Source organism: Clostridium sp. LXY-7, from assembly GCF_056172015.1.
The window spans coordinates 230687-288357 of the sequence record NZ_JBLLJL010000004.1 but is presented as its reverse complement, the minus strand read 5'-3'; the positions used below and the strand labels follow the sequence as shown (position 1 = coordinate 288357).

Genomic DNA, 57671 nt, shown 5'->3' with positions numbered 1-57671 from the left:
CAACTAAAGCTTTCATTGAAGCATATGTTTCTTCTGAATTAGCCATTCCTTTTATTATTTCAACTAGCTTCATTACTGGAGCCGGATTAAAGAAATGTAGTCCTATAACTTTGTCCGGTCTTTTTGTAGCTGTACCAATTTCGGTTATTGATAGTGAAGATGTATTAGTTGCAAGAATTGCCTCTGGTTTACAAATTTCATCTAACTCTGCAAATATTTTTTTCTTTATTTCCATATTTTCTACAGCTGCTTCAATTACTAAATCTACATCATTTAATAAATTCATATCTGTAGTTCCACTTATTCTTGTTAATGTGTTTTCTACTTCTTCGCTAGACATTTTTCCTTTAGCTGCTAACTTTTCTAAATTCTTTTGAATTCCTGCTATTCCTTTTTGAACAAATTCATCCTTTATATCTCTTATAATTACTTCATAACCCTTTACAGCAAATGCTTGGGCTATACCAGCTCCCATAGTTCCTGCTCCGAGAATACAAATTTTTTCCATATTAAAACACCCCTTAATTTGATAAACTAAGTAGGTTACTGTTATAATAGCCTACTATTATATTCTATCACAAAACCCTTAATATAAGAAGGTTACCCGAAAGAAATTAAGTTATAATGCAGAAAAAACTACGAATAATCGTAGTTTTTCTGTACTATATAAAGCTAATTAAGCTTGTTTAACTTTTCTAATTTCCTCAGCTAATGCTGGAAGTATTTTAGAATAGTCTCCAACTAATGCTACATCAGCAGCCTTCATTATTGGAGCATCTGCATCTTTATTTATAGCTATGATAAAATTAGACTCTTGCATTCCAGCTAAGTGTTGGATTGCTCCAGAAATACCACATGCTATATATACTGTAGGTCTTACAGTTTTTCCTGTTTGTCCTACTTGTACTGCCTTCTCTACCCAACCGTTATCTACAGCTGCTCTTGATCCTGCTACTGTTCCTCCGATTGCATCTGCTACATCTTTAAGTAGTTCAAAATTTTCTTTGCTTCCTATTCCTCTTCCACCTGATACGATGAAATCAGCTTCAGTTATATCTACCATTTCTTTTGTAGATTTAACTACTTCTATAACTTCTGTTCTGATGTCTTCTTTTGATAATTTAACATCAAATTTCTCAACTTTAGCAGTTCTTCCTGCATTCTTTTCAAGCTTTTCAAAAACTCCTGGTCTTACTGTAGCCATTTGTGGTCTATGATCTCCACAAACGATTGTAGCCATTAAGTTTCCTCCAAATGCTGGTCTTGTCATTAATAAGTTGTTGTTTTCTGCATCTACTGCTAATGATGTACAATCAGCTGTTAATCCAGTTTCTAGTCTTCCTGCTACTCTTGGTCCTAAATCTCTTCCAATGTAGCTTGCTCCTATAAATACTACTTCTGGTTTCTGTGCATTAATAACATCAGTTATAACTTTTGCATATCCATCAGTTGTATAATGACTTAATAATTCGTGATCGCATACTAATACTCTATCTGCACCAAATGCAACTAATTCTTTAGTCATTTCTTCTATGTTTGTATGTCCAAGAAGTAACGCAGTAAGCTCTACTCCTATTGTATCTGCTATTTCTCTACCTTTTCCTAGTAGTTCTAATGCAACCTTTTGTAATTCTCCATCTCTTTGCTCTGCAAAGACCCAAACACCTTTGTAATCTGCTATATTCATGGTTATTCCCTCCTAATTTTAAATCCTAGATGAAGTGTTTTTCTTTTAATTTAGCTACAGCAACTTTTGCTGCTTCTTTTGGTTCTAAAGTTAAGATTTCTCCTTGACCTTTAGCTTCTTTAGTCATTGATTTCTTAACCTTTGTTGGTGAACCTTTTAATCCTAATTTAGCTACATCAACATTGATGTCAGCAACACTCCATACTTTGATTTCTTTTTCTTTAGCCATTGAGAATATGTTTTTAACGTTCATGTATCTTGGAACGTTTAAAGTTTCGATAGCTGTTAAAAGAACTGGAGTTTTAACTTTTAAGTTCTCATATCCATCTTCCCATGCTCTTCTTACTTTTAATTCACCTTCTGCTAATTTAGAAACTTCTTCAACATAAGTGATTTGTGGAATATTTAAGTGCTCAGCAATTTCTGGTCCAACTTGTGCTGTATCTCCATCAATAGCTTGTCTTCCTGCAAATATTACATCATAATCTAAGTTTTTAATAGCAGCTGCTAATGCGTGAGATGTAGCTAATGTATCAGCTCCTGCAAAAGCTCTATCTGTAACTAGGATAGCTTCGTCAGCTCCCATAGCTAAACCTTCCTCTAGTGCTACTTTAGCTTGTGGAGGTCCCATTGTTATAAGAGTAACATGAGCACCGTATTTATCTTTCATTGCTAATGCTTCTTCTAAAGCATTTTTGTCATCTGGATTTATTATTGAAGGAACACCATCTCTTATAAGAGTTCCTGTTTTTGGATCTATTTTAACTTCATTTGTATCTGGTACTTGTTTTACACAAACAACTATTTTCATCTTCAACTACCTCCTATTTTAAAACGTTAGCTGCGATAACCATTCTTTGAACTTCAGAAGTTCCTTCATAGATTTCAGTTATCTTAGCGTCTCTCATCATTCTTTCTACTGGATATTCTTTTGTATATCCGTATCCACCAAATATTTGAACTGCTTTTGTAGTTACTTCCATAGCTACTTCTGAAGCAAATAATTTAGCTCTTGCAGCGTCTAATGAATATGGAAGACCTTTGTCTTTTCTGTCTGCTGCTTTATAAACTAAGTTTCTAGCTGCTTCAACTTTAACATCCATATCAGCTACCATCCATTGTAATCCTTGGAATGCTGATAATGGTTTTCCGAATTGTTTTCTTTCTTTCATGTAAGCAACAGCTTCATCTAGAGCTCCTTGAGCAAGTCCTAGAGCTTGAGCTGCTATTCCAATTCTTCCTCCATCTAGAGTTTGCATAGCTATTGAAAATCCTTTTCCTTCTTTTCCAAGCATGTTCTCTTTTGGTACTATACAATTTTCAAATACTAATTCAGTTGTTGAAGATGCTCTTATTCCTAATTTTTCTTCAACTTTTCCTATTGAGAATCCTGGGAAGTCTTTCTCAACTATGAAAGCTGTTATTCCTCTTGTTCCTTTTGATTTATCAGTCATAGCAAATACTACAAATGTATCAGCTACTCCTCCATTTGTTATGAATATTTTTGAACCATTTAATACATAATGGTCTCCTTCTAAAACAGCTGTTGTTTGTTGTCCAGAAGCATCTGTTCCAGCATTTGGCTCAGTTAATCCAAAAGCACCTAATTTCTCACCTTTAGCAAGTGGAGTTAAATATTTTTCTTTTTGCTCTTGTGTTCCAAACATATATATTGGAGCTGCACATAATGATGTATGAGCAGAAACTATAACACCTGTAGTTCCACAAACCTTAGAAAGTTCTTCTACTGTCATAGCATAAGATACGTTGTTTCCACCTGCTCCACCAAACTCTGTTGGGAATGGTATTCCCATCATGTTATATCTAGCCATTTTTTTAACATTTTCCACTGGGAATTCTTCTGTTTCATCTATTTCAGCTGCTATAGGTTTTACTTCATTTATAGCAAATTCTCTTACAAGTTGTCTTACAAATTCTTGTTCTTTACTTAACGAAAAGTTCATTTTCCATACCTCCAATTATTAACGGATTATCTATTATTAAAATGCTTGTCTCTTTTTTCTAAGAAAGCAGTCATACCTTCTTTTTGGTCTTCCGTAGAGAAACAAAGTCCGAAAACTTCTGCCTCATACATAACACCACTATCTATGTCCATCTGCATACCTTTATTAATAGCTGATTTACACATCCTTACAGCAATAGGTGCATTTTTAGCTATTTTAGTAGCCATGTCCATAGCTTCTTGCAAAAGATTTTCTGGTTCCACAACCTTATTTACTAGTCCAATTCTTAATGCTTCTTCTGCATTTATCATTTCACAAGTATATATTAGTTGTTTTGCCATTCCTTCTCCTACTAATCTTGCTAATCTTTGAGTTCCTCCAAAGCCTGGTGTTATACCTAATCCAGCTTCCGGTTGGGCAAATTTAGCTTTAGATGATGCTATTCTTATGTCACATGCCATAGAAAGCTCGCATCCTCCTCCAAGAGCAAAACCATTTACTGCTGCTATTACAGGCTTTTCCAACATTTCTAATTTTCTAAAAACTTTATTTCCAAGTGTTCCAAATTCTCTTCCTTGAAGTGAATTTAACTTTTGCATTTCTGAAATATCAGCTCCAGCAACAAAAGCTTTTCCTTCACCTGTTAATAAAACTACATATACATCTTCATCTTTTGAAACTTCATCAATTACACTATTAAGTTCTTTCAGTGTATCTGAATTTAAAGCATTTAAAGCTTTTGGTCTGTTTATTTTGATAACTGCTATGTTGTCATTTTTTTCAAGAATAATGTTGTTATAACTCATTTTTAATTCCCCCATGAACGTACTTAGTATCGTTTATTATTTTGTTAATTTAATAACAAAATAATAGTGATTGAATCCAAGGACCTCAATCACTATTATACTGCTATTATATATACTTTTCAACTTGATTTGAGAAATTCCTATATATTTTTTAAATTTTCATAAGATTAAACCATTATTTTTAAATTTTATTAATTTTATTTTTAAAAATATATCATTTTATTCCATTTCTCGTTCGTTTAATAAATAACTTAGTGTCATCAAGCTTTCACTTAAATGTACATTTTCAACAATGATATCTTCTGGAACCTTCAAATCTATTGGAGCAAAGTTCCATATAGCTTTAACTTCATTTTTTATTACTATATCACACACACTTTGTGCTCTATTTTTAGGAACACATATTATTGCAATATGTACTTTATTTTCTCTTAAAAAACCTTCTAATTCATCTATATCCTGCACTTCTACATCTCGTATTTTCAGACCTATTAATTTTACATTAATATCAAAAATACCTTTTAAATTAAATGCCATTTTCGTAAACTTTGTATAATTAGCTATTGCCTGACCTATGTTACCAGCACCTATAATTACAGTATTATATTCTTTATTTAAACCTAATATTAAGGATATCTGATAGAGCAATTCCTTTACATTATACCCATATCCCTGTTGTCCAAAATCTCCAAAACAATTTAAATCTTGTCTTATCTGCGAAGCAGTAAATCCAATTTTCTCGCTTAATTCTTTTGAAGATATTCTATCTACATCATTTTTTTCTAACTCTCTTAAATATCTATAATACTTCGGAAGTCTTTTAATTACTGCCATTGATATATTCTTTTTTCTATCCACCATCTTCACTCCTTACTTAAGTTTTTAAAATTTTTTATATCTTATACTAAGTATACTTTTAGCCTAATATTTCAAATTAATTCTTCTATACTCATAACTTTTATTTATTTATTTCTTATTATTATATAATACATCAACTATATTATACTATAAAAATTTGTACGTATTCTATATTTTTTTATAAAATTCAACATAAACATTGATATTTTAAAAAAATTTCCATATAATTTCTATTTATATAACAGTATTGGTTAATATTTAACAAACAATTTAAAACTATAGATATTCATGTTAAAATATCTATAGGGACGGTGAATAATATGATAGTTTTAAGTTGCAAGAATATAACTAAATCTTATGGAATAGATGTGATATTAAAAGATGTAACCTTTAATGTTAATGATGGAGAAAAAATTGGATTAATTGGAGCAAATGGCGCTGGTAAATCAACGCTTTTTAAAATATTAACCTCTCAATTAGAATATGATTCTGGAGAGCTTTTTATTGATAAATCTAAAAACCTTGGTTATTTATCTCAAAGCTTATCATTAGAATCTAATAATACTATATATGATGAATTACTATCTATTTTTAAAACCTTAGTAGACATGGAATTAAAGCTTCATGATTTAGAACTAAAAATGAATGAACCTTATGATGCCTCTAAAGAAGATTATCATAATAAAATAATTAGAGATTATACAACCTTAACTGAACTTTATGATAATAGGGGTGGATATACTTACAAAGCAGAAATTAGTAGAGTATTAAGAGGTCTTGGCTTTACTGAAAATGATTTTGACAAATCAATAAATATACTTAGTGGCGGCCAAAAAACTAGAGTTGCTCTCTGTAAGTTACTTCTTACAAAACCAGATATACTGCTCCTAGATGAACCCACAAACCATTTAGATTTAGATGCTATAGAATGGCTTGAAGGATATTTAAAAGAGAATAAAGGTACTATCATAATAGTATCTCATGACAGATTCTTTTTAGATGCTGTCACTGATAAAACTTTAGAGTTAGTAGGTGGTAAAGTAGATATATATAATGGTAATTACACAGCCTTTGTAGACTTAAAAAAGAAAAATCAAGAGATATTGATGAAAGCTTATGATCTTCAACAAGTTGAGATTAAACGTCAAGAGGAAATAATAGCTAGATATAAATCATTTAATAGAGAAAAGAGTGTAAGAGCCGCTGAAAGTCGTCAAAAATCACTTGATAAGATAGATAGGATTGAAGCCCCTATAACAATTGAAAAAGCATCTAAAATTAAATTTGAAACTCAAATTAAAAGTGGTAATGATGTTTTACATATAGAAAATTTAAGTAAAAGTTTTGGTGAAAAACTACTATTTAGAGATGTCTTTATGGATATTAAGCGTGAAGAAAAAATAGCACTTATTGGAGAAAATGGTCGCGGAAAAACCACTTTATTTAGAATAATAATGGATAAGATAGAAAATGATTTAGGCATTAAAGTTCTTGGTAAAAATGTATTTGTCGGATATTATGATCAAGAACAATCTAATCTCAATAATGATAAAACTATTATAGACGAAGTTTGGGATGATTTTCCCCATATGACTACTACTGAAATTCGTACTTCGTTAGCTGCTTTTTTATTTACAGGAGAAGATGTTTTTAAAAATATATCCACCCTTAGTGGCGGTGAAAAGTGTAGAATTAATCTTCTAAAATTAATGCTCTCTAAGTCAAATTTTTTATTACTTGATGAACCTACTAATCATTTAGACATTATATCTCGTGAAGCCTTAGAAAATGCTATTTTAAACTACGATGGAACTATACTTTTAATATCCCATGATAGATATTTTCTAAATAAAATTATAAATAAGATATTTGAATTAAATGAAGATGGAATAAAAGAATATTTAGGAAACTATTCTTATTATGTGGAAAAAAAGAATAATCCAAATAGATTCGAAGAGTTTGAAGAATATAATGGATTAACTAAAACGCAAATAAAATTGGATAAGAAAAAGAAAAAGGAAGTTGAAAAAGCTGAACGTGAAAAAAAGGCTTATATTAAATCTCTAGAAGATAAAATTGCCTTGCTAGAAGAAAATCTTGAAAATCTTCAGGGACAGCTTTGTCTAGAAGAAATCTATTCGAATCCTGAAAAAAGCGTAGAAGTAAATAATCAGATTCATGATACGGAGAAAAAATTACAGGATCTTTATGAACAATGGGAAGAGCTAGTTTAAATGAAACATTCGGTACTTTCTCTATAATACATAAAAAGCATGGTGATATTTCACCATGCTTTTCTCTATTTAAAACCCCATCATGTAAAAAACCTATTTTTTCTTATTCAATCCTTATTAGCTTAGTGTCCAGTTAAGCTAATTTTCTAGCTACTATCTCAGTTACTGAGAATGTTGCAACATCATCAGCATATTTTCCTGGTCCAAATCCAGCATCATATCCAAGCTCTTTTGCAAGCTCGTGAGTTATTCTTGGACCTCCACAGATTAATACAACTTTATCTCTTATACCTTCTGCTTCTAAAAGCTCAACAAGGTTAGTTAAGTTTTGGATGTGTACATCCTTTTGAGTAACTGTTTGAGATACTAGAAGTACATCTGCTTTTAATTCAATAGCCTTCTTAATAAACTCTTCGTTTTCAACTTGGCTTCCTAAGTTGTAAGCTTCTATCATATCATATCTTTCAAGTCCATAATGTCCAGCAAAGCCTTTCATGTTCATGATAGCATCTATACCAACTGTATGAGCATCTGTTCCTGTTGAAGCTCCTATTATAGTAACAGGTCTTCCTATATTTTCTTTTATATATTCTCCTACTTCTTTCATGTCCATAGTATCAACTTCTACTGTTTGAACGTGAATTTCTTCATAGTTTACAGTATGTTCTAATGATCCATAAACAACATAGAAGGTAAACTCTTTATCTAATGCTCCATGGTGAGCAACGTTTGGATTTCTTAATCCCATAGATTTAGCAAGTTGTACTGCTGCCTCTATTCCTCTTTCATTATCTTGAACTGGAAGAGTAAAGCTCACTTGAACTTTACCATCATTCATAGTATCTCCGTAAGGTTTAAGCTTGGTTAAATCCAAGTTCGTATCAAAATCCTTTTCTTCAGTTGAATATAATCCACCGCTCATTATTTGTTACCTCCTAACATTAATTCTATGAATGGGTTCAAGTATGCATTTTCTTTTTCTACAACACCATCAAGGCCCTTTCCTCCATTAAGTGGTCTCTTAATTCCAGCAAATTTACCTTGCTCTAAAGTCTTGAATAAGCCTTCTTTTTCAATTTCTTCAATTAAATCAGCAGCTTTATTTAAAACTTCATCAGTTCTTTTTTGCATGATTCCACCATCTTTGAAAGTTATCTCTGATCCTAAATCTTTCATTGTGCTGAATATATATTGAGCGTTATCTATTGAAAGAGCTCTATCACTCATGAATGGAGTGTGTATAGCCTCTGTTAACATTCCTAGTAAGTGTAACTTCTGTGAAGTTAATATTGTTACCATGTTAAATAATGTATCTTGAACATGTCCTTTGAAAACATCTCCAGTTTTGAATTTAGTTGGTGGCATGTATTTAAGTGGTGCTTTAGGGAATATTTCTCTAGCCATTTGTGCTTGAGCAAGCTCATAAAGGAATCCATTTTCAACTTTTGGATCTATTTCGAATGCGTGTCCTAAACCCATTTGCTCTTCTGGAAGTCCTGCACATAATGCAAATTGCTCATTGATAAATTGAGAAGCAAGAACTGTATGTGCCTCTTCAACAGCATCTGCTGTTGTTAAGTAGTTATCTTCTCCTGTATTGATTATAACTCCAGCATAACCATTGATTATTCTTGAGAAATATTGGTCAACTATTGTTCTTTGCATGTTGATATCTCTGAATAGTATTCCATATAATGCGTCATTAAGCATTACATCTAGTCTTTCAAGAGCTCCCATTGCAGCAATTTCTGGCATACATAATCCTGAACAGTAGTTACATAATCTAATATATCTTCCTAACTCTTCTCCAACTTCATCAAGAGCAGCTCTCATTAATCTGAAGTTTTCTTGAGTAGCGAAAGTTCCTCCGAATCCTTCTGTAGTTTCTCCATATGGAACATAGTCAAGTAAGCTTTGTCCAGTTGTTCTTATAACAGCTATAACATCAGCACCTTGTTTTGCTGCTGCTTTTGCTTGAATTATATCTTCATATATATTTCCAGTAGCAACAATTACATATAGGTAAGGACCTGTTTTGTCGCCAAATTTTCCAAGATATTCTTCTCTTTGTCCTCTGTTATTTTTAATTCTTTCAACTGTAGCTTTAGCTATTTTTTCTACAGCCATTTTTATTTCAAAAGCATCTTTCACAGGAAGTTTTGTTAAATCTATTTCACCTTTAGCAACTTTTTCTGCTATTTCTTGTGCAGAAAGTCCTGTATTAACTATAGCATTACCTATAAAATAAGATGCTCCTAAAGATAATCCATTACCTTTTTTAATATTCTCTACTACTACGTTTGGTAGTGGTACTCCAAATTCATCTACACCATCTATTCCTAATAATCTACATACAGTTCTTTCAACTGCTACTGTAGTATGTCTATCTATAAACCCTTGAGTGTCTTTAGCTATATTCTCAGCAGATTTTCTAGCTCTTGCCACAACTTCCCAATTTAAATTTAATTTACTTTCCATGGCTCTCCTCCTCATAATAAGTTTTAGCTATATCAATTATATCTTTTTCAAGTCCTAGTAACATTGCAATATTCAATGCATCTTTAGGTACCATATTGTCTTTGGATACCTTTTCTAACTTATACTCCATATGTTCCTGTATTATTTCTACAGAGTGAGTCTTATTTAAATCTATTTTATATTTTAATTTATTTAGGTCGATATTTTTAAGTCCAACAACCTGATAATGATCCATCTGCTCCTCAACTACCCCGTCGTAGTGAGTGGATATCAAGCTTGCTGTATTAAACTTAGCCAAGTAATTACCTAGTGATTTAACTAAGTAAAATCCTTCTTTAGGATTAGTTCCCCTAGCAAATTCATCTAAGGCTACAAAGCCATCTCCCCTCTTTACGCACTCAACAACTTCTTTAAGCTTAATTATTTCTGCTCCGAAGGTACTTAAGCCTTTAGAAATTGATTGCATATCATCTGATATAAAGTGTATAAAATCAAATATTGGATAGGATGCTTCTTTAGCAAATACAAAGAATCCCATTTGTCCCATAAATAAATTTAAAACTATGGTCTTTAGTGCAACACTTTTTCCTCCCATATTGGCCCCTGTTATTACAGTCGTTCCGCCTCTTAACTCTATACCTACTGGAGAGAACTCTTTGCCCTTCTTCCTGAGTATAGATTTAATTTCTGGGTTAAAAGCATCTACTATTCTAATATTCATATCCTTGACAATATTAGGCTTAACGCATCCATGATTAATAGCTAAAGTAGCTTTTGCTATTAATAGGTCTAATATACCTATAACTTTAAGATTTTCGTTTATATACTCAGTAAAATGAGAAATATCAGAGGTTAGCTTTTTTCTTATCCTCAGCTCTTCTTCTTCTTCTCTTATTACTATGTCTAATCTCTCTTGTTTTAGTTCTTCTATTTTATCTTCATCAGTACATGCGTAGATTTCTCTTTCCTTCTTCTCCTTAAGTTCTCTAATTTCTTTAAGAACTTCACTATATGCTTCGTATATATAAAAAGTAGGAACTCTTTTCTTTTGTGGATCAAGAATATCTAATACTTCTTCAAGGGAATGTATTTTTATTTTACTAATATGTAAATCTATGTTGTCTAATACTGCCTTTAATTCACCTATTAACATTGAGAAATATTTTAATTCATATAACTCAACTTCATCTAGCGTTTCTCTATCTTTACATCTTTTTATTGTGCTTCTTATATCCTTTAGCTTACAAAATACTCTTCCTATTTCATTAAATTCGGAATGATATTTTTTTATTGCTACAATCATCTTTTCAATGTTATTTAACTCTTCTATAAGCTCATTATTCTTATTTATTCCATATGGTTTTATAAGTTTTTTTTCTTCCAAACCATATACAGTGGTTATGCTTAATGAATCCATTACGAAGGAAAATCCTATTTGAGCTCTTTGTTCATTGTCCAAAAATTTCATACTATTCTTCTCCCTTTACATTTAATACTGGTATGTCAACAAGCCTTCCAAGTTCCTTTAAGAATATATCCTTTGGAAACTCATATCCATAAGGAGATTTAGGGTTAACTGTAATACATACTACATTAATTTTATTCATCACTTTTATTTGTCCACCCTGCTTTTGAAACTTATAGAGAGTCTCTCTTGTTAAAAATATTTTTGTACCATCTTCTACTAAAAGAGTTATACCCTTATAAAGATTTGTTGATTTCATGATATCATCTACTAATTTATCTGATACCACTCCCTTTATAACAATATAAGCTACTTGATCATTTAAAGTTTCTACTATTTCTTTCGAAGCTTCTAATGCTGTATTAAGCTTTAAGGTTTTATAATAATTATTCTTGAAAATAACTCCTATATGACTTTTATTGACTATATCATTAGCTATGTTAATTATTTCACTATCTTGTTCATGGGGTAAACTCAATAGATCAACTGTGTGTTTGGTTTCTTCTATAACCTTTCTCATACTATTAGATAATGATGCTCCTGTTGACAAAACAGTTGCTTCTGTAATAGATGGCGATGCAAAGGTTTTTCTGCTCAACGCTCCATCTATAATCACTAAATCACAATCTAGGTCTAAAAGATCATCCTTAATATCACACATATATGAATTAACAGAGGGTCCTCCTAAATCAATATATCCGTCACTAAGAGCTCTACAAATGATAACTTCACCCATAGGCGTATTTATCCCTGTTGATTTAATTATTTCTTTAGTTATATCACTATTAAAAAGGCATTGTTTTGCAGTTGCAACCACTGTGCCCTTTTCAATATATATCCTTGGTTTTTCCGTAGCAGTAACTCTATCTAACTCTTCTCCATCTCTTCCTATGGAAGATAGGCCAAGGGACAAATTGCCCCTTGCCTCTTTTAGTATATGATTTAACGTAGTAGTTTTTCCTACATTCTTACTCATCCCTATAATTGAAACACTTTTATAAGGACTTAGTAATTCTAGTAATTTATTCATAACTACTCAGTCACTTTCTAAATTTATTTTAGTGAGCGTGTCTTTCGTTTCTCTCAAGACCTACTGGTTCTAAAGCCATTTGCTCTCCATTTAGAAGTCCTGCAACTCCTGTTTTGTGAACTTTTTTCTTACCTGTACAAACATCACAAGTACATCCTGGAGTGTAGTGTGTTGGCTCACTATAAGTAGTAATAACACCTTCAAAGTTTCTTAATACCACTTTATCATGGCTTTGAGAAATTACGTAATTTGGCATTACTGGTGTTTTTCCACCACCACCTGGAGCGTCTACAACGAATGTTGGTACGCAGTATCCTGATGTATGTCCTCTTAATCCTTCAATGATTTCTATTCCTTTAGAAACTGGAGTTCTGAAGTGCTCAAGTCCTAAAGATAAGTCACATTGATAGATGTAGTAAGGTCTTACTCTCATTTTAACTAATCCATGCATTAAATCTTTCATTACGTGTACACAGTCGTTTACTCCTCTTAAAAGAACTGATTGGTTTCCTAGAGGTACTCCTGCATTAGCTAGTTTCTCACAAGCTGCTATAGCATCTGGTGTGATTTCGTTTGGATGGTTAAAGTGAGTGTTTAACCAAATTGGGTGATACTTCTTAAGCATATTTACAAGATCATCAGTTATTCTTTGTGGCATAACTACTGGTGTTCTTGAACCCATTCTTATTATTTCTACGTGAGGGATTTCTCTTAGTTTTTTGATGATATATTCTAAAACTGAATCATCAACTAATAGAGCATCTCCACCTGATAAAAGAACGTCTCTTACTACTGGTGTATTTCTGATGTATTCTATAGCTTTGTCTATTCTTGCCATTGGCATACAATCATCTTGTTGTCCAGCGAATCTTCTTCTTGTACAGTGTCTACAGTACATTGAACATTGGTCAGTTATTAATAATAATACTCTATCTGGATATCTGTGAGTTAATCCTGGTACTGGAGAATCTGTATCCTCGTGTAGTGGATCTTCTAAATCTGCATCTGCTTTATGAGTCTCAAGTCCTGTTGGTATAGCTTGCATTCTTACTGGGTCATTAGGATTGCTAGGATCTATTAAGCTTAGGTAGTATGGTGTTATAGCCATTCTTAAAGTCTCTAAGCATTTTTGAGCTCCCTCTTCTTCGTCAGCTGTTAACGGAATATACTTCTTTAATTCTTCTAAAGTTTCTATTCTGTTTTTAGTTTGCCATCTCCAGTCATTCCATTGTTCATCTGTTGCATTTGGAAATAATTCATGTCTACGATTAATCATTTTCGAATCCCCCTCGAATTTTTATAATTTTTCTTTATAAATCTATAATTAATTAAAACATCTAGCAATTAAACATATAATTCTTTAAATATGTTTCTTAAAGTTTCATTCTCTCTTAACTCTTCTAAAGTTATTTCAGCGTGTCCTTTAGTATATCCGTTTCCTACTATCATAGTAACGTCTTTACCAACACCCTCAGCTCCTAAAGCTGCTTTTGTGAAGCTTGTAGCCATTGAGAAGAAGTAAACTATTCCATCATCTTTTACTGGTAATATAGTTGACATTTCTGTGTTTTGAACGTTAACTATGTTGATAGATACGTCAACTTCTTGTCCATTGTTATGAGCTAAAGCTGCATTCATTACGTCAAGGGCTTTTGTAGCATCTCCTATAACGATTTGCATTCTTAAACCTAATCTTCTTAATCTTGCTGCTTCTTCTTCATTTCTTACTAATCCTATAACGTTTCCAGTTGGTCCTACTCTTTTAACTGCTTCATAGCAACATAACATTCCTGATTTTCCTGCTGCTCCTAATAAAAGAACTGATTGACCTGGTCTAACTAATTTAGCAACTTGAGCTGGAGCTCCTGCAACGTCTAATGCTGCTAATGCTAAAGTTTCTTCCATATCTTCTGGTAATTTAGCATATAATCCACTTTCGAATAATATAGCTTTTCCTTTGATTTCTACTCTATCGATGTCTGGTTTAACATCTATTATTTCATCAATTTTTAATGGAGTTAATGAAAGAGATACTAATGTAGAAATTTTATCTCCAACTTTAAGGTCTGTTTTTCCTTCTAAAGCTGATCCGATTTTTTCTATTCTTCCTATTAACATTCCGCCTGATCCTGTTACAGGGTTTTGCATTTTTCCTCTTTCTCCAACGATTTCAAGGATTTTTGCTTTTATTTTCTCTACATCATGTCCTGCTTCCTCTTCTATTTGAGTAAAGCTAGCTGAGTCAACGTTTAAAGCTTGAACGTCGATTAATATCTCATTGTCATATATATCCATATCGTTATCTATTTTTAATGCTGGTTGTGGTAAAACACCTTGTGGGTTAATTACTCTATGAGTTCCGTATTTACATCCTTTTTTCATTTCTATTTCCCCTCTCTTTTTTAAAGCTCCTTTTTTAAGATGCCTTAAGTTAAACTTCTATTCATCTATCTTATAGTTGTTTTAATCCTAATATTTCTCTTGCTTCAGCTGGAGTTGCTATTTCTCTTCCTAATTCTTTAGCTAATCTAACAACCTTCTCAACTAATTGTGCATTTGTGTCAGCCATTACACCTTTTGATAAGTAAACGTTGTCTTCAAATCCTACTCTAACATGTCCACCTGATACTATAGCTGCTGCTGCTAATGGGAATTCATATCTTCCTATTCCTGCAACTGCGTAAGTGCTTCCTGCTGGTAAACTTTCTTTCATAAATAAGAAATCTCTTAATTCTCCAGATATTCCACCATTAACTCCCATTACAAAGCTAAAGTGCATTGGCGCTTTTATAAATCCTTTTTTATGAAGTCTTATAGCCATATCTATCATGCTTTTATCAAAAACTTCAATTTCAGGTTTTACATTATTTTCAATCATCTTTTTACCAAATGCTTTTATATCGTTTTCAGTATTAACAAAGATTTCATCTCCACCGAAGTTACAAGTACCACAATCTAATGTAGCCATCTCTGGGCATAAATCTACAGGTTGAAGTCTCTCTTCATTGCTCATTCCAACAGCTCCACCAGTTGATGGTTGAATTATAGCATCTGGACATCTTCTTCTGATCTCTTCTATACACTGTCTAAATCTTTCTTTATCTTGAGTTGGAGTTCCATCATCTTGTCTTACATGAAGATGAATTACACTAGCTCCTGCTTTGTAAGCCTTTTCAGCTTCAATTCCTATTTCTTCAACTGTATATGGAACACTAGGGTTTTGCTCTTTAGTAACCTCTGCACCACAAATAGCTGCAGTAATTATCAATTTTTCCATTCCCAAATTCCTCCAAATTATGTTAAATAATTAACAATTTTTTTATAAAAAATAACTTATTTATTACTTTCTTTTCTTGTCTTTAGGAACTACACATGTTCCAGTTGCTCTACATACAACTATTGGTTCTTCTAAAAGATCACATGCAGAATCGTTGATATCAGGTCTTGGAACTATTACTTTTCTAGCTTCGAAAACCATTTTTCTTGAACTATTTCCTACGTGTACTATTTCCCCAACAGCTTCGATGTAATCTCCTGCATAAACTGGAGCCATGAATTCAACGCTATCATAAGCTTTAAATAATCCTTCATCTCCATCGTTTAAGATTAACAATTCAGTAGCAACATCCCCAAAAAGTTGTAACATTCTAGCTCCATCTACTAGGTTTCCACCATAGTGTGCGTCGTGTGAACTCATTCTAAGTCTAATTAATGATTTCATTGTAAATTTCCCCCTCTACACAATTTCATATTAAAAACTTTATGTATTTTTAGTGTAATAATATAATTTCACTAAAATAAAAAATGGTGTTGAAAAGTTCAACACCATTAATACTATCACTCTACCCTATAGAGCTCTATCAATGTAATGAACTTTTTCATTACATAAATAGCCCTCCATTAAAGTAATGGCAGTGGTACACCCTTTGGATTTACCCCCAAGTAATACATTTAGAAACTAATGTATTCTTTCGGCCTTCATATAATTCATCTGTGATATTTGGTGTTTCTCCCATTAGCATCCACAAACTACCAATATGAAAGCGCCTCTATTTATGTTATTCAATTTTTATTGAAGTAAATCTTAAATAAATCTTATTACAAAAATTATTATAATACTTATATTTTTATAATGCAATACATTTTTCAAATTTTTTTAACTATTTAATTAATTATATTATTGTAATTTTATAAAAAAGTGAGAATAAACATAATATTTGCTAAATTGCCTGTGTTTATTTAAATTCATATGTTGCTCTTATTCACTTTGTCGTAATATGTTTTTAAAATTGTCTTGTATATAAGATGTAATTAAAGTTCCATATTAAATCAAATATCTTAGCTATGATTTATACTAAGATATTTAGTTAATATAAAATGTCATTATTACAACTTATATAAATAATTTTATAACCTATATGACATAAAATCAAAACCATAATTTACCTTAATTCTAATTTTTACGTTTTTTTATTTACAAAAAATTTAAAATTTATCTGCATAAATCTCATCGCCTAAATTACTCCATAATAAGGCTGTATCATAAAAAGTTTTGTCAACAATATAAATAAGCTGATTATATTCATCGGATGTCCATTCAAATTTTCCTTTCAAACACCTCTGTATGTACTGTTTAAAAAAACTTTTAAATTTGTTCTCTATGCATATTACTCTATTATAATTATTTTTGTCATACATAATTATATAAATATGACTTTGACTCATCAAATTAAAAATTAATTTTAAGGAATCTGGATTGTTATAATCAAAATAAAATTTATAATATTTATTTACATATTTATTTTTTATATTTATAACTAAATATTGAGCTAATACTCTACTATACTTTATAAAGGCACCTTTAATTCTGACTTTAGGTTTCTCATCACTTTTAAAATAGTCTCCAAACTTATCCTTAATAACTAACAGTGTGATTTTCTTAAAATTATTCCTATCTTCTAAAAGTACGCAAGAATTATTAGGATAATTTTTCATCACCTCATCTAGGTTTTTAGGCCCCTTCATATATTAAGCCTCCTCGGTAGAAATTCTTATATTATGCTGAAAATTTCAAAAATACTGTTTAATTTATATAATATGACATAAATCTTAAAAATCCTCCTTTATAAACACTTTCCAAAAAAACAAAAAGCGTCATATTAATTTAAAAATTAATATGGCGCTTTTATTATGCTGATAATTTTTCTTTTGACTTCGCAGTTTGTTTGGAAGAGTTTCCTTTATATATAAACCAATAAGTCAATCCTATTAAAACAGATCCACCTATTATATTTCCTAATGTTACTGGTAATAAATTCTTAAATACACCTATTATATTAAGTTGCTCTAATTTTTCAGGGGCTACGTGTGATGATTCAACAAATATTGGGTTCATCTTTGCTAATAATCCAATGGAGAAATAATACATATTAGCAACACAGTGCTCAAAACCAGCTATTATAAATGTAAATATAGGAAAAAATACCATTAATACTTTTCCAGTTACATCTTTCGCAGCATAACTACCCCAAACACATAGAGAAACTATTATATTACATAGTATTCCACTAGCTAATGCAGATCCAAAACTTAAATTGGCCTTAGTTGCAGCTACTTTAATTGCATACCCACCTACATTTCCTGTATCTAGAAGACCTGCAGCATTAATCAATACTGCTATAAGTATTGCTCCAATAAAATTTCCTATAAAAACCAGAATCCAATTCTTTAACATCTGCCCTGTAGTTATCTTCTTTTCAGCCCATGCTACACTTAGAAGTGAATTTCCAGTAAAAAGCTCAGCTCCACAAATTAATACAAGCATCAATCCAACTGGGAAAACAATACCTGCTACTACCTTTTGTAATCCTACATTATCAACACTGTGTGATGCTACCGATGCTCCATATGCACCTAATGCAATAAATGCACCTGCAAGCACCCCTAATAATAATGTTTGAACAGTTTTATTATTAGCTTTTTTTATACCCATACTCTCCACATAATCTGTAACTTCTGCTGGTGTAAGTATGCTTTTGTTCATATACGCTCCCCCTCATATTTAAAATTTATCCACGGATAATTATATGAGAGGATATAATTAATGTCAATAAAATTAGCATTGTTATCTAAAACCAAATTATATTCTCTATATTAAGCTGTTGAATTACATTATCCTTTGTATTTATTTCGCTTTCAAATACTTGTATTAGAGCTTCATTAAGTTTTTCAATCACAATCTGAGGTGGCTGTTTTTTATCATCCTTATATTTTTCTTCTATAAATTCTTTACCATTAACTTTATAACTTTTATCTTCTGATAATATATATAACTTATCTTCTTTATCAAATACTACATCCCCCAATATTTCATATGGCTTCTCTATTCTTTTTATATTGCTTATATTATCTCCTACAAGATCTCCTACATATAAATAGTCATTAAAGTTTCCCGTATCCACATTATATTTAGAAGTTATAAATGCTATCTTCTTCTTATCCTCAGATATTACCCCTGCATAAAATTGTTCATTTTCATCCTGAAATTTATATATTTCTTTTTTCTGGATATATATACTATTTGCATTATTAATTTTATCAAACTTGCTATAAATAATACTATCTCCATTATTTACAGTTCCAATAATTAATCCTTCAACAGAATTTACAAGATCATCTTTATATATATCATAAACTAAATATCTTGATTCATTTGGATTTAAGTGTAATGCAATAATAATTCTATTATTATTTACCCAATCTATATCTATAATATTATATTTCCCCTTATTATCTATGATTAAAGTTTTATATTCTCTACTCTCCATATTGTATATTTCTATATGGTCATTAACATCATCCTCCAGTTCTTTATATTTGAAGGCTATATTTTTACCATCTGGACTCAAGGCCGAAAATTCCTTTAGTTTTTCTATGTTACCAACTGGTTCTAAATAAGGTTTTTCACCATTATAATATAAATAAATATTATCATTTTTTTCTAACATAGCACCTTTATAGGTTTCTTCTTTTATCTCATTTTTATTAGAACACCCTACCAATACAAGAAAACAAAAAATACCTATGATTAATAAGCTTATATTTATCTTAAAAAAATCACTTTTCAACTTGATTTTCATTAAAATTCACCATCTATCCTTCTACATCCATAATGCATATCTAAAATATTATACTCTCATTAAATACGATATTCAATGAACCTTCGTTATCTATATAGTACTAATTTACATATTCTTAATATATAAAATTTCATTAATCTTTGAATTTTATTTAAGTACCATTTTCTAACAATGTATATAGTATAAATTTTTATTTATATCTATACTTTACCACTAATTTTTTAAATTTTGGTGACAAAATAGTTAAAGATGCGAAAAGTTATTTACTTTTCGCATCTTACTAAACAAATTATTTATTCATTGTATTATTAACTATACTTCTTACTAAATCTTCATCAGCTATAAATGGTAAGGTAATGTGATCTGTTTTTTTGTTTTTTTCATTATATTCCATACTAGTCTCAATTGAGTGAGGATTCCTTGCCCAAGCTCTTCTAGCAACTCCACTCATAACATCCCAAGCCATAGAAGATTTAATTATTTCATCAACTCTTTCGCTTCCATCAAGTACAAGACCAAAACCTCCATTTATAGATTTACTTGTACCAACTCCGCCGCCATTATGAAGAGCTATTAGACTCATTCCCCTAGCAGCATTTCCTGCAAAACAGTGTATAGCCATTTCAGCCATCATATTACTTCCGTCTTTAATATTAGAAGTTTCTCTGAAAGGTGAATCTGTGCCACTAACATCATGATGATCTCTACCAAGCATTATTGGCCCTACTTCTCCATTTCTAACCATATCATTAAATTTAAGAGCTATATCCATTCTTCCTTGTGCATCTTGATAAAGAATTCTAGCTTCAGTTCCAACTACTAATTTATTCTTCTCTGCATCTTTAATCCAAATGTAATTATCTCTATCTTGTCCTCTTCTATTTGGATTTATGCACTCCATGGCAGCTTTGTCTGTTTTGATTAAGTCTTCATGATCATGACTTAGGCATACCCATCTGAATGGTCCATACCCATAATCAAACAGCATAGGTCCCATAATATCTTCAACATATGAAGGATATATGAATCCATCTTTTTCATCTACTCCATTTTTTGCTATATCCTTAGCTCCTGCATCATATACAGCCTTCATAAAGGAATTACCATAATCAAAGAAATAAACTCCTCTATCAACTAATTTTTTTATAATTTCATAATGTTTAAGTAAAGTTTTGTCTACTAACTTATTAAAAGTTTCTCTATCTTCTTTTAAAAGTCTAGTTCTTTCTTCGAAAGATATACCCATTGGAGCATATCCTCCCTCATAAGGTGCATGGCAAGAAGTTTGATCTGATAATAAGTCTATGTGTATATTGTTATCTAGAATATATTGTAGTAAATCCACTATATTTCCATGATAAGCAATGGATACAGTTTCTTCTTTTTTAACTTTATCATCAACTATTTTAAATATTTCATCTAGGTTGTCTGATGCTACAGAAACCCAGCCTTGATCTAATCTAGTTTTAATTCTTGAGTAATCAACCTCCGCTACAATTCCAACTCCATTTGCTATTTCTATAGCCTTAGGTTGAGCTCCACTCATTCCCCCTAATCCAGAAGTTACAAATATTTTTCCTCTTAAATCTCCATCCTGAGCTATTCCAAGCTTTAATCTTCCTGCATTCAATATAGTATTAAATGTTCCATGAACTATTCCCTGTGGTCCTATATACATCCAGCCTCCCGCAGTCATTTGCCCATAGTTTGCCACTCCTAATTGGGTTGCTAGATGGAAATCTTTTGGATTATCAAACATGCCTATCATTAGTCCATTAGTTGTAATTACCCTTGGCGCTGTTTTGGAGCTTCTAAATAATCCCAATGGATGTCCACTTTGGATAACTAAGGTTTGTTCATCAGTCATTACCTGTAGATACTTTCTTATTAATCTATATTGCATCCAGTTTTGACACACTTGACCTGTTTCACCATAAGTTACAAGTTCATAAGGATAAAGTGCTACATCAAAGTCCAGATTATTATCTATCATAACTTGAAATGCCTTACCTTCTAAACAATTTCCAGTATATTCATTTATTGATTTACCACTTAAATTTCCTTCTGGTCTAAATCTATATCCATAAATTCTTCCTCTGGTTAAAAGCTCATCCATGAATTCTGGAGCTAACTTCTCATGGTATTTTTCTGGGATGTAACGCAGAGCATTTTTTAGAGCAAGCTCTGCTTGTGCTTGATTTAAAGTAAAGCCTCTATCCGGCGCTCTTCTAATACCTTCAACAAATTTAGGCATTTCTGGAATCTTATCATTTAACTTAACTATCATTGCATTCTCAATATCAAAATTATTTATCATTAAAATTCCTCCCATTTTAAATTTAATTATTGATGATTTTCAGATGAATATTAATTATTAAAAGGTTCATTTAATTCTTCTGTGCCTTTAAGAATAAATCTTCCCTCTTTAATTATTTCTATTACACCACCATTTTTCTCTATAGCATTTATAACCCCTAAGCTATCGTAAGGAATTGTAATATCTGTATGGCAACCGGTGTATGCTTTCTCTATATCTACTTTTCTCAAAATAGATTTTTCATTATCCTTTGCTACTATCTCTTTACCATCTAGTGGATTGTAAGTTTTTTCATCTTCTCCATAAGAGAAACAAGTATCTCCAATAGCAAAATGTGGACCCATTTTTTCTACGATAAGTATTGGAAGTATATTTACAATACCATACTTCTGAGCTATAACATAAGCTAATGTATTAGTTCCTATAGCAAACTCTCCCAATGGTAAAGTTTTATTGGGGAATAGTAGGTTTTCCTCTATATATTTTTTGTTGTCTTCTTCACCTTCAAAGTTTGAACAATTGTATTCTTTTATATATCCATCCTCAAATAAAAGTTGTAAATCACAATACTTTAAATTATCTAAATAAACCTCTTCTACATGAAGTAATCCATTTGTACCTTTTAGAGTTGGTGAAGTAAACACCTCTCCTACTGGTATATTCACCTCTGCTACACAATTTTCAAAATTAGTTTCCTTCTCAGGATTCTTTATGTCATGCATTTTAACCATTATGTCTGTTTTATTAGTTCCTCGTCCTTTAACATGTATAAATTCACCCTTATCTAATGCATTTATTATATGTTGTTGGATTTTTTCCCACTTATTAGAATCTAAGGTATTTATCTTCATAGTCTCTTCAAATATTACTTCAAATTTCTCTCCAATTTCTGGACTTGGGAAGGCTATTATTGTAAAAGTATTTTCTTTAGATGGAACATATCTATCTTGGATAACCCTAAGTCTCCCTAAATGATTCTGATATAATGCAGCCCCCTCGTCAGTAAATTTTAAGCAGGAAGATTTACTCTCAGGAGTAAATGGTTTTTCTCCAAAGGTTTCAAAGTATGCACCTCCTGAAAATTTTCTAGCAGCCTCATTATTATTTTGAAAAGCTTCTTCCATCTTTTCCTCCCTGTATTTAGCTAGTTCCTTATCAAATATTAGTGAGATATCGAATCTATGATCGTAGGTATATTGCTTATTAGGCTCCGTAGAATTAACAAGAGTTAATACTGTAGTTAACCCATATTTGTGGAATTCTTTAATAATTTCTTTAACAATAGCTTCTTGTCCTACATAGTATATAACTTTAACGGAATCTTTCTTTGTATAATCTTTCTTTTCTCTTTTAAAGCTATCCATATATCCCTTCACCATGGTATATGCTATTTTGTTTACCTCTGAATAGTTGCTCAAAAACTTAGCTGTATTTATTTCATTATCAGAAATATATTTCCCATATTTAAACAAATATCTTAAATCATCTGCAGTACATGTTTCTACTATACCTTTATAATAGCTGTTTACATCTATTAAATCATTCACTTTATATTCCATGTCTATAGGTATAAACTCTTTTTCAAATTTTTTAATCTTCTCTAGTATATCTTTTGAATTAAATCCATTGTTCCATACTGAATTGCATATATCTATAAACAATTCATTTAATCTATCTATTTTTTTTACTCTATGAATAAATACTAAATCTATCACATCTGTATATTGCTTATATAAGTATGTTATAATTTTTCCTGATTCTTCTCCAAATTCTTGTACTGTATAATTAGGGTTCCCATAACTAGTTTTATAATTATCGCCAATGATATTAGTATAAATTTCTTGGTTTTCTTTTAAAAGATCATCAAAAGTTTTCTCTTCAAAGTACTTATCAGTTAGTTTAGATTCTAGTTCACATATTTTATAGATTCTATTAGCTAAAAATTTTAAAAAGCTTTTTTCCTTATTATTAGCCTCTAATAAACCTATATCTTTAATTTTAGATATCCATTTTATTTGACACATTATAAACCCTCTCTTCCCTATAAAAATCCCTCTATAAAAAAATTAACATATTCAGAAAATTAACACAACGTTTTAGACACTTTTTATTATCCCATTAAAGTGATAAAACAATGAACTATTCGCTATATATATTTTTTTATGACAATTAAAAAGTACCTAATATTAATTAAAATATTGGCACTTTATGACACCTTGCTGTAATTCCTATAACTCCATCTATATTTACTTTTCTTTAGATATGAATTATCTCTGACCCAACTTTAGGTTAGGAACTGCATTAAGAGTTAAATCAGAAGTTCTTCCTGCACAATACTCAAAATATGCCGCGCTACCAATCATCGCTGCATTATCTGTACATAATACTGGCGCTGGAAACAACACTTTAATTCCTTCACTTTCTCCTCTCTTCATCATTTTTTCCCTCAAATATGAATTAGAGGCTACTCCACCTGCAACAGCTATTTTATCTACATTTCTAAGCTTACATGCCTTCATTGCATTATCTACTAAAACATCTACCACAGCCTTCTGAAAAGAGGCAGCAACATCTGCTTGATTATAAACATCACCTTTCATTTGAAGAGAGTTTAAGTAATTAAGTACTGCAGACTTAACTCCACTAAAAGAAAAATCCAAACTTTCTTCATGAAAATTAGCTCTTGGAAATTTAATAGCATTTTCATTTCCCTCTTTTGATATCTTGTCAATCTTAGGTCCTCCAGGATATCCAAGTCCAATAGCTCTAGCGACTTTATCATAAGCCTCGCCTGCTGCATCATCTCTAGTCTCACCCATAACCTCAAAGCTTCCATAATCCTTCATATGAACAATAAATGTATGCCCACCTGATACCACTAGAGTAACAAATGGTGGTTCTAACTCCTTGTACTGAATGAAATTAGCACTTATATGTCCTTCTATATGATTTACACCTATAATAGGTATATTTAATCCATAAGCAAGAGCCTTGGCATACTGAAGTCCTACAAGAAGAGCACCAACTAATCCTGGTCCATAGGTGACACCTACTGCATCTATATCTTCAAAGGTTAGGTTAGCTTCTATTAGAGCTTCTTCCACCACTGCACTAATAGCTTCTATATGCTTTCTAGACGCCACTTCTGGAACTACTCCTCCAAATTTTTCATGTATATTAATTTGAGATGAAATCACATTAGACAAAACTTCCCTACCATCTACTACCACTGCCGCTGCTGTTTCATCACAACTTGATTCTATTGCTAAAATTTTAAAATTATCTTTCATATTTTCACCCACTTAATTTTTCAATAAAAATGCTAAAACTTAATTATTAATAATTATCTTCTAACAATCTTAAATAATTTATCATTAATTATTATTTACAAATTTCATAGATAAATTATACTTTATGTTATAATTTATATCAAATAATAAATAAATTGCTACGCAATTTATTTATTGAATTGCGCCCTAGTCCGCAGTGAATCGCTTCCTTCGGTCGCTAGTGAATTGCAGCAAGCTGCAGTGAATTGTTCGCAGAGAGTTACTCACTGCGTTCGGTAGAGATGCCTGTGCTTAGGAAAAGCTTTTCCCGGACGAAGTCACCCCTCTGTGCTAAAGGCGCACTCCACTGCAACCGCAGGTTGCAGTTCTCTGGCGAAGCTAATTCTCTGTGCCTTTGGCACAATTCACTGCGAACAACGTGAGCAATTCACTAAAAAAGTGAGGTATTTAAATGACTAAAATTAATTATGCAAAGGTTATTGTAAAAGGCTCTCCCATTTCAAAATCTAACTTTAAGCTTTTCAATAGCAGTAATAGAGCCATTCTGCCTTATAATTCAGGCAAATATCATGATAGATATGCCTTATATGAAGAAGAAATAGCTTATGAGTCTAGAATTCAAAATCCTGGTGTAACTCTTAGTGAATCCTTAATTGCAATCTTAAAGGTTTATTATAAAAGCGAAAAGAGACATCCTGATACTAACAATATAACTAAGAGTATATTTGATGGTATTGAGAAAAGTGGTCTTATAATAAATGATGCTCAAGTTAGAAGATTAATAATTGAAGAATTTTATGATAAAGAAAATCCTAGATTTGAACTAGAACTATTTGGAGAAAGCTCCTATTCTATTGATTACAACATAATACCTTTATCTATTAATAAAACACCCATAAATTATGAGCCTCCAAGTAATAAAAAAAATTCTTCTATCTGTAAAGCTATAGTTCCAAAAAATATTGAAGAAGCACCTATTAAGACAGAGGAAATTTGTTACATCTGTTCAAAACCTGTGAATAAAATGGATAAAATGTCTTGTAATGGTGGCAAAAGTGTAATCTGTAGAAGGTGTTTCAAAAAATTGTTTTAGAAGTCATTACAAAATGACTTCTTTTTTTTCTTTATAGTAATAATATTTTATATTATTTATCATAAACATTAAATAAATCCTTATTGTAAAGAGGTGATAGGTTTATGAAAATCAATAAGCGCTCCTTATTCTATTTTAAAATTATTTTTGCATCTACAATAATACTTATTTGTGTTATTTTTTTCAATTCGCTAACAGTAAAAAACAATCTTAAAAAGAAAAATGAATTAGTCTCTGAAAAACTTATTTCCATCTCTCAATTAGCCACTACTAAATATAAATATTCGAATGTTATATCTATAAAAGATTCTTTAACTCTAAAAAATATTACTATACCTTTTACAGAAAAATCCTTTGTAATTAAGTATAATGGGTATGTTACAGCTGGAGTAGATTTAAGTAAAGCATCTTTTACTATAACTGATAATGTATTAACCATAAGTATTCCTCACTGTGTAATCCTATCACATACCGTAAATGAAGATGAAATATTTATTTATGATGAAAAAACTTCACTTTTTAACAAGCTATCAATAGATGATATGCTAAAAGAAATAACTATGGAGAAATCAAAAACTGAGGAAAAATTGTATAACGAAGAGTTTTTAGATGAAGTAACTATAGATACTACATCTTTTTTAAAAGAGCTCTTCTCTAATGTTGGATTCTCAAACGTAAATGTAAAAATAGAATAAAGGTAATTAAACTTACTCCCAGTATAACAAAGCATAAATTTAACGATAAAACTTCCCCAATGAATCCCATGATAGGAAATGTAATAATCATAAATATACTAAAGCACATGCTTTGTATTGATATTAATGTAGCCCTTTGAGGTGATGGAATTAGTTTATTTATATAATCAGAACTTATAGGATACAGCATTGCATTAAAACATTGGATAATTATGAATCCTATTATAGCTAACATCTTGATTTTTATGCTTAGAAGTATTAACCCAATTCCCATAATTATAGGAATTATATAAATAATTCGTTTCTTAAATAGTTTATGTAGTCTATAGGAAATTTTAGACCCTAGGGCACAAAATATGCTAGATACTACAAATAATGTGGCTATATTAGTTCGACTAAGCCCCATTAAACTAAAAAATTGTTGAGAATAAAAATAGGATGAAGTACCTGTCATAAATACTATTTCAAAATAAACCATAAATAATACTAAATCCCTATTACTTCTAATGATTTCAAAGCAATCTTTAAAATGTTGTATGAAATTTACTGATATTTCTTTTTTCTCTCTAACAGTAGGTTCCTTAAACATAAATGAAATTCCAAGTACACAGATACTAATAGTTGAAGCTATTATATAACATAGCGCAAAGGATTTATCAGACAATACCCCTCCAATGAATACTGCTATTCCTTGAGCAATTTCAATTATAAAGTTAAGTGTTCCATTTATCTTTATATATTGTTCTTCTTTGTTCATTAACTTTAAACTATCATAAACTAGAGCTTCTTCAGATCCAGAATTTAAATTGTATGATAACGCTGATATTATAAATCCAATAGTAAATCCTAAAAAAGAAGTTGAAAACAGCATAATAATTGAAGATACAGCTGACATTAAACGTCCTATAACTATAGTTCTCTTCCTACCCAATAAATCTGCTATAGCTCCGGTTGGTACCTCACATATAAGGCTAGTTATATGAAAAATAGCTTCAATAATTCCTATTTGAACTAATGACATTCCTTTATGAGATAAATAAAGTACCCATATAGCCGAAGACAAATCCAATGATGTTAAAAATCTATATAAATAGTCTACTCTTATATTTTTCTCTAAGCTGGTTTTATAATTTTTATTTTTGCATAACATAGTAAATCTCTCCTTAATATTAGGTATATGAAATAATTCACAAAATAAAAAGCTGTATAATCTAAAGATTATAAAGCTTGGAATTACTACATTTTGCAATTTATAATTTTAACACCTGCAAAATCTACTTAAAAAAGTATATAGTAATCCCTTTTGATTAAAATTGCAGTTTTAAACATACTGCTACTACTCATGGGATTATATCCTTTTTTAATATCTAGAAACTCCACAGTTAAATTCCTCCATTTTAATTAAATACATTTAATAACATTACACTTAATAATATTATATGTAATTAGGCATATTTTTACAATATATAAATTGTAATTAAGTTTCTACATTATACAAATAGGCTTAAATACAAGGCTTTGTTTTAAACGATTGTTGATTTTAGAACTATATATTATTGCGAAGCAAACCATTTGCAGGAAGATTAGATTTACTTAGACTCTATGAAAGTGAAAAGCGTTAAGAAATACAACTTGTTCGAGAGAATCGAGTTGTTGTATTTTAGCTTTTTACTCGAATAGAGCCTTAGTAAATCAAGCTTTCGAAACGGTTTGCGAGTAATAATATATAGTTCATTATCAACACTATGTTAAAACAAAGCCAAATATAAAATTAAATTAACTATACTTATTTCCAATAATCAGTTTCAATTCCTATATCTAATGAATGAAACTCTCCACCATTGGTAGCATTATAATGGTCTAATGCCTTAAATACTATTTTACAACCCATTAGTAATATAGGTATATTGGCATAAACCACCATTATGTTAACAAAATCAGATATATACCATAGATTACCTAGTTCCAACCCTGCAAGTACAGTTAAACAACCAAAAGGTACAAATAATAAGGCTCCTACACTTCTTAAGAACATAATAAATTTTTTTCCTTTAGATATAAAGTTACCTGATATCTCAGCAAACAATATCATCCCAATTAAGGTTGTAAATGCAAATAACGCATAACATATTGATATTATTATTGTCACCATAGAGTCAAAAGCTGTTCCTGGTATTAAATATTGAAGCGAGGTCAAATACACTGTTAATTTAGCACTCTTAACTGTTTCCCATGCTACCCCTGCATCTCCGTTCCAAATGCTAGCCATTACTACAACAAAACCTGTCATAGTGCAAATAATCATAGTATCAAGAAACACCCCTATAGCTTGGACTAATCCTTGTTCTATTGGATGGTTGTTGTCAGCAACTGCTGCTGCCATGGTTATGGTACCTTGTCCAGCTTCATTGGACATTAAGCCTCTTTTAATACCTTGTGCTAATGATACCCCAAATGCTCCACCAAATATGGACTCTGGTTTAAAAGCACCTTGAAATACAGCTTTAAAGAAATACGGCACCTTATCTAAATTAAATACAATTACTATTATAGTAATCCCAATATAAACTAATGCCATTATGGGCACTAATCTATCTGTTACTTTAGTAACTCTTTTTATTCCTCCGAATACCGTAGCTGCTACAGCTATAATTAATAATATAGCCAGTGAATAATATAATACAGACTGTCTGTCACTAACTGTGCCACTTATAGTTTCAGCTATTGATGCTAAACTTGTTATTATATTAAATGTTTGGCTTGGAATACAAAACAATGCATAAACTATAAATATTACTGAAAGTATTATTCCAGCCCAACGCTTATTTCCTAAAATCTTTTCTCCATAAAAAGGTAATCCTCCAACGAACTCATTACCTTTCTTCTCTTTGAAAATTTGTGCAAGTACTGCCTCTACAAAAGCTGTAGCCATTCCCAAAAATGCAGATAACCACATCCAAAATAGTGTTCCTGGCCCCCCTACACTTATAGCTCCAGTAACCCCAACTATATTCCCTGGTCCTATTCTCATAGCTGAACTAAGCAAAAATGAAGCTAATGGACTAACTCCTATTTCTGAACTCTTTCTTTGCGCTAATATGCTTATACCCTTTTTAAACTTACTGCACTGGACAAAAGACATCCTAAAAGTAAAATAAATTCCAGTACCAACTAATAATAAAATTGCTAATGAAAATTCTCCTAAAATCGGTATATTAGAATACCACTGAAAATTAGTAGGAAATTCCCATAAGAAATCAGCTATAGGTACTATAAACTCAAAAAAGCTATTAATAGCATTAAAAATTTCCGTCATCTTTTTTCCTCCTTAATATCTTTTTGTTTGATATAATACCCTTTTTATATCAACTACTATATATTATATGGTAATAATAATTATTGTCTACCCTTAAATAAAGGCAACCGTAGGTTGCAGGTAAGGAGTGCCTTTGGCACAGGTAAGGCGTTCGCTTCGCTCACAGGTGAAGGTAGCTTTTCATAGGCAAAAGCAGTTATATTGCGACTTTGTCGCTTTAAAATATAAAATCATCTTTGCTGATTTTCCACCTTTCCTGCAACCTTTGGTTGCTCCTTACCTGTCACAAAGTGACGTCTTACCACGAACGCAGTGAGTATTTACCTATACCTACGTTTGCCCTTATCTAAATAAAATGCTTCACATTTTATTTAGATTACATCCATTGCTATTAAATCCTCATAATTTTCTCTTCTAACTATAACTCTATCTTTTCCATCTTTAATCATAACAACAGCTGGTTTTGGTATTTTATTATAATTACTTGCCATTGAATAGTTATATGCTCCTGTACTCATTACAGTTAAAATATCTCCTCTTTGAATGGAGCTTGGAACCATTAGATCCCATATTAATATATCTCCAGATTCACAACATCTTCCCGCAATAGTAACAACTTTATCTCTTTCTTCATTCATTTTCGAAGGAATATAGGCATCATACTTAGCTGTATATAAAGCTGGTCTTGGGTTGTCTGGTAGGCCACCGTCTACAGATACGTAAGTTCTAACTTCTGGAATTTCTTTTATAGTTCCTACTGTGTATAGAGTTATTCCCGCCTCTCCTACCATCCATCTACCTGGTTCTATAAATACTCTTGGTATTATCAAGCCATATTCAGTAAATCTAATTTTAATGGTATCCATTATAGCATCAATAAAATAACTCAATGGCTTAGTCTCATCACTTTCAATATATTTAATTCCAAATCCACCACCTACATTTAGTTCTTCAACCTGAACTCCTAATTCCTCTTTTAGATTTCTAACTAGTAGTGCTGCATTTTCCACTGCTTGTATATGGCTACTCTTATCAAAGAGTTGAGAACCTACATGAAAATGTATACCTCTAAATTTTATGAATGGTGAATTTGTTGCCCTTTCCACTGCTTCCTTAATAATTTTCTCATTCAAGGGTATGCCAAACTTAGAATCTTTCTGGCCTGTTGATATATATTTATGAGTGTTACAATTTATATTAGGAGTTATTCTAAATAATATATCTACTATTTTATTACAATCACTTGCCAATTCATTTAAAAATATTAATTCATCTATACTATCTACTACTACTCTGCCAACCCCTGAATTTATTGCCATTAAGAGCTCTGATTGTGTTTTATTATTTCCATGAAACATTATATTCATTGGATCCACACCTGCCATAAGTGCTACATAAAGCTCTCCCCCTGAAACTACATCTAATCCCAGACCTTCATCTTTTATTATTTTACACATCTCTAAGGTTAAAAATGCCTTTGATGCATAAAAAGCCATTGTATTAGGATATTTATTTATAAAAGATTCTTTTACTTCACTACATTTATCTCTAATTGAATCCTCTGATATAACATACAGTGGTGTACCATGTTTTTTTGCTAACTCTTCCACTTTGCAGCCATAAAAAAATAACTCTCCATTTATAATCTCATTCTTGATCATCTTTATCTTGCTCCTTTAATTTAATAAATAATCTATTCCCTCATAAATCTTCTCTCATGCTTTACCATCTCAACCTTCTTATCTTTGTAATGCGCTTTCAACTATTACCAATTTCTTTGTACAGCTGTTTAACTTGGCTTTTACTCCTAGAGGAAGTGTTATCTTAGATTTACAATGTCCTACTTGCAAATTATATATAGTTGGTTTATTAAAAGGAATTATAATATCCTTTATAACTTGTAGTAGAGAAAGGCTATCCTCATCATCCCTATCGCAATTATTAAAATCTCCTAATATTATGCCATTGGCATCTTTGAATTTACCTGAAAGAGCTAATTGAGTTAACATTCTATCAATTCTGTAAGGTTCTTCATCAACATCTTCTAATACTAATAATTTATCTTTAGTATCTATTTCATAAGGAGTTCCAATACATCCAGCAATTAAAGATAAATTTCCGCCCACAATTTCCCCCCCTGCTTCTCCTTCAACTAAGGTTTTAATTTCATATCCATCTGGATTAGATATTAATCCTATGGGTTCATCGCAGGTTAATGCCTTAAGTAATGAATCAGTTGTAAAATCATCCATTCCCTTGCCTATTTCAGTAGTAGCCATAGGACCATGAAAAGTCACAAGCTCACATACTTTATTGAGTACCACATGTATACCTGTAATATCACTGTATCCAATAAATATCTTAGGATTTTTCTTTACTACTTCATAATCCAGCATATCTAGTATTCTTGGAGCTCCATAACCACCTCTTAGACACATAATGGCATCTACGCCTTTATCTTTAAACATTTCATTAAAGCCATTTGCTCTAGTTTTATCATCTCCAGCTAAATATCCGTACTTATCATAACAGCCACTTGAAAGCTTTACCTTATATCCGAAGTTTTCTAAAGCTTTAATTCCTCTTTCAATATTTTCTTTATCAGTAGGTCCCGAAGTCCCACATATACCTATAGTATCTCCCTTTTGTAGTGCTTTGGGCTTTATCACATTAATTCCCCCTTATAATTTTGATTATACAGCTGACATATTTATTCTTATAAAATTTATAAGTACTAAATTATATTTTATTCCTATATATATCTATATAAAAATAAAGCAAAAACCCTGCCAACTTATTGTCAGAGTTTTTGCTTTTAAAATCCTCATTATTCCATTCATTATGCCTAAAATATAATAAGTCTAAATACTGTTGAGTTCGCTTTTTTGAACTTCATATTTATTTTATACAGAAAAATTACTAAAGCATTAACAACCAAGATAATTTTTATCTTTCCATTATTTCGAACCATTGTCCTGAAATGCGGAATTACTTATATTCGTTTATATTTAAATTGTATTTCTTTATTTTATCATAGAAACTAGTTTTTCCTATTTCTAAATCTCTCATAACATTCTTAATATTTCCATTATTAGTCTTTAATGATCTTATTATTATATCTCTTTCAGCTTGTTCAAGGTTATATCTTAAGCTACTATTAGCCTCTTCATCATATTCCTCTTTATTAGTGAATTTTATATTTTTTGAATATATTATATTTGAGTCGCTAAGACTTATTGCTCTCTCAAGAATATTTTCTAATTCTCTTACATTGCCTGTCCAAGAATATTTCATCAGTTTATTCATAGCTTCACTAGTAATTATTACATCTTCTCTTTTTAGTCTTGTTGATATTTTAGGTAATAGCTTCTCAACTAGTATAGGAATATCCTCAATTCTATTTCTAAGTGGTTCAATATATATAGGTATAATATTTATTCTATAATATAAATCTTCCCTGAAGCTTCCTCCTTGGATTGCCTCCTCTAGATTTTTATTAGTAGCACATATAATTCTAGTATCTACCTCAATTTCTTCTATTCCACCAATCCTATAAAAATTTTTATTTTGGAGAAAATTAAGAAGCTTTGCTTGAGTTTTTAAAGACATTTCTGCTATTTCGTCTAAAAATACAGTACCCTTATTAGCTAACTCAAGAAGTCCGATTTTACCAGACTTCCTTGAGTTTGTGAATGCTCCTCCTTCATACCCAAATAGCTCACTCTCTAATAAATTTTCTGGAAGAGAAGCACAATTTATATGTAAAAATCTATTATTCCTCCTTTGACTTAATATATGAATTTCTTTTGCAAGGGTACTTTTCCCTATTCCGCTTTCACCTAAAATTAATACCGTAGAATCAGTTTTAGAAGATTTATAGGCAATTTTTTTTATATTATTTATGTGAATACTTACTCCTTCAAAGTTTTTAAAACTCTTTATTATATTCTCATCCTCTAACAATTCTTCTGTTTTTTTCAGATTCTCTAGTAATATATTTCTCTCTTCTATTACCTCCTTGAGTTCTGTTATATCTTCAACTCTTAAAATAGCTCCTATTTTATTCTTATCAGTATATAATGGAATAATAGAAGATAACGTTGCTATACCATTAATATTCATAAACTCATTTACTATAACATGATCTTTATCTGTAGCGCATAAGTAAAACTTATTCATCTCACTATTCTTTTCATGAACATTAAAAATGAACTTACCAAGTGGATTTAATACTTTTGCATTAGCTCCTTTCTCATTAAAAGGCTTTTGTTGTAATATATATTTTAAATTTTCATTTCTAGCTGTATATCCTTTACTTTGATAAAAAATCAATTCTTTATTTCTCATTATTACCATATGACCTACAGCATATCTATATTCCATAGCATAACTCACTTCATTAACAGTAATATTCAGAAATTTTTTAGAATAATCTATAGATAGTTTATATTTTACATCCTTATAACTTCCATCTAAGTGTACAATTCCCCTTTGACTACTATCTTTAATAATCTTATGCATTGAAAATGCTTTACTATTATTATGCATGTATATACCAAAAGCTAAAATAGAATCTCCTTCTTTAATTTGATTATCATAAATTCCTATCTTATTTAAATCCTCATGAGTCAATCCCCCATCATCTGCACCAACCTTATTATCTGCAATTAGAACATAATCTCCATCTTTAAGGGCTCCACTAGCATGTGTAATTTCGGAAGGTTCAAATATCCCAAAGATTTCTTTAGCTTTTTTATTATAAGTTGTAATTATTCCCTCAGTATTAATTACTATAATACCCTGGGAAACATTATCTAATATTTCATGTAAAACTTTACTCATAAAATTCCCTCCTTATACACATATATTTTATCATCCTAAATGATTTAATTCTATTTTTTTGGAGATTCCTTAAGTTCCGCATACAAACATTTATGATATTCTATATTAAATCCCATCTCTCTTGCTTTTTCTATGACACGTTCATCAAAAGATCCTGATTGAAACCATATATTTTTAATTCCTTTCTCCTTTATTTTCTCTAATGAGTTTAAAGATATCTGAGGGTTTACCACCATATCTATAGCCTCTAGAGTAGCCGGTAGATCAGCTAAAGAATTATATATTTTAATACCATCAACACTATTATATTTAGGATTTACTCCATATACAGTATACCCATTCTCCTCTAGACTCTTAAAGATTTTATAACCATATTTATCTCTATCTTGAGTTGCACCTAATAATGCCCATCTCTTCATGTTTAACATTTCATTCACATAACTCACTCCCTCGAATAATTTAATTAGTATATAGAATGTTAACTTCATATATACTTATATTTTATTATGCACTAAAATACATTAAACTATTTTTTATTAATTATGCTTATTATATTGTTAGCATATTAGCTAATTAATTTGTTTTATTGTATAATATTGGTGTGTTAATGTTAATTAGCATAGTATATATAATCAATATTAGCTTTTTATATACGCTAAAAAGGAGATTGTTATGGATAGATTTTGTGAAATTAGTGTTGACCTTATAGAAAAAGATTTAAGATATTTGGAACTCTTATCTCATACCTTTCCTACTATATCAGCAGCTTCTACTGAAATTATAAATTTAGAGGCTATATTAAATCTTCCAAAAGGAACAGAACACTTTCTAACTGACATTCATGGAGAATATGAGGCATTTCAGCATGTGCTTAAAAACGCTTCAGGAGTTATTAAACGAAAGGTTAATGATATTTTTGGAAATACCTTGAGGGAATCTGAAAAAAAAGACTTATGTACACTTATATATTATCCTGAGCAAAAACTAGAAATAGCTCTATCTAATGAGAAGGATATAGATGATTGGTATAAGATTACTTTGCATCAATTAATTCAAGTATGTAGAAATGTCTCTTCTAAATATACTAGGTCTAAAGTAAGGAAATCTCTTCCCCCTGATTTCTCATACATTATAGAGGAACTTTTGCATGAATCTCAGGTTAGACCTAATAAACATGATTATTTTAATGGTATTATAAGTACTATTATTACCATTGGAAGAGCTAAAGAGTTTATTATTGCTATATGTAACGTTATTCAAAGGCTTACAATAGATACTCTTCACATTGTAGGAGACATTTATGATAGAGGACCCGGGGCCCATGATATTATGGACATTCTATGTGGCTATCATTCCTTTGATATCCAATGGGGAAATCACGATATACTGTGGATGGGCGCTGCTGCTGGAAATCAAAGCTGTATTGCCAATGTAATCAGAATTTGTACTAGGTATGCAAATCTTGAAACTTTAGAAGATGGATATGGAATTAATCTCTTACCCTTAGCTACTTTTGCTATGGATATATATAAGGATGATCCATGTAAATCTTTTAAGTCTAAGGTAAGTAAAGATAATCCTTATAAAGAAAAACAATTAAAACTTATGGGGCAAATGCATAAAGCAATCTCTATAATTCAATTTAAATTAGAAGGAGAGTTAGTAAAAAATCACCCTGAATTTAAGTTAAATCATAGACAGTTATTAGATAAAATTGATTATGAAAAAGGAACTATAAACATAAATGGTACTGAATATACTTTAAATGATTCTCATTTCCCTACCATAGATCCTAAAAATCCATATAAATTAACTGATGAAGAAAGAGATTTAGTAAAGAGATTAACTTCTTCATTTATAAATAGCGAAAAATTAGAGAGACATATACGGTGTCTTTACTCTAAAGGAAGTCTCTACTTAAAACGTAATTCAAATCTCCTATATCATGCCTCAATTCCTATGGATGAGAATGGAGATTTTAGAAAAGTTACTATAGAAGGAGAACAATATAGTGGCAAATCCTTATTAGATAAAATTGATAGAATTACTAGAGAAGCTTACTTTAACAAAAGAAACACTCGTGAAAAGAATTATGCTATAGATTTTATGTGGTATTTATGGTGTGGTGCTGATTCTCCTCTATTTGATAAAGATAAAATGGCTACCTTTGAAAGATATTTTATTGACGATAAATTAAGTCATAAGGAAATTAAGGGTCATTATTATACTTTGATGGATACTGAGGAAATCTGTGATAAAATACTAAGAGAGTTTGGATTAGAGCCAAGTAATTCTCACATTATAAATGGTCATGTTCCTGTTAAAACACTAAAGGGTGAAAATCCTATAAAAGCCAATGGAAAGCTGTTGGTTATTGATGGCGGATTCTCAAAAGCGTACCAACCAGAAACTGGTATTGCTGGATATACCTTAATATATAATTCTTATGGTCTTCAATTAATTCAGCATGAACCCTTTGAATCTACTCAAAAAGCAATTGAAGAAGGTATGGATATTATTTCTACGACCCTTATTGTAGAACTAACTGCTAAGAGACTTAGGATAAGAGATACAGATAAAGGTGATGAACTAGCAAAACAAATTCATGATTTACAGCATTTATTAGTAGCCTATAGAAAGGGTCTTATAAAAGAGAGTAAGTAGCAATTTTTTAGATAATGGAAACTGGAAGCCGCACTTCACTAAATATATTGTCGGTTTCCATCAAAATATAGCCTAAAATAAAGAACTAAGCACATTATAAAATTTAATGTACTTAGTTCTTTTATGGATATAAATATTATTCTATTTTTAAGCTAGCCTTCATATTTTGCCCTTGTCTTGAAAATTCTACTTCTATTGTGTCGCCAGTATTATGCTTATCCTTAATTTTATTTAATTCGTCTACAGTTTCAACCTTTTGTCCTGCAAATTTTACAATAACATCCCCAGGTTGTAATCCACCCTTTTGGGCTATACTAAAGTTATCTACACTTCTTATATATACTCCTATAGGTAATTTTTCTTTTTCTGATATCTCTTTTGTTATATCCTGAACTCTGATTCCTAGAACTATCTTTTCTTTAACTAATACATCTAGCTTACTTTGTGCATCATTAATTGGAATTGCAAATCCAATACCTTCAACACCTTCACCGCCTATTTTAGCAGTGTTTATTCCTATTACTTGACCACTAGCATTTATAAGAGGTCCTCCACTATTCCCAGGATTTATAGCTGCATTTGTTTGTATTAAATTTAATTTTTGACCATTACCTGATAAGTCTACATCTCTATTTACTGCACTAATTATCCCATTAGTAACTGATCCTAAATACTCCTTACCCAATGGATTTCCTATAGCTATAACTTGCTCTCCAACTCTAAGCTCATCAGAATCTCCAATTTCAGCTATTCCTGGCATTTCTACCTTATCTGTAATTTTTACTACAGCTAAATCTGATTCTGGCTGGTAGTTTATTACTTTAGCATTAACTTCCTTACCATTATTGAAGATAACCTTCACTTGAGTAGCATTTTCTATAACATGATAATTTGTTAGTACATATCCATCCTCTGAGAAAATGAAACCTGAACCTATTCCTTCCTGCTCACCCATATTAAAGCCAAACATATTAGTAGCAATTGATTTAGTTGACACTCCAACCACTGCTGGTGAAACCTTTTCTACTACGCTTGGTATATCCATTGATGAAATTGTACTTGGAGACCCCAATGATTGATTATTACTATTATTATTAGATTTATTTTGCGTAACTGGTGTAGTTTCTTTAATGATTGTATAAGTAGTTGCCGCCCCTACAGCTCCTCCAAATATAGAACATGCAACCACTAATGCTATATATCCCGCTACTTTCTTTCCTTTTTTCTTTTTAGGACCTTTATCCCCTTCAAAGCTTTCTCCCTGCTCACCATTATACTGAATGTTGTCATAGCTAAAAGTTGAATTTATATCCTGCGGTACATTAACATTAACATTCTCGTTGTTTTCATTATTCTCATAATAATTATTATTGTTATCCATAACTCTATTCCTCCCATTTATTTTTATGTTAGGCATATGAAATAAAATACTTATTAGTTATTTTTTTAATATACCTCAATTTATTGCTTTTAATTAACTATTCTATACTTTATATTATCGTCACCAATGTGTCAGTTAAGTGACTAAGATGTTACGTTTTTTTTAACTTATAAGGCCTTTTTATGTATGTACTATAAAAAAGACTACTAAACCCTTTTAAATTCAGTAGTCTTCCAATTAACAAAATATTAATGTTTCTTCTCGTCCTCAGTTAAATATCCGAAGTGATTAAAATCTAAATCTTCAATGACATCATCAACTTCAATATTTCCATAGTCATTTATATCCTCAAAATACATGTCTTCTCCTGCTTCCATGTCATAATCATGAGTTAAATGTGCTCTTTCATTAGCTTCATCAATTTCTTCCCATGGACTATCTACCATCATACTTGCACTTCTAAAATCCGAAAAATATTTATGCTTATCTGGTGGATATATTGGATTTGAATCTTTTTTATTCATAAAAAAACCTCCTAAACTATTTTTTTATAGTGTGCATAATGTAGTAGGTTTTTATGTATTCTATTTTATTTTTTAGCGTAAAGAATTATTATTTTTACTATTGTTTCTACAGCTTTCTCCATAGATTCTATAGGTATAAATTCAAACTTACCATGAAAATTATGCCCACCTGTAAATAGATTGGGAGTTGGCAATCCCATGAATGATAATCTTGCTCCATCAGTACCACCCCTAATAGGTACAACTACAGGCGTAATATTTAATGCATCCATAGCTTCCATTGCAGTGTTCACAATATGGATCTGTGGCTCCACTTTTTCTTTCATATTGTAATATTGATCTTTTAACTTTAATTCTATAGTTCCCTGGCCATACTTATTGTTCAACATACTAACTATATCTTTTAATAATTTTTTCTTTTTTTCAAAGCTTTCATTAAAGAAATCTCTAATTATATAGCTCATTTCTGTTGTCTCTACAGTACCTGTCATATTTGAAAGCATGAAAAATCCCTCATAACCCTCTGTATATTCTGGTCTTTCATTTACTGGCAACAAACTATTTAATTCCATAGCTATATATTGAGTATTGACCATTTTATTTTTAGCAGTGCCTGGATGAACATTTCTTCCATGTATGATTACAGTAGCTCCTGCAGCATTGAAGTTTTCATATTCTAATTCTCCAATTCCACCACCATCTACTGTATAAGCAAAATCTGCATTGAACTTTTCTACATCAAATTTATCTGCACCTGCACCAATCTCTTCATCAGGAGTAAATCCAATTTTAATAGTTCCATGCTTAATTTCAGGATTGTTTATTAAATATTCCATAGCAGTAATTATTTCTGAAACTCCAGCCTTATCATCTGCACCTAGTAGAGTTTTTCCATCTGTAGTTATCAAAGTTTTTCCTTTATATTCTAACAACTCTGGAAACTCTCTTGGAGAAAGGATAGTATTTTCATTTAATCTTATGTCTTCTCCATCATAGTTCTCAACAAATTGTGGCTTTACATCTTTCCCTGAATAGTCTGGTGCTGTATCAAGGTGAGATATAAATCCAATGGTAGGAACTTTCTTATCTATATTAGATGGTAATGTAGCCATTACATATCCATTGTCATCTACACTAACATCTTGTAACCCTATAGATTTCAATTCTTCACCTATATTTTTAGCTAATGTCATTTGACCTGGTGTACTAGGTGTTGTATTTGTAGATGTACTTGCTTGAGTATCATGTGAAACATAACTTAAAAACCTCTCAACAACTTTTACCACTTTCATCCCTACTTTCTAAAATACTTATTAAAAGCATCTATTAATAAATTTAATCTTATAACTATATTTTACCCAAAAAATGATTTTATCTCAACTTATTTAGTGAATTGCGCCCAAGGCGCAGAGAATTGCAACTTACAGTTGCAGAGAATTGTGCCAAAGGCACAGAGAATTGGCTTCGCCAGTGAATTGCAACCTAGGGTTGCAGAGAAGTGCGCCTTTGGCGCAGAGGGGTGGCTTCACCAGTGAAGAACAACTTAGGGTGAGCCTTTACTAGTGAGCAAAGCGAACAATTCTCTGCAGCTCGCTGCACTTCTCTAGCGAACAAAGTGAGCGTTTCACTGCGCCTTTCGGTCGCAATTATCTAAATAAAGTGCTTTGCACTTTATTTATTAGTTGTACTTATGTTAAAAATTGTTATAATAAAAGTGTAATATTATAACAACATATTAGGGGGTACTATCAATGTTGGATTTATCAAAAGCATTAACCTTTAATCAATATTTAGAAAAGCAGCATTTAAAATACGGTGATATACAAGATAAAGCCTACGTTAACACTAGACTTTCAGAAAATACCGAAAAAAAAATTAAAACTATAAGTGATCCTGTTCATGCTGTCGTATTTACAGAAGGATTTTGTCCTGACTGTATAGTAACTATACCATTTATTCAAAAAATGTCCGAAAATAATGAAAATCTAAAAGTTTATTTTTTACCTAAAACCGGATATGAGGACTTTTTAGAGTCAGCTGTGGCTTCTACTTCTATTCCTACAATCATTACCTTTGATAAAGATATGAATCCTAAAGGTGCTTATGTAGAAGTTCCTAAGGTTATAGCTGAAAAAAGACCTATTATATCTAATGATGAAAGAAAAGTTCTTATTGGAGATTATAGATCTGGAAAATATAATGATCTAATAGAAAAAGAACTTTTAGATATAATTTTATAAAAAAGCTGTCTTAAAATGTGGTTTGATATTTTATCAAATCATATTTTAAGACAGCTTTTTTTATATAGGCTGTAATTATTATTTACAAGAATAATATCTATAAAGTACCTTAACAAACTCAGGTATATTTTTATCTTGGTTTCTTTTACTTCCCATAGCTAATTCTAAATCAATACATTCCATCCCATAATCTATTAAATCTTTTTCTTCAACAACTTTTCCTGTCTTATATTTAAATAAATTCTTTAATATTTCTAAAGAATTTTTGTTGTCTAAAAGTCCAAAAATAGTAAATAGACAGAATCCTAAATTCTCAATTGCTATCATATATGCATATAAATAATCCATATGATCCATATCTATACATGACTCTATCATATTAGGTATCTCCACACTAAATTGTTTTTCTTCTGTAACGGAAGGTCTAGTCACCATATTACATAAGTCTATTCTATTTTTAAACACTTTATATATTCCACTAGTCTTACAGCCTAAAACTCTTCCAAATAAGGTATTATTTCTTATTTCTTCTACTGAATTTAATATATTTTCCCTTGTAGGTTCCATATCCATAGCCTTAAATATTAATGCTATACTAAATACTAATTCTACAGAATCTATGCCTAGTTCGAAGGCTTCATAATTTAATTTTGAAGCTAATATCATATCATCTATATTAAAACTATGTATTAATGCTGCATGAACCTCACTTTCTGCAGGCGATAAAAAGAACTCTCCCTCTTTATTTGCATGCCTATTTAAACATCCAACTACACATAGTGGAGAGCATGTCCTATTTATATCAAGTACAATCCCGCTACTTTGTTTATTAGATTCATTTCTTTTCTTATCTAGTTCTTTTATTATACTTTCAATAGCTCCTTGCCTCATTAATTTTATTAATGTTATGGAACCAAAGGCTGGCAATGCCCCTCCACATATAGGGTTGTCTATAATAATTTTGGATAAATGTTTACTTTCTTCACTCATACTCTCTCTATCATATACCTCAGCTTCAAAATGCTTACTATTTGTAACAGAGATAGCTTTAAGTTTTTTTTCTCCAAGCTCACTACCCAATCCCCTTCTTGCACAATAATAGTATGGTGTCTTATTTGGATATGTGCTAAATATTGTTGAAATTGGGTGCATTGACTCTCCAGCTTTTCCTATTCCTATAATTCCTGAATCCTCTCCAAAATTATTTCTTATTTGTTCAATGGTTTTTGTAACAGTGTTGTCTTCTTCACTTACTATTTCATTTATGGTTATACCTTTATTAGATATGTTAATATGAGCAAAATTTCCTCCACTGTATTGTCCTGTGATTACTATTCCATCAATATTTAAGGAAGCCAGCTTTTGGGATATAGTACCTGCTAGATTAGAAAATTTAATTTCATTCTCATCCTTATATCCCATTAATAGTCTTCCTGTACTTGGTGCAAGAGTACCACTAAAAAGCCCTGGAACTAACACAATACTATATGTAAATTTATCCATTAATCTGAGAGCAAGTCCTCTCCCATAATGAAAATCCCCATCTAAAATATTACTTATATCTTTAATTACCTTAGTAGATAAGTCTATACTCAATAACTTTCCCATAATTACTCCTCCTTACTAAAAGTTGCTTCTATATATTCTATAGCCTTTATGTATTCCTTAGTGTAATCACTTTTACACTTAGTCTTCAATTCCTCATAAGTTCCTTCATCTACTACTTTGCCTTCATTTATTACAAATAAATAATCACATATATTTTCTATAACCTTGCTTTCATGGGTTATTATAAAAAATGTGACTTTAAAATATTCATTAACTTGTTTTATTATTTTATATATTTCATCGCTGGTTTTATTATCTAACATTGATGTACATTCATCTGCAATTATAAATGTAGGATTAGTAATAAGTGCTCTAGCAATGCAAACACGTTGCCTTTCTCCACCGCTTAATTCTTTTATATACTTATCTTTATAATTAGAAAAATTTAAATTTACCATAGCCATTACCTCTTCTATGGATTTGCACTCTCTTCTATTTCTCTTGCAAAATTTTATACTTTCCTTTAAGGTTTCCTCAACAGTGATATTATTAAGTAATGCAGCATATGGGTCTTGAAATATATATTGAATATCTGCACAAATTTTAAAATTTCTTTTTCTTAAAGGTACTAGTTCTTTATCTTGGAATATTATATCTCCTGAATCTTTGGAGAAAATACCACTTATAATTTTACCTATAGTACTTTTTCCACATCCACTTTCTCCAATAATCCCTGATATACTACCTTCTTTAATTTCCATATCAATTCCCTTTAAAACTTCATTTTCAATATTATCCTTGTGAAATGTCTTTTTCAATTTTCTTATCTTTAGAATACTACTCATATTTTCTCCTATAATACTATTACTCTGTCGCTAATAGCTTTTGCAAAATTCCTATCATGAGTTACTAAAAGTATTGATGTCCCTTGATGTTTTTTCTCTTCAATATACTTAATAATTTTAAATAAAGTTAAAGCGTCTATTGCAGAAGATGGCTCGTCCATAATCAATAACTTTGGATTATTTATCATCGCTAAGAATAAAGCTAATCGTTGCTTCATTCCTCCACTAAGTTCATAAGGATACTTTTCTAATATGTCTATTGATAAGGATAGCTTATTTAAATCTTTTTCCATAGATTTTATATTAAAGTTTTTTTCTTTACTTATTAACTTAATCTGCTTCTCAATAGACAGAAAAGGATTAAACCCATTTTGTGAAAATTGTGGCATATAAGTTATTTCACTTAAATTATACTTATCTATTTTAAACAAATCTTTCCCCATAAATTCTGCTTTATTATAACTTATATCACCTTGAAAAAATGGATAAAACAATGAATTTAAAAGAGTGCTCTTGCCACATCCACTTTTACCTAATATAGCTAAAGAGCTGCCCTCTTTTATAGTAATTGATGGATATTTAAAATAGTCTATTTTATTATAACTAACCTTATAATCTTTAAGTTCTAATAACATTTTTCACCTTCTTTCTAATTATCAAAAGATAGGTTGCTCACACTAACCACTAATGCAACTACACATATAATTGTAGGAAGTAAATACCATAAGTAATAACCTCCATAAAAAATTCCCTCATAGGATAATGCATCCTTTATTAACTTTCCCCAGGTTATAGACGTGGCATCTCCAATGCCTAAAAATGATAAGGAGGCTTCATATGTTATAGATTTACTAAACTGTAGTACATATATTGATATAACCGCTGGATAAATATAGCTCCACAACTTTTTTAATATATCTAGTAAATTGCCTTTAAGTAACATTGTATATACCACTGTGTCACTAGTAAGTGCTACTTTTATTCTTTCTTTAATGATTCTTACTGCCTTACTCCAAGAAAATAACGAGATAGCTATAATTACATTTATGTCAGATGGCTTTGAATAAATTGCAAAAGTTAATATCACTAATATTTCAGGTATTAATATAAATACATCTGTTATACTATCTACTACTCTTTCTATAAATCCCCCATAGTAGGCAGCTATAAGTGCATTGAATACCCCTATAAGTGTGGATATAGTGGAGGAAGTTAATGCAATTATTAAAGTTCCTCTTGTTCCATATATTAAATTTGAAAAAATGTCTCGTCCCATTTGATCAGTGCCTAGAAGATGTTTTAAACTAGGTAATAATAGTATATCTGAAGAAAAATCCTTAGGATCATATTTAACAAGCATTGGCCCTATTATCCCTAAAAGTATAGTTATGCCTATAATAACACTAGATATGCTGTGTCTTTTAAAAATCTTCATTTCAACACCTCGGCTTTATTGACTCAATAATAAAATCAAATATTATATTAACTACAAGTCCATAAAATCCAATAAATATAATTAATGCTTGGATTAATGGATAATCCTTATTTAATGCAGATATCTTTATAAGGCTCCCCATCCCTGGATAAGAAAATACAGTTTCAACAAAAAGTGCCCCCGAAATTAAATATAAGAAATGTATATTTAGCTTTCTTATTATCTCAGGTAAACTAAACCTTAATATGTACTTATTCTTTATATATTTTATAGGTATCTTATAAAGATATGCCATTTTAATAAAATCCTCTTCTAGGGTTTTCTTGCATACATTATAAGTAATAATATATATAGATGGTATTGAGGATAATATAAGTACCATTAAGGGTAAGAACATATGCTTAAATATATCTAATATATAACTAAAACCTTCATAGCTTCTGCCAATAGTATAAGCTCCACTAGATGGAAACAATCCTAATTTATATGCGAAAACCAATTGAATTGTGATAGCCATAAGAAAACTTGGAATTGATTGAATCGCAGAAAGAAACCTTAGGGTAACCCTATTTCTCATTCTGCTATTATTTATAGAATTGTTTAATGCTAAAGGTATGGCTATTATGGTAGATATAATTAATCCTAATCCTGTTAAAAATACTGTCCATGCTATTCTACTTTTTATGATTGTAATAACTTTTTCCTTAAAATAAAATGAATATCCAAAGTTTAGAGAAAAAATATTCTTTATATATATAATAAATTGTTCTCCTAGTGGTTTATCGAGTCCACAGTACTCTCTGAAACTTAGAAAGTTATCTCTAGAAATAGATGAGTTTAATGCATGTGTATCACTATCGCTTATAAAGAGAGGACTCCCAGGAATAACTCTAGGGAGTACAAATGCCAATAATATTATTAAAAATAATAAAGATATTTTCTTTCTTATTTTTGAAATCATTCTACTTTTCCTTCCATTCACCATTTATAAATACTAATTTATTTTGAATAGTTGGAACAGATATAGCTACTCCATCCTTTGTAAAGAACCAACCATCAAACACATTTGGATTATAGCTTGATGCTATTTTAGTATAATAAAGAGTCAATGTTGGAAGTTCTTCTGCTATTATTTTCTGCAATTCTCCAACTTCTTCATACCTCTCTTCTTTATCTAATTCTTTTAGCTGGTTAGTAAAAATCTCATCAAATTGTTTATTACTCCATTGAGTTCCACCTTGACTAGTAACTACTGGAGTAGAACCTATATTACTTCCTGGGGTCACAAATCTAGCAAGAAGTACTGGATCTCCGCCAAAAGAACCATGCCCTTTTATAGCCATTTGGAAATTTCCTTCTTTTATAAGTGTATCTACAGTTTTAGTATCCATCGCCTTAATAGTTACTTCAATATTTATGTCTGAAAGATATTTTTTAATCATTTCACATACATTAACAATATCCTCTGTAGCTAACAATTCAAAAGATAGCTTTTCACCATTATACTCTCTTATTCCATCTCCATTACTATCCTTCATACCTAATCCTTCTAATAGTTCAATAGCCTTTCCACTACTGTATTCATATTGCTTAACATCCTTATAGAACCATTCTGAATCTGGATGTATATGACCTGGGTTTCCAACTATTGCTGAATTTTTAGTTCCTTTTTGTACTATATCTTCTCTATTTATTGCATAATATAATGCTTGTCTAAAATCTTTTTCTTTAAAGGCTGGTGTATCAAAATTAAAGTAAGTTCGTAATACCCAAAAACCTGGCCCTTCAATAGTTTTAAAATTAGAATCTTCTTTTAATTGCATAGCTTGTCCGTATTTTATAGAAGATGCAACATTAATCTCTCCACTTTTTAATGCTTCCATTGAATTTTCTGTTTTCTTTAATACTAATTTATCTATTACTGGTTTACCCATAAAGTAATCTTCATTTGCTTCAAACTCATAGCCACCTTGGTCTTTGTGATAGTTCACAAGTTTTAATGGTCCTGAACCTATTACTGCTTCTGGTGTATTGAATTTTTCTGGCTCTTCTACACCTTCCCATATATGCTTTGGCATAATAGGTACATTTCCCGCTATATCATTTAAAAATGGTGCATATACTTCTTTAAGTGTTATTTTTACAGTATACTCATCTATTGCTTCTACTTTATTAATACAAGATAGATTAACCCAATTATGTTTATGTTTCATCATATACTCATAGGAAAACTTAACATCCTGTGAAGTAAGTGGTTTTCCATCAGTAAATTTAATATTTTTAGCTAGCTTAAATGTCCATTGTAAATTATCCTTAGACATCTCCCATTTTTCAGCTAACAGTGGAATGGTTCCTTCTTCATTCTTCCAAGTAAGAGTATCAAATATGTAACTTACAAGAATATATCCTCTTCCTTTAGATGACACTGTGTAAACAGATGGATATCCTAAATCCTCTGAATCCATAGTAAGAATTCTTTCTTTTTCATCACCTTGTGCATTGTTAAAATTTTTTTCCTTTGAGGAAGATTTACTTCCACAACCTATTAATGTAAAACTCATAACTAGTACCAGAATTAAAGCTAAAATACGTTTCATAACAATTCCCCTTCCCAAATATTTATAGATTTTTAAAGCAATCCATCTACGAAGATAGTATAATAAATATAAGTAAAAGTTAAATTGAAAATTTGTATAGATATTACTTTTGTCATTACATTTAGTAATAATGTAAAATATTTGAGGTGATTAATAAATGAATTATTCTATAGAATTAATAAATCCACTAGACTTTAAATCCTCTAACTGGTCTGGAGGAACTACCACCGAATTATATATTTTCCCTCCTGGCTCTTCTTATAAAGATAAAACTTTTAAATGGAGAGTTAGTTCAGCTACTGTAGACCTTGATCATTCTATATTTACCCTTTTACCCAATATTTATAGATATATTACTGTATTAGAAGGTAATATGTGTTTAAAACATAATAGGAATGAATTGGTATCTTTAGCTCCCTTTGAGGTTCATGGATTTAAAGGTGACTGGGAAACTGAAAGCTTTGGTAAGGTAAAAGATTTTAACTTAATGCTAAATGAAGGTTATACTGGAAGCCTATCTTCATTTAGCATAGATTCTAAATCCGACTTCTTACAGCTCAATAACTCTTTTTCTAATCCTTCTTGTAACCTTGCTACAATAGCTCTATATTCTCACTATAAAGATATAGAAGTTAAAATTGATGGCATTGAAGTTATTGAATTAAAAGCTAAAAACCTTTTATTAATTAATATCTCTGACCCTTATCCTCCAAAGGTAGAAGTTAGAAGCTCTTCATCTTGCACTTTAATAACTTGTAATATACAAATAAATTTTTGAATATTTTAAATAGTAAGTCTAATGTTGATGAAAATTTACGATATATAGAGTATAGCCTTATATATATTAATGAAATTGATATTTTATCTAAGTAAATATCTAAGTTTCATAGATAAAACATAATTGAAACACTGGATTTTAAACTTAGATATATATAATTTAAAAACGAAAGGTAGGTGAAACTTATGATTAATAATTTATCGTCTATATCAAGTTATTATAACATGTTTAAAGTCCATGGATATTCTAGCTCAGTATCTAATTACTATTCAAACCTAAATGAAGTTAATAGTAATATTTCTAATAATCTTACAGGGGCTAACAATTACTTTAATAAAGATGGACTAAAATTTATAAATGAGTTAGATTCTAAATTTGATACTCTTGGTAAATCATCATCTAAACTTATACGCTTCAAAGAAGCTAATGTATTCAATAATTCTATAGCTTCTTTTGATGACAAGCTTATAGCTGTAACCTCTAAAGATAATGCTACTAAAGCTGAATATAGCTTAGATGTAACTCAAATTGCAACAAGACAAATTAATGAATCTGTAAAACTAAATAGTACCAATCCAAATAATTTTGCTGAGGGTACAAATAATTTAACTATAGACATAAATGGGAATTCACATAGCTTTAGTTTAGATGTAACTATAAATCAAACCAATAATGAAGTATTGAATAACCTAGCTTCATCTATAAATTCTAGTAAAATTGGAGTTAATGCTACTATTAGAGATGTAGATGGAAAAAGTACCCTGGTTCTTAGTTCTACTTCTACTGGTGAATCAAGTGCCTTTACCACCAGTGGAAACATATCTGATACCTTAGAATTAAATAATGTTGTGCAAATGTCACAAGACGCTAAATATACCTTAAATGGAAAAGAATATACTTCAACTTCAAATAATATAAGTGTTGATAGCTCAAAGGTTCAAATTACTCTTAAGGATAAGGGTAAATCAACTGTAGCCATTGAATATGATAAAAAAACTATTGCTAAGGACACTAAAACTTTTGTTAACGACTATAATTCTGCTCTTGATACTATCACAAATAATCCCTATGGTAGAACTAGAGGAACGAATAGGATTCTAAATTACTTTAAATACTCATCAACTTCAGATAATATGCTTTCAAAAATTGGAATAAGCAAGGATTCTAATGGAAGATTAGCTTTAAATGAAAAGACTTTTGCTGAAGCTCTTGATAAAAATCCTGATATGGTAATTAACTATTTAGGAAAAGATTATGGCATTGCAAAAGATGCCTTAGATATTTCTTCAAAGTCATTAAATGTGGCAAAGTCGTCCTTAGTTACTCAGGCGAATATATCAAGCAACACTGATTTTGTAAGTAATAATATGTCAAAAAATTCTTACTATAGTTCTCAGGTACTAGGTATACTTTTTAATACTATGATTTAGATGTTGAAGAGAATTGCTCCCTTCGGTGGCAGGTAAGTGTTCACTATTTTGTCATTCATCAGTCATAATGTATTATTCCAATGAACCAATTAATAGTACAAAAAGACAGTAGATAGATTTGTTTAAAACAACTCTATCTACTGTCCTAAAATTACAATTTTTTACTATTGTAAGCAAAGTCAGTACGCCTCTATATTCTGGCTACTCCTATTTCCCTTGCTATCCTCATAACCTCTTCAGCTACTTTATCTGCAACCCTTTTATCTAATGCATTTGGTATTATATTCTCTTCATTTAACTCTTCTTCAGGTATTAAATTAGCTATAGCTCTAGCTGCCGCTAATTTCATATCATCACTAATTTCTTTAGACCGTACAGCCAATGCCCCCTTAAATATTCCTGGAAAAACTAATACATTGTTTATTTGGTTTGCGAAATCTGAACGTCCTGTAGCTATAACTCTAGCACCACCAACTTTAGCCTCATCTGGCATAATTTCTGGAGTTGGATTTGCCATTGCAAAAACTATACTATCCTTGTTCATAATCCTTATGTCTTGATGTGTTAGTATATTTGGTGCAGAGACACCTATAAATACATCTGCATCCTTTAATACTTCCTTTAAAGTTCCTACTTCCTTATTTCTATTAGTAAGTTTTGAAATATACTCATGAGAGTTGTTTGTATAGACACTTCCCTCTACAAGAGCTCCTTCTCTATCACACATTATAATATTTTTAGCTCCAGCCTTTATAAGAAGCTTACATATAGCTATTCCTGCCGAACCAGCACCATTTATAATAATTTTAACATTCTCTATTTCCTTATTTGTAAGCTTTAATGCATTATAAAGTCCAGCTAGTACCACAACTGCAGTACCATGTTGGTCATCATGAAATACTGGAATGTCTAGTTCTTTTTTTAAAGTTTCTTCTATATAAAAACATTCAGGAGCTTTTATATCCTCTAAATTAATTCCTCCAAATACAGGTGCCATTAATTTTACTGTTCTAATTACTTCCTCTGGATCTTCTGTATCTAAGCATATTGGAAATGCATCCACTCCTGCAAACTCTTTAAATAGAAGTGCCTTTCCTTCCATTACTGGAATTGCAGCTTCTGCTCCTATATTCCCAAGTCCTAAAACTGCTGTTCCATTAGATACTATAGCCACAGTATTGCCTTTTATTGTGTAATCATAGACCTTCTCCTTGTCTTTAGAAATTTCAACACAAGGTTCTGCCACTCCTGGAGTATATGCTACAGCTAGATCTTCTCTTGTATTAACTTTAATCTTACCAGCTATCTCAAGCTTCCCTTTCTTTTCTTTGTGCATCTTTAAAGATTGTTCACCATATGACATAACATAAACCCTCCTATGTATTATAAAATATAATAAATATTAATTCTTAATATAAATAAAATGTAAAGTAATTTATTTTAGGTAAAGGTGCCGTAGGCATAGGTAAATACTCACTGCGTTCGTGGTAAGGCGTCACTTTGTGACAGGTAAGGAGCAACCGAAGGTTGCAGGAAATGTGGAAAATCAGCAAAGCTGATTTTATATTTTAAAGCGACAAAGTCGCAATATAACTACTTTCGCCTATGCAAAAGCTACCTTCACCTGTGAGCGAAGCGAGCGCCTTCCCTGTGCCAAAGGCACTCCTTCCCTGCGAACAAAATGAGCCTCTTACCTGCAACCTACGGTTGCCCTTACCTAAATAAAATGCTTCACACTTTATTTAACGTATTCGCAATAAGGCGCTAGTGGACAAATTTCACATTTAGGTTTTCTTGCATTACATATTTTTCTTCCATGCCATATTATGTAATGATGAGTATCACTCCACATATTCTTTGGAACATTTTTCATAAGCTTATCTTCAACTTCCTCAACAGTTTTACCCTTGGCAAGACCTGTTCTATTAGAAACCCTAAACACATGAGTATCTACAGCAATAGCTGGTACTCCAAAAGCATTAGATAAGACTACATTTGCCGTTTTTCTTCCAACTCCAGGAAGCTCTATAAGTTCCTCCATAGTTTTAGGAACCTGCCCCTTATGTTTATGAAGTATCATTCTACAAGCACCTAAAATGTTTTTACTCTTATTTTTATAGAAACCACAGCTTCTTATCTTTTCGCCCAATTCCTCTTCTGTCAATGATGCAATACTCTCCGGAGTATTATATTCCTTATATAATTCTTTAGTAACTAGATTAACTCGTTCATCTGTACACTGAGCCGAAAGTATAGTCGAGATTAAAAGTTCAAATGGTGTATTAAAATCTAATCCACACTTAGCCCCTTTATAAGTTTCCTCTAATACTTCCACAATTTTTCTTCTAGTTTCTTTATTCAATAAAATCACCTCTAACTTCTAAGTTATAAGTCTTTATTTATTACCTTATTATTATAACAGATTTGATAGAAAAAAACTCCCAACAGGGAGTTCCTTTTAAATTGTTAATTTATCAATTTAAATATATAGTTCTATACTTAATAGGACCTTTAAATATTAGCTCTATTTAAAATTATTAACACTTCCAATAAAACTTATATTCTGGCTTATATCATCTTCTATAATAAACATAAAAGGCCTATCAGCTATAAACTCTTTTGGCTCTTGTATAGAAGTTTTTTCTATCCCTATTACTGTAGCTCCTGTAGCCTCGCTTCCTTTTTCATTAACTTCTATAGTAGCCTTATGCATAACTTGACTAATGAATACATCTTCTCTTATGCCATTAAAATTAGCTTTATTACTAAATGCTTCTTTCATACCTAAATTAGCCAATGCACTGTTAAGCTCTTTTGTACCATATTCAAACTTGAATGAAGGTATAGCCAAGTTTACGCTCTCTTTATCTTTTCCTATGGAAGCTTTTATCTTCTGCCATTTTTCTGTAGACATAGTATCCATTAAATCCTCTAGGGTTTTATTCCCACTTGGTAAAACTACATACATTGATATTTTACCATCCCCATATGGAAGCTTTACAGCTTTAAAATCTTCACCTTCACCATAGTAAGTTTTTTTATTAAACTCTTTTTTCATAAAGTTAGTCTTCACCATTTCTCCGCTACTGGTTTTAAACTCCCCTTCATAAGAAAGTTTCTTATCAAAGGCTTCTTGCCAATCTCCCTTAAAGTATATTGCATTTATCAAATACATTATTGTATCTGAAGGTATAGGCGGTGCAATCATATTTTCTATCTTACCATTAGTAATTTTGCTTATCCATCCATTTATCTCATCCGCAGAGGCACTCTTATTAAAATCTAACTCATTTACTTCTGCATCAAAATATTTCTTATTTACATCTATGAATTCTTTATTTATTTTTTCTCCTTCTCTAATCCATATCGAATTACCTAATTTTATGTCTACCTTTTTATCTATTTTTGATGAATACTTCATCAACTCTTTATAATTTTTATTTATTTCATTTATGTCTATCCCATCATAGCCTAAAACCTTTTCCATCTCTTTCTTAGTATTTCCCTCTGCTCCCTGATAGGCCATAGTTAGAGCTGTAGAGATAGAAATTGGAGATATAAATATATTTTCTCCTTTATCTTCCTTCCTTAATTCGTTAAACATGTTAAAGGCAAGTTTATTATTACCCTCAACTATTTTCTTACTAGTTTCATCTAACTTTATAGTTCCTTCATCACCTCTTGAAATTTTATTACAAGCCATTAATGAAAAACTTAGCATAAGACTTAAGATTATAGATATTATCTTTTTGCCTCTCATATTCTCCCTCCTAAACACTTTATATATGGTAATACGTTAAAAATAAGTTAAAGTTTGTAATGATTATCAACTATTTGTAGGCTAATCATATTATATAAGTTTCAATTAAGTTTCTACATTATACAGATACTCTATATTATAGTTAGACCATAAAAAAGTATTTCTATGCTGTAATTATGAAACTTCTCTGTAATGGCTTGCAAATAAGAAGTGAAGAAACTATTTGGATTTTATTTTAGAAATTCTTCCTAATTAACTTTTTATATTCTAAACATGTTATAAAAAAATAACTTCTCTAAGTAGTATTTCCACTTAGAGAAGTCCTATTAATATATTTCTAAATTCCTTTTTCTTTTAATTTTTCTAACATATCTGCAGTCATTTTAGCAAGATCATATTCAGCTTTGAATCCCCACTCTTCTTTTGCAGCGGTTGGATCTATTGAATCTGGCCAAGTATTTGCAATTCCTTGTCTTACTGGATCTGGATTGTACGAAATCTCAAATCCTGGAATATGTTTTTTAATTTCTGCAGCAATTTGCTCTGGCTCAAAGCTCATAGCAGTAATATTAAATGCATTTCTATGCTTTAATTTACTTGGATCTGCTTCCATTAAATCTATAATAGCTTGTATTGCATCTGGCATATACATCATATCCATGTAAGTTCCTTTATCTATATATGAAGTATATTTCCCATTTTTTAATGCTTCATAATATATGTCAACTGCATAGTCTGTAGTTCCGCCTCCTGGAGGGGCAACGTAAGAAATAAGCCCTGGGAATCTTACACCTCTTGTATCTACACCAAACTTAGTGTAGTAATAATCACATAATAATTCTCCTGAAACCTTAGTTACTCCATACATAGTTTTTGGTCTTTGAATAGTATCTTGTGGAGTATTTTTCTTTGGAGTATCTGGACCAAAAGCTCCTATAGAACTTGGCGTAAAGAATTTACAATTTAACTCTCTAGCAACTTCTAGTGCATTAACAAGTCCACCCATGTTAATATTCCAAGCAAGTTGTGGTTTTGCTTCTGCTACAGCTGATAAAAGTGCTGCTAAGTGCATTATTGTATCTACATTGTGTTTTTTAGCTACTTTTAAGAAATCATCATAGTTTGTAACATCTAGAATTTCAAAAATTCCACCTTCTACTATTGGATTTCCTTCTGGTTTTCTGATATCTGATGCAACTACGTTATCAACACCATATACTTGTCTTAACTTCGTAACTAATTCTGTACCTATTTGTCCTAAGCATCCCGTAACTAATATTCTCTTCATAATTAATCCTCCAAACGCTCTTCCTATTTAATTATTCCCATTTCCTGACCTACTTTTTTGTATACAGCAATTGCCTCATCTAGCATTTCTTTTGTATGTGCTGCTGAAGGCATATTTCTAACCCTTGCTGTTCCTAGTGGTACTGTTGGGAATACTATAGCTTTTGCATATACTCCCTCTTCATATAGTCTCTTGCTAAATTCTTGAGCTTTAGCTGCGTCTCCTATAATACATGGAGTAATTGGAGTTTCACTATCTCCTATATCAAAGCCTAATTCTTTTAAGCCCTTCTTTAAATAGTTTCCGTTTTCCCAAAGTTTATCATGTAATTCTGTACTTTCTGTTAATATATTTATAGCTTCAATGCAAGCTCCTGCTGATCCTGGTGTTAATGATGTTGAGAATAGGAATGGTCTACCTCTAACCTTTAACCAATCAATTAAGTCTTTTGAACCTGCTACATATCCACCAACTACACCTATAGCTTTAGATAGTGTTCCTATTTGAAAATCAATTTTATCTGATAATCCAAAGTGATGAACCGTTCCTGCACCTTTGCCAAGAACTCCTGAACCATGAGCGTCATCAACATAAGTAATTAAGTCAAATTCCTCTGCTATCTCAACTATCTCAGGTAATTTTGCTATATCCCCATCCATAGAGAACACGCCATCTGTTATAACCATTACTTTTTCATATAATCCAGATTCTTTCGCTTCTTTAGCTTTTGCTCTTAAATCTTCCATATCTGAGTGTTCAACTCTAATAATTTTAGCTCCAGATAGTCTACAACCATCTATAATTGAAGCATGATTTAAGGCATCGGAAAGTATAGCATCCTTTTTGCCCATAACAGCTGAAATTGCAGCCATGTTGCAATTGAATCCTGATTGGAAAGCTATAGCTGCTTCTGTGTGTTTAAATTCAGCTAATTTTTTTTCAAGTTCAATATGAATATCTAATGTACCATTAATAGTTCTAACAGCACCTGCTCCTGCACCATATTTTTCAGTAGCCTTTATTGTAGCCTGCTTCATTCTTTCATGCGTAGCTAATCCTAGATAATTATTAGAGGACAGGTTTATTAGATCTTTACCTCCAATATTAACAACTGGACCATTAGCTCCATTGATTACATTGATTTCATTGTAAAGACCTTTGCTTTTTAATTCTTCTAAATTTTCTGTGAGAAATTTTTGTAAAGATTTACTTCCCATTTATCGCACCCCCATATAAAATATTTAAGCTTTTACCTTATTATATTCTTCATTTATCATTTAAAATCCTTTTTTATAAGAAGTTTAAATTACTTGTAACATTATATCATATTTTGTTTGTTATATAGATCAAATCCAGCAATAACCATCTTGTCCACTGAGTTTGCTTTATATATATGTAAAGATTACGCTTCATACTCTTTAAACTTAATCCATCCTCTTTTAGACAAATATTTTAAATATGTCACTAATCTGTATAATTCCCCATCAACATCTTCTTTATACACTTCTGCCATAAGCTTTGCAATCTCATATACTGTTCTTTCACCATCTATATATTTCCATACCGTAGAACATCTATCATCTAGCTCTAAATTAGTCTCAGGAGTTTTTTTAACCATCCAAGCTAAAAATTTCTTTACTGGATCATTGATTTTTAAACATAAAACAACTTTTCCATCTTTTTCTTCCCAGTCGTTATGTTTAATCTCTGGCACAAACATAGCAAAATTATGTTTTGTATCATGCTCTTGATTTTCTATTTCTTCTTGTTTAAGTTTCTTATTCTTCATGTAAAATTCCTCCTAATAATTCATAACTAACTACCAATTATAAGATATTCTAGTATAATTTCATATAATTAAATCGTGTATATTTAGAAAATTATGCTAATAATACAGTAATTCGCTTGCCCACAAATAAAATTTATCTGTGAGCAAAGCGAATCTTTATAGTCCATGATAGGGTCTA

48 protein-coding genes and 1 riboswitch (1 of these 49 cut by a window edge) are annotated in these 57671 nt (G+C 30.7%); of the genes, 7 read left to right on the top strand and 41 right to left on the bottom strand.

Features of this window, described 5'->3' with window-relative positions; genetic code table 11:
- The 6 genes from ACI48Q_RS14565 to ACI48Q_RS14540 all read right to left on the bottom strand — a co-directional run.
- On the bottom strand, positions 1-508 hold the 5' portion of the coding sequence (locus ACI48Q_RS14565) for a 3-hydroxybutyryl-CoA dehydrogenase (RefSeq protein ID WP_474919842.1). It extends 341 nt beyond the left edge of the window; 508 of the gene's 849 nt are visible here — the first part of the coding sequence; it begins with the start codon at positions 506-508; its stop codon lies off the left edge, out of view.
- Positions 509-676: 168 nt separating this feature from the next.
- Positions 677-1687 (bottom strand): electron transfer flavoprotein subunit alpha/FixB family protein, encoded by a 1011-nt coding sequence (locus ACI48Q_RS14560; RefSeq protein ID WP_474919841.1) that lies wholly within the window; start codon positions 1685-1687, stop codon positions 677-679.
- 25 nt (positions 1688-1712) lie between these two features.
- Positions 1713-2498 (bottom strand): electron transfer flavoprotein subunit beta, encoded by a 786-nt coding sequence (locus tag ACI48Q_RS14555; protein WP_474919840.1) that lies wholly within the window; start codon positions 2496-2498, stop codon positions 1713-1715.
- 13 nt (positions 2499-2511) lie between these two features.
- Positions 2512-3651, bottom strand: a complete 1140-nt coding sequence (locus tag ACI48Q_RS14550) for an acyl-CoA dehydrogenase (protein WP_474919839.1) — start codon at positions 3649-3651, stop codon at positions 2512-2514.
- 26 nt (positions 3652-3677) lie between these two features.
- A complete protein-coding gene (locus ACI48Q_RS14545; RefSeq protein WP_474919838.1) occupies positions 3678-4457 on the bottom strand; it encodes a short-chain-enoyl-CoA hydratase in 780 nt (259 codons plus the stop codon).
- Positions 4458-4676: 219 nt separating this feature from the next.
- Positions 4677-5315 (bottom strand): redox-sensing transcriptional repressor Rex, encoded by a 639-nt coding sequence (locus tag ACI48Q_RS14540; protein ID WP_474919837.1) that lies wholly within the window; start codon positions 5313-5315, stop codon positions 4677-4679.
- A 320-nt stretch (positions 5316-5635) separates the two neighbouring features.
- On the opposite strand from ACI48Q_RS14540, the gene abc-f reads away from it, so the two are divergent.
- The gene (gene abc-f / locus ACI48Q_RS14535; protein WP_474919836.1) at positions 5636-7549 is read left to right on the top strand and encodes a ribosomal protection-like ABC-F family protein; all 1914 of its coding nucleotides are present in this window, start codon (positions 5636-5638) and stop codon (positions 7547-7549) included.
- 133 nt (positions 7550-7682) lie between these two features.
- Here the strand turns inward: abc-f and kamE are convergent, their stop codons facing one another.
- From kamE to tsaD, 14 genes are all read right to left on the bottom strand, one after another.
- Positions 7683-8471, bottom strand: a complete 789-nt coding sequence (kamE, locus tag ACI48Q_RS14530; RefSeq protein WP_474919835.1) for a lysine 5,6-aminomutase subunit beta — start codon at positions 8469-8471, stop codon at positions 7683-7685.
- Positions 8471-10027, bottom strand: a complete 1557-nt coding sequence (gene kamD, locus ACI48Q_RS14525) for a lysine 5,6-aminomutase subunit alpha (RefSeq protein WP_474919834.1) — start codon at positions 10025-10027, stop codon at positions 8471-8473. The genes kamE and kamD overlap by 1 nt, the downstream gene beginning before the upstream one ends.
- On the bottom strand, positions 10017-11495 hold the full coding sequence (kamC, locus tag ACI48Q_RS14520; protein WP_474919833.1) for a lysine 5,6-aminomutase reactivase ATPase KamC: 1479 nt from the start codon (positions 11493-11495) through the stop codon (positions 10017-10019). The genes kamD and kamC overlap by 11 nt, the downstream gene beginning before the upstream one ends.
- 1 nt (position 11496) lies before the next feature.
- Positions 11497-12522: a lysine 5,6-aminomutase reactivase subunit KamB gene (gene kamB / locus ACI48Q_RS14515; RefSeq protein ID WP_474919832.1), complete on the bottom strand. Its 1026-nt coding sequence runs from the start codon at positions 12520-12522 to the stop codon at positions 11497-11499.
- Between the two features lie 28 nt (positions 12523-12550).
- Entirely contained in the window at positions 12551-13798 is a 1248-nt protein-coding gene (kamA, locus tag ACI48Q_RS14510) for a lysine 2,3-aminomutase (RefSeq protein ID WP_474919831.1), read from the bottom strand.
- 68 nt (positions 13799-13866) lie between these two features.
- Positions 13867-14904: an L-erythro-3,5-diaminohexanoate dehydrogenase gene (gene kdd, locus ACI48Q_RS14505; RefSeq protein ID WP_474919830.1), complete on the bottom strand. Its 1038-nt coding sequence runs from the start codon at positions 14902-14904 to the stop codon at positions 13867-13869.
- 70 nt (positions 14905-14974) lie between these two features.
- Entirely contained in the window at positions 14975-15799 is an 825-nt protein-coding gene (gene kce, locus ACI48Q_RS14500; protein ID WP_474919829.1) for a 3-keto-5-aminohexanoate cleavage enzyme, read from the bottom strand.
- Positions 15800-15862: 63 nt separating this feature from the next.
- On the bottom strand, positions 15863-16243 hold the full coding sequence (gene kal / locus ACI48Q_RS14495) for a 3-aminobutyryl-CoA ammonia lyase (RefSeq protein WP_474919828.1): 381 nt from the start codon (positions 16241-16243) through the stop codon (positions 15863-15865).
- A gap of 161 nt (positions 16244-16404) precedes the next feature.
- Positions 16405-16582, bottom strand: a riboswitch (Lysine riboswitch).
- A gap of 425 nt (positions 16583-17007) precedes the next feature.
- A complete protein-coding gene (locus ACI48Q_RS14490) occupies positions 17008-17547 on the bottom strand; it encodes a hypothetical protein (RefSeq protein WP_474919827.1) in 540 nt (179 codons plus the stop codon).
- Positions 17548-17710: 163 nt separating this feature from the next.
- Positions 17711-18565, bottom strand: coding sequence for a formate/nitrite transporter family protein (locus ACI48Q_RS14485; RefSeq protein WP_474919826.1), 855 nt, complete (start codon positions 18563-18565; stop codon positions 17711-17713).
- An 85-nt stretch (positions 18566-18650) separates the two neighbouring features.
- Positions 18651-19661, bottom strand: a complete 1011-nt coding sequence (locus tag ACI48Q_RS14480) for a beta-propeller domain-containing protein (protein WP_474919825.1) — start codon at positions 19659-19661, stop codon at positions 18651-18653.
- 289 nt (positions 19662-19950) lie between these two features.
- On the bottom strand, positions 19951-21978 hold the full coding sequence (locus tag ACI48Q_RS14475) for a urocanate hydratase (protein WP_474919824.1): 2028 nt from the start codon (positions 21976-21978) through the stop codon (positions 19951-19953).
- A gap of 50 nt (positions 21979-22028) precedes the next feature.
- Positions 22029-24002 carry an aminopeptidase gene (locus ACI48Q_RS14470; RefSeq protein ID WP_474919823.1) on the bottom strand — a complete coding sequence of 658 codons (1974 nt, stop codon included), beginning with the start codon at positions 24000-24002 and terminating at the stop codon, positions 22029-22031.
- Between the two features lie 243 nt (positions 24003-24245).
- Positions 24246-25268, bottom strand: coding sequence for a tRNA (adenosine(37)-N6)-threonylcarbamoyltransferase complex transferase subunit TsaD (gene tsaD / locus ACI48Q_RS14465; RefSeq protein WP_474919822.1), 1023 nt, complete (start codon positions 25266-25268; stop codon positions 24246-24248).
- A gap of 451 nt (positions 25269-25719) precedes the next feature.
- On the opposite strand from tsaD, the gene ACI48Q_RS14460 reads away from it, so the two are divergent.
- A complete protein-coding gene (locus tag ACI48Q_RS14460; protein ID WP_474919821.1) occupies positions 25720-26361 on the top strand; it encodes a RusA family crossover junction endodeoxyribonuclease in 642 nt (213 codons plus the stop codon).
- 104 nt (positions 26362-26465) lie between these two features.
- Complete coding sequence (locus ACI48Q_RS14455; RefSeq protein WP_474919820.1) at positions 26466-27056, top strand: DUF4230 domain-containing protein; 591 nt, start codon at positions 26466-26468, stop codon at positions 27054-27056.
- Here the strand turns inward: ACI48Q_RS14455 and ACI48Q_RS14450 are convergent.
- The 6 genes from ACI48Q_RS14450 to ACI48Q_RS14425 form a co-directional block, all read right to left on the bottom strand.
- The gene (locus ACI48Q_RS14450; RefSeq protein WP_474919819.1) at positions 27016-28206 is read right to left on the bottom strand and encodes an MFS transporter; all 1191 of its coding nucleotides are present in this window, start codon (positions 28204-28206) and stop codon (positions 27016-27018) included. The two genes, ACI48Q_RS14455 and ACI48Q_RS14450, sit on opposite strands and share 41 nt — an antisense overlap.
- Before the next feature lie 636 nt (positions 28207-28842).
- Positions 28843-30372, bottom strand: a complete 1530-nt coding sequence (locus ACI48Q_RS14445; protein WP_474919818.1) for an alanine/glycine:cation symporter family protein — start codon at positions 30370-30372, stop codon at positions 28843-28845.
- 371 nt (positions 30373-30743) lie between these two features.
- A complete protein-coding gene (gene lysA, locus ACI48Q_RS14440; RefSeq protein WP_474919817.1) occupies positions 30744-32033 on the bottom strand; it encodes a diaminopimelate decarboxylase in 1290 nt (429 codons plus the stop codon).
- Positions 32034-32111: 78 nt separating this feature from the next.
- Complete coding sequence (locus ACI48Q_RS14435) at positions 32112-33041, bottom strand: S66 peptidase family protein (protein ID WP_474919816.1); 930 nt, start codon at positions 33039-33041, stop codon at positions 32112-32114.
- A gap of 319 nt (positions 33042-33360) precedes the next feature.
- Complete coding sequence (locus ACI48Q_RS14430; RefSeq protein WP_474919815.1) at positions 33361-35214, bottom strand: sigma 54-interacting transcriptional regulator; 1854 nt, start codon at positions 35212-35214, stop codon at positions 33361-33363.
- 50 nt (positions 35215-35264) lie between these two features.
- The gene (locus tag ACI48Q_RS14425; protein WP_474920183.1) at positions 35265-35642 is read right to left on the bottom strand and encodes a CoA-binding protein; all 378 of its coding nucleotides are present in this window, start codon (positions 35640-35642) and stop codon (positions 35265-35267) included.
- A gap of 244 nt (positions 35643-35886) precedes the next feature.
- Between ACI48Q_RS14425 and ACI48Q_RS14420 the strand changes: the two genes are divergently transcribed.
- Positions 35887-37878: a fructose-1,6-bisphosphatase gene (locus ACI48Q_RS14420; RefSeq protein WP_474919814.1), complete on the top strand. Its 1992-nt coding sequence runs from the start codon at positions 35887-35889 to the stop codon at positions 37876-37878.
- 136 nt (positions 37879-38014) lie between these two features.
- On the opposite strand, the gene ACI48Q_RS14415 is transcribed toward ACI48Q_RS14420, so the two are convergent.
- The 3 genes from ACI48Q_RS14415 to pepT form a co-directional block, all read right to left on the bottom strand.
- On the bottom strand, positions 38015-39259 hold the full coding sequence (locus ACI48Q_RS14415) for a S1C family serine protease (RefSeq protein WP_474919813.1): 1245 nt from the start codon (positions 39257-39259) through the stop codon (positions 38015-38017).
- 248 nt (positions 39260-39507) lie between these two features.
- The gene (locus ACI48Q_RS14410; RefSeq protein ID WP_474919812.1) at positions 39508-39783 is read right to left on the bottom strand and encodes a hypothetical protein; all 276 of its coding nucleotides are present in this window, start codon (positions 39781-39783) and stop codon (positions 39508-39510) included.
- Positions 39784-39848: 65 nt separating this feature from the next.
- Positions 39849-41069: a peptidase T gene (pepT, locus tag ACI48Q_RS14405; RefSeq protein ID WP_474919811.1), complete on the bottom strand. Its 1221-nt coding sequence runs from the start codon at positions 41067-41069 to the stop codon at positions 39849-39851.
- A 465-nt stretch (positions 41070-41534) separates the two neighbouring features.
- Here pepT and ACI48Q_RS14400 point away from each other — a divergent pair, with 465 nt between their 5' ends.
- Positions 41535-42023 (top strand): thioredoxin family protein, encoded by a 489-nt coding sequence (locus ACI48Q_RS14400; RefSeq protein WP_474919810.1) that lies wholly within the window; start codon positions 41535-41537, stop codon positions 42021-42023.
- A 78-nt stretch (positions 42024-42101) separates the two neighbouring features.
- On the opposite strand, the gene ACI48Q_RS14395 is transcribed toward ACI48Q_RS14400, so the two are convergent.
- Genes ACI48Q_RS14395 through ACI48Q_RS14370 form a run of 6 tightly spaced genes read right to left on the bottom strand, consistent with a single transcriptional unit; the run spans position 42102 to position 48448 of the window.
- Entirely contained in the window at positions 42102-43631 is a 1530-nt protein-coding gene (locus ACI48Q_RS14395; protein ID WP_474919809.1) for an aldehyde ferredoxin oxidoreductase N-terminal domain-containing protein, read from the bottom strand.
- A gap of 2 nt (positions 43632-43633) precedes the next feature.
- Complete coding sequence (locus ACI48Q_RS14390) at positions 43634-44416, bottom strand: ABC transporter ATP-binding protein (protein ID WP_474919808.1); 783 nt, start codon at positions 44414-44416, stop codon at positions 43634-43636.
- Between the two features lie 8 nt (positions 44417-44424).
- Positions 44425-45051: an ATP-binding cassette domain-containing protein gene (locus ACI48Q_RS14385; protein ID WP_474919807.1), complete on the bottom strand. Its 627-nt coding sequence runs from the start codon at positions 45049-45051 to the stop codon at positions 44425-44427.
- Between the two features lie 14 nt (positions 45052-45065).
- Positions 45066-45851: an ABC transporter permease gene (locus ACI48Q_RS14380; RefSeq protein ID WP_474919806.1), complete on the bottom strand. Its 786-nt coding sequence runs from the start codon at positions 45849-45851 to the stop codon at positions 45066-45068.
- Position 45852: 1 nt separating this feature from the next.
- Entirely contained in the window at positions 45853-46812 is a 960-nt protein-coding gene (locus ACI48Q_RS14375; protein WP_474919805.1) for an ABC transporter permease, read from the bottom strand.
- Between the two features lies 1 nt (position 46813).
- Entirely contained in the window at positions 46814-48448 is a 1635-nt protein-coding gene (locus ACI48Q_RS14370) for an ABC transporter substrate-binding protein (RefSeq protein ID WP_474919804.1), read from the bottom strand.
- A gap of 157 nt (positions 48449-48605) precedes the next feature.
- On the opposite strand from ACI48Q_RS14370, the gene ACI48Q_RS14365 reads away from it, so the two are divergent.
- Both ACI48Q_RS14365 and fliD read left to right on the top strand, forming a co-directional pair.
- Positions 48606-49226, top strand: a complete 621-nt coding sequence (locus ACI48Q_RS14365) for a HutD/Ves family protein (RefSeq protein ID WP_474919803.1) — start codon at positions 48606-48608, stop codon at positions 49224-49226.
- Positions 49227-49411: 185 nt separating this feature from the next.
- Complete coding sequence (fliD, locus tag ACI48Q_RS14360) at positions 49412-50656, top strand: flagellar filament capping protein FliD (RefSeq protein WP_474919802.1); 1245 nt, start codon at positions 49412-49414, stop codon at positions 50654-50656.
- Positions 50657-50846: 190 nt separating this feature from the next.
- Here fliD and ACI48Q_RS14355 read toward each other — a convergent pair whose 3' ends face one another.
- The 6 genes from ACI48Q_RS14355 to ACI48Q_RS14330 all read right to left on the bottom strand — a co-directional run bounded on the left by ACI48Q_RS14355 (position 50847) and on the right by ACI48Q_RS14330 (position 57493).
- Positions 50847-52019, bottom strand: coding sequence for an NAD(P)-dependent malic enzyme (locus tag ACI48Q_RS14355; protein WP_474919801.1), 1173 nt, complete (start codon positions 52017-52019; stop codon positions 50847-50849).
- A 375-nt stretch (positions 52020-52394) separates the two neighbouring features.
- A complete protein-coding gene (gene nth, locus ACI48Q_RS14350) occupies positions 52395-53018 on the bottom strand; it encodes an endonuclease III (RefSeq protein ID WP_474919800.1) in 624 nt (207 codons plus the stop codon).
- 162 nt (positions 53019-53180) lie between these two features.
- Positions 53181-54416, bottom strand: a complete 1236-nt coding sequence (locus ACI48Q_RS14345; RefSeq protein WP_474919799.1) for a serpin family protein — start codon at positions 54414-54416, stop codon at positions 53181-53183.
- A 337-nt stretch (positions 54417-54753) separates the two neighbouring features.
- Positions 54754-55704, bottom strand: a complete 951-nt coding sequence (locus ACI48Q_RS14340) for an L-threonine 3-dehydrogenase (protein WP_474919798.1) — start codon at positions 55702-55704, stop codon at positions 54754-54756.
- A 23-nt stretch (positions 55705-55727) separates the two neighbouring features.
- Positions 55728-56921 (bottom strand): glycine C-acetyltransferase, encoded by a 1194-nt coding sequence (locus ACI48Q_RS14335; protein ID WP_474919797.1) that lies wholly within the window; start codon positions 56919-56921, stop codon positions 55728-55730.
- Between the two features lie 185 nt (positions 56922-57106).
- Positions 57107-57493, bottom strand: coding sequence for a PqqD family protein (locus tag ACI48Q_RS14330; protein WP_474919796.1), 387 nt, complete (start codon positions 57491-57493; stop codon positions 57107-57109).
- Between the last annotated feature and the right edge of the window lie 178 nt (positions 57494-57671).

Coding starts and splice junctions, on each gene's coding strand:
- ACI48Q_RS14345 (WP_474919799.1), bottom strand. CDS start 54,416: ATGAGAGGCAAAAAGATAATATCTATAATCTTAAGTCTTATGCTAAGT.
- ACI48Q_RS14425 (WP_474920183.1), bottom strand. CDS start 35,642: ATGTTAAACATGAAGAGATGGGCATTATTAGGTGCAACTCAAGATAGA.
- ACI48Q_RS14335 (WP_474919797.1), bottom strand. CDS start 56,921: ATGGGAAGTAAATCTTTACAAAAATTTCTCACAGAAAATTTAGAAGAA.
- ACI48Q_RS14365 (WP_474919803.1), top strand. CDS start 48,606: ATGAATTATTCTATAGAATTAATAAATCCACTAGACTTTAAATCCTCT.
- ACI48Q_RS14400 (WP_474919810.1), top strand. CDS start 41,535: ATGTTGGATTTATCAAAAGCATTAACCTTTAATCAATATTTAGAAAAG.
- kdd (WP_474919830.1), bottom strand. CDS start 14,904: ATGAAAAAAGGATGTAAATACGGAACTCATAGAGTAATTAACCCACAA.
- kamA (WP_474919831.1), bottom strand. CDS start 13,798: ATGATTAATCGTAGACATGAATTATTTCCAAATGCAACAGATGAACAA.
- abc-f (WP_474919836.1), top strand. CDS start 5,636: ATGATAGTTTTAAGTTGCAAGAATATAACTAAATCTTATGGAATAGAT.
- ACI48Q_RS14355 (WP_474919801.1), bottom strand. CDS start 52,019: ATGTCATATGGTGAACAATCTTTAAAGATGCACAAAGAAAAGAAAGGG.
- ACI48Q_RS14450 (WP_474919819.1), bottom strand. CDS start 28,206: ATGTTATGCAAAAATAAAAATTATAAAACCAGCTTAGAGAAAAATATA.
- ACI48Q_RS14410 (WP_474919812.1), bottom strand. CDS start 39,783: ATGAATAAAAAAGATTCAAATCCAATATATCCACCAGATAAGCATAAA.
- ACI48Q_RS14555 (WP_474919840.1), bottom strand. CDS start 2,498: ATGAAAATAGTTGTTTGTGTAAAACAAGTACCAGATACAAATGAAGTT.
- ACI48Q_RS14395 (WP_474919809.1), bottom strand. CDS start 43,631: ATGGGAAAGTTATTGAGTATAGACTTATCTACTAAGGTAATTAAAGAT.
- ACI48Q_RS14385 (WP_474919807.1), bottom strand. CDS start 45,051: ATGTTATTAGAACTTAAAGATTATAAGGTTAGTTATAATAAAATAGAC.
- fliD (WP_474919802.1), top strand. CDS start 49,412: ATGATTAATAATTTATCGTCTATATCAAGTTATTATAACATGTTTAAA.
- lysA (WP_474919817.1), bottom strand. CDS start 32,033: ATGATCAAGAATGAGATTATAAATGGAGAGTTATTTTTTTATGGCTGC.
- ACI48Q_RS14330 (WP_474919796.1), bottom strand. CDS start 57,493: ATGAAGAATAAGAAACTTAAACAAGAAGAAATAGAAAATCAAGAGCAT.
- tsaD (WP_474919822.1), bottom strand. CDS start 25,268: ATGAAAGATAATTTTAAAATTTTAGCAATAGAATCAAGTTGTGATGAA.
- ACI48Q_RS14430 (WP_474919815.1), bottom strand. CDS start 35,214: ATGAGTAAAGTTTTACATGAAATATTAGATAATGTTTCCCAGGGTATT.
- ACI48Q_RS14460 (WP_474919821.1), top strand. CDS start 25,720: ATGACTAAAATTAATTATGCAAAGGTTATTGTAAAAGGCTCTCCCATT.
- kal (WP_474919828.1), bottom strand. CDS start 16,243: ATGAAATCATTAATTAGACTTAGAATGAGTTCACACGACGCACACTAT.
- ACI48Q_RS14480 (WP_474919825.1), bottom strand. CDS start 19,661: ATGAAAATCAAGTTGAAAAGTGATTTTTTTAAGATAAATATAAGCTTA.
- ACI48Q_RS14380 (WP_474919806.1), bottom strand. CDS start 45,851: ATGAAGATTTTTAAAAGACACAGCATATCTAGTGTTATTATAGGCATA.
- ACI48Q_RS14490 (WP_474919827.1), bottom strand. CDS start 17,547: ATGAAGGGGCCTAAAAACCTAGATGAGGTGATGAAAAATTATCCTAAT.
- kamD (WP_474919834.1), bottom strand. CDS start 10,027: ATGGAAAGTAAATTAAATTTAAATTGGGAAGTTGTGGCAAGAGCTAGA.
- kamC (WP_474919833.1), bottom strand. CDS start 11,495: ATGAAATTTTTGGACAATGAACAAAGAGCTCAAATAGGATTTTCCTTC.
- ACI48Q_RS14420 (WP_474919814.1), top strand. CDS start 35,887: ATGGATAGATTTTGTGAAATTAGTGTTGACCTTATAGAAAAAGATTTA.
- ACI48Q_RS14560 (WP_474919841.1), bottom strand. CDS start 1,687: ATGAATATAGCAGATTACAAAGGTGTTTGGGTCTTTGCAGAGCAAAGA.
- kamB (WP_474919832.1), bottom strand. CDS start 12,522: ATGAATAAATTACTAGAATTACTAAGTCCTTATAAAAGTGTTTCAATT.
- kamE (WP_474919835.1), bottom strand. CDS start 8,471: ATGAGCGGTGGATTATATTCAACTGAAGAAAAGGATTTTGATACGAAC.
- ACI48Q_RS14375 (WP_474919805.1), bottom strand. CDS start 46,812: ATGATTTCAAAAATAAGAAAGAAAATATCTTTATTATTTTTAATAATA.
- ACI48Q_RS14340 (WP_474919798.1), bottom strand. CDS start 55,704: ATGAAGAGAATATTAGTTACGGGATGCTTAGGACAAATAGGTACAGAA.
- ACI48Q_RS14545 (WP_474919838.1), bottom strand. CDS start 4,457: ATGAGTTATAACAACATTATTCTTGAAAAAAATGACAACATAGCAGTT.
- ACI48Q_RS14455 (WP_474919820.1), top strand. CDS start 26,466: ATGAAAATCAATAAGCGCTCCTTATTCTATTTTAAAATTATTTTTGCA.
- ACI48Q_RS14370 (WP_474919804.1), bottom strand. CDS start 48,448: ATGAAACGTATTTTAGCTTTAATTCTGGTACTAGTTATGAGTTTTACA.
- kce (WP_474919829.1), bottom strand. CDS start 15,799: ATGGAAAAATTGATAATTACTGCAGCTATTTGTGGTGCAGAGGTTACT.
- ACI48Q_RS14390 (WP_474919808.1), bottom strand. CDS start 44,416: ATGAGTAGTATTCTAAAGATAAGAAAATTGAAAAAGACATTTCACAAG.
- ACI48Q_RS14445 (WP_474919818.1), bottom strand. CDS start 30,372: ATGACGGAAATTTTTAATGCTATTAATAGCTTTTTTGAGTTTATAGTA.
- ACI48Q_RS14550 (WP_474919839.1), bottom strand. CDS start 3,651: ATGAACTTTTCGTTAAGTAAAGAACAAGAATTTGTAAGACAACTTGTA.
- ACI48Q_RS14415 (WP_474919813.1), bottom strand. CDS start 39,259: ATGGATAACAATAATAATTATTATGAGAATAATGAAAACAACGAGAAT.
- ACI48Q_RS14475 (WP_474919824.1), bottom strand. CDS start 21,978: ATGATAAATAATTTTGATATTGAGAATGCAATGATAGTTAAGTTAAAT.
- ACI48Q_RS14470 (WP_474919823.1), bottom strand. CDS start 24,002: ATGTGTCAAATAAAATGGATATCTAAAATTAAAGATATAGGTTTATTA.
- ACI48Q_RS14485 (WP_474919826.1), bottom strand. CDS start 18,565: ATGAACAAAAGCATACTTACACCAGCAGAAGTTACAGATTATGTGGAG.